Source organism: Flavobacterium sp. 2 (assembly GCF_049949195.1).
Classification (GTDB): Bacteria; Bacteroidota; Bacteroidia; order Flavobacteriales; family Flavobacteriaceae; genus Flavobacterium.
Map to the genome: position 1 here is coordinate 4,844,401 of NZ_CP188206.1, position 57,671 is coordinate 4,902,071.

54 protein-coding genes, 1 tRNA gene and 1 pseudogene (2 of these 56 only partly in view) are annotated in these 57,671 nt (G+C 35.8%); 41 read left to right on the forward strand and 15 right to left on the reverse strand.

The window, feature by feature from the left end:
• On the reverse strand, positions 1-410 hold the 5' end (the start) of the coding sequence (locus ACNFIH_RS21055) for a relaxase/mobilization nuclease domain-containing protein (protein ID WP_426484646.1). The gene continues 856 nt to the left of window position 1, outside the view; the window shows 410 of its 1,266 coding nt (coding positions 1-410); it begins with the start codon at positions 408-410; the stop codon falls past the left edge of the window.
• Positions 395-787: a plasmid mobilization protein gene (locus ACNFIH_RS21060; protein WP_426484647.1), complete on the reverse strand. Its 393-nt coding sequence runs from the start codon at positions 785-787 to the stop codon at positions 395-397. Before ACNFIH_RS21060 ends, ACNFIH_RS21055 begins: the two co-directional genes overlap by 16 nt.
• 291 nt (positions 788-1,078) lie before the next feature.
• Here ACNFIH_RS21060 and ACNFIH_RS21065 point away from each other — a divergent pair, with 291 nt between their 5' ends.
• The 3 genes from ACNFIH_RS21065 (at position 1,079) to ACNFIH_RS21075 (ending at position 3,452) form a co-directional block, all read left to right on the forward strand.
• On the forward strand, positions 1,079-1,360 hold the full coding sequence (locus tag ACNFIH_RS21065; protein WP_426484648.1) for a hypothetical protein: 282 nt from the start codon (positions 1,079-1,081) through the stop codon (positions 1,358-1,360).
• Between the two features lie 217 nt (positions 1,361-1,577).
• Positions 1,578-3,119 carry a MauE/DoxX family redox-associated membrane protein gene (locus ACNFIH_RS21070; protein WP_426484649.1) on the forward strand — a complete coding sequence of 514 codons (1,542 nt, stop codon included), beginning with the start codon at positions 1,578-1,580 and terminating at the stop codon, positions 3,117-3,119.
• 63 nt (positions 3,120-3,182) lie between these two features.
• Positions 3,183-3,452 carry a DUF6520 family protein gene (locus tag ACNFIH_RS21075; RefSeq protein WP_426484650.1) on the forward strand — a complete coding sequence of 90 codons (270 nt, stop codon included), beginning with the start codon at positions 3,183-3,185 and terminating at the stop codon, positions 3,450-3,452.
• A gap of 71 nt (positions 3,453-3,523) precedes the next feature.
• On the opposite strand, the gene ACNFIH_RS21080 is transcribed toward ACNFIH_RS21075, so the two are convergent.
• Genes ACNFIH_RS21080 through ACNFIH_RS21090 form a run of 3 tightly spaced genes read right to left on the reverse strand, consistent with a single transcriptional unit; the run spans position 3,524 to position 10,560 of the window.
• Positions 3,524-6,136, reverse strand: a complete 2,613-nt coding sequence (locus ACNFIH_RS21080) for a S9 family peptidase (protein ID WP_426484651.1) — start codon at positions 6,134-6,136, stop codon at positions 3,524-3,526.
• Positions 6,123-7,514, reverse strand: a complete 1,392-nt coding sequence (locus ACNFIH_RS21085; protein ID WP_426484652.1) for a RagB/SusD family nutrient uptake outer membrane protein — start codon at positions 7,512-7,514, stop codon at positions 6,123-6,125. Before ACNFIH_RS21085 ends, ACNFIH_RS21080 begins: the two co-directional genes overlap by 14 nt.
• A 16-nt stretch (positions 7,515-7,530) precedes the next feature.
• On the reverse strand, positions 7,531-10,560 hold the full coding sequence (locus ACNFIH_RS21090) for a SusC/RagA family TonB-linked outer membrane protein (RefSeq protein ID WP_426484653.1): 3,030 nt from the start codon (positions 10,558-10,560) through the stop codon (positions 7,531-7,533).
• A 499-nt stretch (positions 10,561-11,059) separates the two neighbouring features.
• Between ACNFIH_RS21090 and ACNFIH_RS21095 the strand changes: the two genes are divergently transcribed.
• Positions 11,060-11,443, forward strand: a complete 384-nt coding sequence (locus ACNFIH_RS21095) for a helix-turn-helix domain-containing protein (protein WP_426484654.1) — start codon at positions 11,060-11,062, stop codon at positions 11,441-11,443.
• 47 nt (positions 11,444-11,490) lie between these two features.
• On the opposite strand, the gene ACNFIH_RS21100 is transcribed toward ACNFIH_RS21095, so the two are convergent.
• Positions 11,491-11,667 (reverse strand): histone H1, encoded by a 177-nt coding sequence (locus ACNFIH_RS21100; RefSeq protein WP_426484655.1) that lies wholly within the window; start codon positions 11,665-11,667, stop codon positions 11,491-11,493.
• A gap of 71 nt (positions 11,668-11,738) precedes the next feature.
• Positions 11,739-13,436 carry a helix-turn-helix domain-containing protein gene (locus ACNFIH_RS21105; RefSeq protein ID WP_426484656.1) on the reverse strand — a complete coding sequence of 566 codons (1,698 nt, stop codon included), beginning with the start codon at positions 13,434-13,436 and terminating at the stop codon, positions 11,739-11,741.
• Positions 13,437-13,771: 335 nt separating this feature from the next.
• Here ACNFIH_RS21105 and ACNFIH_RS21110 point away from each other — a divergent pair, with 335 nt between their 5' ends.
• The 21 genes from ACNFIH_RS21110 (at position 13,772) to ACNFIH_RS21210 (ending at position 31,082) form a co-directional block, all read left to right on the forward strand.
• Positions 13,772-14,461: a hypothetical protein gene (locus tag ACNFIH_RS21110; protein ID WP_426484657.1), complete on the forward strand. Its 690-nt coding sequence runs from the start codon at positions 13,772-13,774 to the stop codon at positions 14,459-14,461.
• Positions 14,462-14,753: 292 nt separating this feature from the next.
• Positions 14,754-15,641, forward strand: coding sequence for a helix-turn-helix domain-containing protein (locus tag ACNFIH_RS21115; RefSeq protein ID WP_426484658.1), 888 nt, complete (start codon positions 14,754-14,756; stop codon positions 15,639-15,641).
• A 33-nt stretch (positions 15,642-15,674) separates the two neighbouring features.
• Positions 15,675-16,880, forward strand: a complete 1,206-nt coding sequence (locus ACNFIH_RS21120; RefSeq protein WP_426484659.1) for a hypothetical protein — start codon at positions 15,675-15,677, stop codon at positions 16,878-16,880.
• 16 nt (positions 16,881-16,896) lie between these two features.
• Positions 16,897-17,463 carry a hypothetical protein gene (locus ACNFIH_RS21125; RefSeq protein ID WP_426484660.1) on the forward strand — a complete coding sequence of 189 codons (567 nt, stop codon included), beginning with the start codon at positions 16,897-16,899 and terminating at the stop codon, positions 17,461-17,463.
• A 231-nt stretch (positions 17,464-17,694) separates the two neighbouring features.
• On the forward strand, positions 17,695-18,192 hold the full coding sequence (locus ACNFIH_RS21130) for a hypothetical protein (RefSeq protein ID WP_426484661.1): 498 nt from the start codon (positions 17,695-17,697) through the stop codon (positions 18,190-18,192).
• Between the two features lie 197 nt (positions 18,193-18,389).
• Positions 18,390-18,659, forward strand: a complete 270-nt coding sequence (locus ACNFIH_RS21135; RefSeq protein ID WP_426486739.1) for a DUF4134 domain-containing protein — start codon at positions 18,390-18,392, stop codon at positions 18,657-18,659.
• Positions 18,660-18,668: 9 nt separating this feature from the next.
• A complete protein-coding gene (locus tag ACNFIH_RS21140) occupies positions 18,669-18,977 on the forward strand; it encodes a DUF4133 domain-containing protein (protein WP_426484662.1) in 309 nt (102 codons plus the stop codon).
• A 34-nt stretch (positions 18,978-19,011) separates the two neighbouring features.
• Complete coding sequence (locus ACNFIH_RS21145) at positions 19,012-19,662, forward strand: DNA cytosine methyltransferase (RefSeq protein WP_426484663.1); 651 nt, start codon at positions 19,012-19,014, stop codon at positions 19,660-19,662.
• Positions 19,643-22,111, forward strand: a complete 2,469-nt coding sequence (locus ACNFIH_RS21150; protein ID WP_426484664.1) for a TraG family conjugative transposon ATPase — start codon at positions 19,643-19,645, stop codon at positions 22,109-22,111. The genes ACNFIH_RS21145 and ACNFIH_RS21150 overlap by 20 nt, the downstream gene beginning before the upstream one ends.
• 11 nt (positions 22,112-22,122) lie before the next feature.
• Entirely contained in the window at positions 22,123-22,812 is a 690-nt protein-coding gene (locus ACNFIH_RS21155) for a conjugal transfer protein TraI (protein ID WP_426484665.1), read from the forward strand.
• A gap of 12 nt (positions 22,813-22,824) precedes the next feature.
• Positions 22,825-23,445, forward strand: a complete 621-nt coding sequence (locus tag ACNFIH_RS21160; RefSeq protein WP_426484666.1) for a hypothetical protein — start codon at positions 22,825-22,827, stop codon at positions 23,443-23,445.
• An 11-nt stretch (positions 23,446-23,456) separates the two neighbouring features.
• Positions 23,457-24,092: a TerB family tellurite resistance protein gene (locus tag ACNFIH_RS21165; RefSeq protein WP_426484667.1), complete on the forward strand. Its 636-nt coding sequence runs from the start codon at positions 23,457-23,459 to the stop codon at positions 24,090-24,092.
• Positions 24,093-24,103: 11 nt separating this feature from the next.
• Entirely contained in the window at positions 24,104-25,303 is a 1,200-nt protein-coding gene (traJ, locus tag ACNFIH_RS21170) for a conjugative transposon protein TraJ (RefSeq protein WP_426484668.1), read from the forward strand.
• Between the two features lie 12 nt (positions 25,304-25,315).
• A complete protein-coding gene (gene traK / locus ACNFIH_RS21175; protein ID WP_426484669.1) occupies positions 25,316-25,939 on the forward strand; it encodes a conjugative transposon protein TraK in 624 nt (207 codons plus the stop codon).
• A gap of 230 nt (positions 25,940-26,169) precedes the next feature.
• The gene (locus ACNFIH_RS21180; protein ID WP_426484670.1) at positions 26,170-26,379 is read left to right on the forward strand and encodes a hypothetical protein; all 210 of its coding nucleotides are present in this window, start codon (positions 26,170-26,172) and stop codon (positions 26,377-26,379) included.
• Between the two features lie 11 nt (positions 26,380-26,390).
• Positions 26,391-27,680 carry a conjugative transposon protein TraM gene (gene traM, locus ACNFIH_RS21185; RefSeq protein ID WP_426484671.1) on the forward strand — a complete coding sequence of 430 codons (1,290 nt, stop codon included), beginning with the start codon at positions 26,391-26,393 and terminating at the stop codon, positions 27,678-27,680.
• Between the two features lie 16 nt (positions 27,681-27,696).
• Positions 27,697-28,527, forward strand: coding sequence for a conjugative transposon protein TraN (gene traN / locus ACNFIH_RS21190; protein WP_426484672.1), 831 nt, complete (start codon positions 27,697-27,699; stop codon positions 28,525-28,527).
• A gap of 27 nt (positions 28,528-28,554) precedes the next feature.
• Positions 28,555-29,355, forward strand: a complete 801-nt coding sequence (locus ACNFIH_RS21195; protein WP_426484673.1) for a hypothetical protein — start codon at positions 28,555-28,557, stop codon at positions 29,353-29,355.
• 26 nt (positions 29,356-29,381) lie between these two features.
• Positions 29,382-30,413 (forward strand): hypothetical protein, encoded by a 1,032-nt coding sequence (locus ACNFIH_RS21200; RefSeq protein ID WP_426484674.1) that lies wholly within the window; start codon positions 29,382-29,384, stop codon positions 30,411-30,413.
• A gap of 22 nt (positions 30,414-30,435) precedes the next feature.
• Entirely contained in the window at positions 30,436-30,720 is a 285-nt protein-coding gene (locus ACNFIH_RS21205; protein WP_426484675.1) for a hypothetical protein, read from the forward strand.
• Between the two features lie 86 nt (positions 30,721-30,806).
• Complete coding sequence (locus ACNFIH_RS21210) at positions 30,807-31,082, forward strand: DNA-binding protein (RefSeq protein WP_426484676.1); 276 nt, start codon at positions 30,807-30,809, stop codon at positions 31,080-31,082.
• 347 nt (positions 31,083-31,429) lie between these two features.
• Here the strand turns inward: ACNFIH_RS21210 and ACNFIH_RS21215 are convergent, their stop codons facing one another.
• The 6 genes and pseudogenes from ACNFIH_RS21215 to ACNFIH_RS21240 form a co-directional block, all read right to left on the reverse strand.
• Positions 31,430-32,737 (reverse strand): site-specific integrase, encoded by a 1,308-nt coding sequence (locus ACNFIH_RS21215; protein ID WP_426484677.1) that lies wholly within the window; start codon positions 32,735-32,737, stop codon positions 31,430-31,432.
• Positions 32,738-33,028: 291 nt separating this feature from the next.
• Positions 33,029-33,109 (reverse strand) — tRNA-Tyr (locus tag ACNFIH_RS21220).
• Positions 33,110-33,548: 439 nt separating this feature from the next.
• Positions 33,549-33,935, reverse strand: a pseudogene (locus ACNFIH_RS21225) (peroxiredoxin family protein); the annotation flags it as partial.
• A gap of 18 nt (positions 33,936-33,953) precedes the next feature.
• On the reverse strand, positions 33,954-34,715 hold the full coding sequence (locus ACNFIH_RS21230; protein ID WP_035650901.1) for a DUF4369 domain-containing protein: 762 nt from the start codon (positions 34,713-34,715) through the stop codon (positions 33,954-33,956).
• Positions 34,716-34,974: 259 nt separating this feature from the next.
• The gene (locus ACNFIH_RS21235) at positions 34,975-35,415 is read right to left on the reverse strand and encodes a KTSC domain-containing protein (protein WP_035650904.1); all 441 of its coding nucleotides are present in this window, start codon (positions 35,413-35,415) and stop codon (positions 34,975-34,977) included.
• A 256-nt stretch (positions 35,416-35,671) separates the two neighbouring features.
• Complete coding sequence (locus ACNFIH_RS21240) at positions 35,672-35,920, reverse strand: hypothetical protein (protein WP_426484678.1); 249 nt, start codon at positions 35,918-35,920, stop codon at positions 35,672-35,674.
• Between the two features lie 86 nt (positions 35,921-36,006).
• Here ACNFIH_RS21240 and ACNFIH_RS21245 point away from each other — a divergent pair, with 86 nt between their 5' ends.
• The 10 genes from ACNFIH_RS21245 (at position 36,007) to ACNFIH_RS21290 (ending at position 44,993) form a co-directional block, all read left to right on the forward strand.
• A complete protein-coding gene (locus ACNFIH_RS21245) occupies positions 36,007-36,549 on the forward strand; it encodes a hypothetical protein (RefSeq protein ID WP_035650907.1) in 543 nt (180 codons plus the stop codon).
• Positions 36,549-36,689, forward strand: coding sequence for a hypothetical protein (locus ACNFIH_RS21250; RefSeq protein ID WP_167498100.1), 141 nt, complete (start codon positions 36,549-36,551; stop codon positions 36,687-36,689). Before ACNFIH_RS21245 ends, ACNFIH_RS21250 begins: the two co-directional genes overlap by 1 nt.
• Before the next feature lie 81 nt (positions 36,690-36,770).
• On the forward strand, positions 36,771-37,007 hold the full coding sequence (locus ACNFIH_RS21255) for a hypothetical protein (RefSeq protein ID WP_426484679.1): 237 nt from the start codon (positions 36,771-36,773) through the stop codon (positions 37,005-37,007).
• Entirely contained in the window at positions 36,994-37,374 is a 381-nt protein-coding gene (locus ACNFIH_RS21260; RefSeq protein WP_426486740.1) for a YchJ family protein, read from the forward strand. The genes ACNFIH_RS21255 and ACNFIH_RS21260 overlap by 14 nt, the downstream gene beginning before the upstream one ends.
• Before the next feature lie 106 nt (positions 37,375-37,480).
• Complete coding sequence (locus ACNFIH_RS21265; protein ID WP_035650911.1) at positions 37,481-38,599, forward strand: vWA domain-containing protein; 1,119 nt, start codon at positions 37,481-37,483, stop codon at positions 38,597-38,599.
• A gap of 155 nt (positions 38,600-38,754) precedes the next feature.
• The gene (locus ACNFIH_RS21270) at positions 38,755-40,218 is read left to right on the forward strand and encodes an AAA family ATPase (protein WP_426484680.1); all 1,464 of its coding nucleotides are present in this window, start codon (positions 38,755-38,757) and stop codon (positions 40,216-40,218) included.
• A gap of 163 nt (positions 40,219-40,381) precedes the next feature.
• Entirely contained in the window at positions 40,382-40,975 is a 594-nt protein-coding gene (locus tag ACNFIH_RS21275) for a 2OG-Fe(II) oxygenase (protein WP_426484681.1), read from the forward strand.
• A gap of 62 nt (positions 40,976-41,037) precedes the next feature.
• Positions 41,038-41,892: an EamA family transporter gene (locus ACNFIH_RS21280; RefSeq protein ID WP_426484682.1), complete on the forward strand. Its 855-nt coding sequence runs from the start codon at positions 41,038-41,040 to the stop codon at positions 41,890-41,892.
• Between the two features lie 443 nt (positions 41,893-42,335).
• Positions 42,336-43,622, forward strand: coding sequence for a Glu/Leu/Phe/Val family dehydrogenase (locus ACNFIH_RS21285; protein WP_426484683.1), 1,287 nt, complete (start codon positions 42,336-42,338; stop codon positions 43,620-43,622).
• 147 nt (positions 43,623-43,769) lie between these two features.
• On the forward strand, positions 43,770-44,993 hold the full coding sequence (locus tag ACNFIH_RS21290; protein WP_426484684.1) for a sterol desaturase family protein: 1,224 nt from the start codon (positions 43,770-43,772) through the stop codon (positions 44,991-44,993).
• A gap of 184 nt (positions 44,994-45,177) precedes the next feature.
• Here ACNFIH_RS21290 and ACNFIH_RS21295 read toward each other — a convergent pair whose 3' ends face one another.
• Positions 45,178-46,776 (reverse strand): DUF6377 domain-containing protein, encoded by a 1,599-nt coding sequence (locus ACNFIH_RS21295; RefSeq protein ID WP_035650923.1) that lies wholly within the window; start codon positions 46,774-46,776, stop codon positions 45,178-45,180.
• Between the two features lie 484 nt (positions 46,777-47,260).
• On the opposite strand from ACNFIH_RS21295, the gene ACNFIH_RS21300 reads away from it, so the two are divergent.
• The 6 genes from ACNFIH_RS21300 to ACNFIH_RS21325 all read left to right on the forward strand — a co-directional run bounded on the left by ACNFIH_RS21300 (position 47,261) and on the right by ACNFIH_RS21325 (position 57,026).
• Positions 47,261-47,782, forward strand: a complete 522-nt coding sequence (locus tag ACNFIH_RS21300; RefSeq protein WP_035650926.1) for a DUF5004 domain-containing protein — start codon at positions 47,261-47,263, stop codon at positions 47,780-47,782.
• A gap of 8 nt (positions 47,783-47,790) precedes the next feature.
• Positions 47,791-48,873 carry a hypothetical protein gene (locus ACNFIH_RS21305; RefSeq protein ID WP_426484685.1) on the forward strand — a complete coding sequence of 361 codons (1,083 nt, stop codon included), beginning with the start codon at positions 47,791-47,793 and terminating at the stop codon, positions 48,871-48,873.
• Between the two features lie 119 nt (positions 48,874-48,992).
• A complete protein-coding gene (locus ACNFIH_RS21310) occupies positions 48,993-52,007 on the forward strand; it encodes a SusC/RagA family TonB-linked outer membrane protein (RefSeq protein ID WP_426484686.1) in 3,015 nt (1,004 codons plus the stop codon).
• Positions 52,008-52,032: 25 nt separating this feature from the next.
• Positions 52,033-53,535, forward strand: coding sequence for a RagB/SusD family nutrient uptake outer membrane protein (locus ACNFIH_RS21315; protein ID WP_426484687.1), 1,503 nt, complete (start codon positions 52,033-52,035; stop codon positions 53,533-53,535).
• Positions 53,536-53,734: 199 nt separating this feature from the next.
• A complete protein-coding gene (locus ACNFIH_RS21320) occupies positions 53,735-54,982 on the forward strand; it encodes a glycoside hydrolase family 71/99-like protein (protein ID WP_426484688.1) in 1,248 nt (415 codons plus the stop codon).
• A 25-nt stretch (positions 54,983-55,007) separates the two neighbouring features.
• Complete coding sequence (locus tag ACNFIH_RS21325; protein ID WP_426484689.1) at positions 55,008-57,026, forward strand: glycoside hydrolase family 97 protein; 2,019 nt, start codon at positions 55,008-55,010, stop codon at positions 57,024-57,026.
• A 288-nt stretch (positions 57,027-57,314) separates the two neighbouring features.
• Here the strand turns inward: ACNFIH_RS21325 and ACNFIH_RS21330 are convergent, their stop codons facing one another.
• A protein-coding gene (locus tag ACNFIH_RS21330) for a hypothetical protein (RefSeq protein WP_426484690.1) crosses the window boundary here: on the reverse strand, positions 57,315-57,671 show its 3' end. 555 nt of this gene lie beyond the right edge of the window; only the last 357 of its 912 coding nucleotides appear in the window; its start codon lies off the right edge, out of view — the gene reads right to left on this strand; it ends in the stop codon at positions 57,315-57,317.

The following is a 57,671-nucleotide window of genomic DNA, read 5'->3' on the forward strand; positions in this document are numbered from 1 at the left end:
TTCCTGCCTATATTCTGCATGTCAATTCTCTTTCCGTCGGACTTCACTTTTACAGAAACGATATGGATGTGCGGATGTCCTGCATCATGATGCTGATAGACCAGATAAGGCTGTGATGCAAAGCCAATTTTTGACATATAGGCATGCGCAATCTCCATAAGCTTTTCTTTCTGCATATTGTTTTCGGAGGAATCAAAATTGAGCGATATGTGCACGCTTCCCCGCTTTACATTTGCATTTAATTCGAGCGGTTTTAAAAGCAGTTTGAGTCTTGAATCTTTGTGCAGTTTAGAGGCTGCTGCAGGATAATTTCCGTCTCCAATAAGTTCTGCTTTTCCTGCTTTGATTTTATTCTCATTGTAATTGAAAATGCTTCTGACCGACGGGCCAGTGTTTATAACTGCAACCATTTTTCTGTAAGCTCTTGGATAGCCGTTCTAATATCTTCAATAGAATTGAACAACATTTTTTTGTCTGTTTCGAAACCCATAATCCACAATTTCAATTCAGAAATCTGCGATAGGGAGTGCAGTTTTTTTACAGCCTGATTAAAGTTGTTTCCGATGGGATTGAGCTCCGATCTCAGCCTTGTTAATTCAGATATCATCTCATCAAGAGACTGGTTTCTGTATTTTAAAACAACAGGCTTCCGCAGCAGATTTTTTCGGGCAAGATCACTCAGTTTTGGGCAGAGGGACTCCGCATAATATTTCTGAAGGACTTTATATTCTTGCTCATTTAGCCTGAGATGAAGCCATCTTGTTCTGTTTTTTATCTCGTCTTTCATCATTTTTCCTTTTCATTCGACATTACATATCTTCCAGTATTCACTGCCAGCGAGTTCCGAGCAGAGAGGCAGCAAGATATCGGTTGTGATACAACCGGACATCTTGCAGATTGCAGGAACGCGGCAATCTTTAAGAGTCTGAATAATAAACTCAGACTTCTTTCAAATACTCAGACGAATTTATGCAGGAAAATCCAATGCATCCCATCATAGGTAAATTTTGCTTATGATGCTTTAGTCAGTCATTGCTAACTTTATAATTTGATTTATTAATTTAAAAATGCTGAAATTATGAGTGCAAAGAATTATGCAGCCAAGGTGTTCGATACTGTATTGAGCATCCCTGGAATGAGTGAGCCGGTGAAGATTGATCTGAAAATTTCACGCAAAAATGTATTGCTGTTATGCCACTTTATCGACAGGGGAGTGTTGCTTGAAAAAGATGAAGGAAGTCTTATGGGTAGCATAGCAGAGGAGGAACTACTCGAACTGAAAAATGTTTCACAAGAATGTCTTCAGAAGGCTGGACTTGTGGAACTCAATCAAAAGCTTTTGACTTTTATAGGAGATTGAAATTCTTAAGTAAAGAGAAGCTTTAAAATTGAAAATGCTTTACGAATTTTTAATTTGTAAAGCATTTTTTATTGCATTCTATTCGAAAGTAAATTGGTATGGTTTTGATACTTTTTGGTTTGTTTTTGATGTTTTTTCTTTCAATTTACGGTTTTAATTTTGTGTATGCTTTTTAAGAATAGTTTTTAGCTTATAAAATAATTAATTATTCAATATTATGAACATTCGTCCTCATATAAGAAATCTTATTACTGAAATCATCTGTCTTCTATTTGTACTGTTATTCGTTTATGCAGCAACAAGTAAACTAATGGATTTTCAAAAGTTCAAAATTGAGTTGGGTCAATCTCCCCTTTTGAGTGCGTTTGCAGATTGGTTTGCTGTTCTTGTTCCCACAGTTGAATTTATTATATGTACGTTGTTAATTATACCAAAGTTTAGGATTATTGGGCTGATTTCTGCTTATGGATTAATGGTAATGTTTACGGCCTATATTTTTATAATTTTAAATTATACATCGTTTGTTCCCTGTTCCTGCGGAGGAGTTTTGGAAAAACTAGATTGGAAATCACACATGATTTTTAATCTGTTATTTGTTTTTCTAGGTTTTTTAGGAATTCTGTTTTACAATCGAAGTATTAAAACGAATAGTTCTTTAATGAAAAATAAAAGCTTGGTAGTCATTTTATCTACCGTTACAATAAGTGGTATTGGGATAGTATCGACATTGTTTATGCTTTCTGAAAATATTGTACATTATCATAATAGACTTATCAGACGCTTTCCCCAACACCCGATACTAAAGACAATTGATCTGGATCTTAAAATGAATTCCTATTATATTGCTGGACTAGACAATTCTCATATTTACTTAGGAAATTATTCAGCTCAACTATCAATGATGGTTTTGGATTCCAAGCTGGTACAGACCAAGGAAAAGATGATAGATATAGATCGAAAAGACATTCCTTTCAGAGGTGTAAAAATTTTGGTGCAGCCTCCATATTTTTTTGTAGTGGATGGAACAGTACCATGTATTTTCAGAGGCAAGGTGTACGATTGGAAAGCCAATATGATTCATCAAGGAGGAGAATACTTTGGAAATGCCCTAGCAATTGATTCTAGTAAAATAGCTGTTAGTACCACTAGTAAATTAAACGGTGATACAGTCTTGGGACTTATAGAAATAGGGGAAACGAACAAAACCATATTAAATCCTGACATACTGCAAAAACAGGTGGACGGAGTTTTTGATACTGACGGCCAGCTGGCATACAGTTCCCATATGAAAAATATCATTTATCTGTATACTTATCGCAATGAGTTTACACTGGTGAATACTGAATTAAAAATCAACTACAGAGGGAATACCCTTGATACTATTTCAAAGGCAAAATTACAAATTGCAAAGGATAAAAAACGCCATCAGAGAACTTTTTCAGCACCTCCATTGTATGTCAATAAAAGTAGTGCGGTTTACAATAATCTGCTGTTTGTAAATTCAGCCATCCCAGGAAAATATGAAGATGATCGGGCGTGGAAATCGGCCAGCATAATTGATATTTATGATCTTGAAAAAAGAAGTTATGTTTTAAGCTTTTATGTTTATAATATCAATGGAAAAAAAATGAAAAGTTTTGCGGTACAAAATGACAAATTGTATGTACTGCTGGGTGATTCTATTATCCAGTATCATTTGGACTCTCAAATCACTTCCAACTATAATAATTCAGCTACAAACAATCTATTGGCCAAATAGCAGGAAATTGATCGAAAACCTGTAAAATAGAGTAGATCATTAACCCTATTAATTACTATTATTATGAAAACAAATGTTTTTAAAATCGTTTTGCCAATGGCAGTGGTTGCACTGGGATTGGCTGGTGCTGCCAGCACAAATATGATGGCAAAAAATCAAGTGGCTTTTGCCGTTCAAGGCTACAGACAAGTCGCGACACCAGATAAATGCGCTATTGATCAGCAGTGTTCTAATAACGGAAATTACGATTGTCTGGCGAGTGATAATTCTACCCAATTATTTGAAAAAATAGGTAATAATTGTGACGTGCCGCTTAAGAGAAACACTCCTTAAGTAAATTATTTTAACTGATGCCGCCACCTAGATTTTAGGTGGCGGCATTTTATTTACAGTGACGGAAATTCTTATCGATCTGCATTCATCCAATCCTTACGGTCTCCATTTTTCAAATAATAGTCGAACCATTCCAAAATCCGGTTGGTCAGATCTTTCCGATTCTGCTTTTGATCTAACTGATGACCTTCGCCGGGATACACTAATAAGGTATGTTCTTTATTTAACCTTCGCAGAGCCAAATAAAATTCCATACTTTGAAAAGAATGAATGTGTCTGTCGTTTTCCCCTGTCCAACCCAGTAAAGGTGTTTTTACATTTTGTGCCAATAAAACAGGTGAGTTTTTCAGGTAACTTTCAGTATCTTCGTACAGTGATTTTCCAATCCGAAGCTGGTCTTTCTCAGCGCGGTAGAAATCGGGTCTTTTAGAAGTCCCGCTCACATACAAATAACAACTTACCAGATCAGTCCAGGCAGCACCAGAAACTGCGGCCGCAAAGCGATCTGTCTGGGTGATAATGAGATCGGTTTCATAACCTCCGAACGAATGTCCCATAAGCCCAACCTTGGCGGGATCAACCATGCCCATCGTCAGTACTTTATCAACAGCAGAAAGCACACTTTGGGTAACGGATTGAGCTAAATTTCCAAATTTATACTGAATATCTGGATACAGTATAAAATAGCCTTTCGTTGCGATATGATTAACGTTAAAACCATCAGGGGAGAATTCGGAAGGGTTTTCATAATCATTCAAATAGGCAAACTGTCGCTCGTAAATGTGCACTAGCAAAGGGTACTTCATCCCTGCCTTGTAATCGGCAGGATAAAATAAAATTCCTTTTGTTTTAACTCCATTAACGTCATATTCGATGGGCTGGTTTTTACTCCAATAAAAATGCTTCTGATGGACATTACTTTGTAGAATCTCCTTTTCTTTTCCGTCAAACAGCATTAGACGTGGTGGCGACTCAAAGTTCTGCTCTAAATACAGGTAAATATCTTTGTTTTGCGCTTTAATAAGTTGATTTATTTTTTTGTTTTTCCAGACAATCTGCGACAGTCCTGTTTTAGCATTCCATCTGAATAGTCCTGAATTTCCGGTGTCCTTATTTACTGCTTCTATTATAAAACCTTTTTCCAAATCCAGAAAACATTTTTTCGACTCTGTGTCACTGCCGTACATTGGATCGGAACTGAATTCCCTTAACCTGAATGTTACGTTCGTCTCTCTTTCCTTTGTGAGTCTTTTTGCAGTCTGCCCGTCCAACGGCATCAGCCACAGATCAAATCTGTCGTATAGAATAACGCTTCCATTTTTAGTCCAGCCGCCAATGCCGTAGGGCTGCTTTTCGTCAGGTATATTATTGTCTTCCCTAAAAAAAGATTCGGAAATCTGATGCGTAAGATTAGTATGGGATTCTTTCTTAATATCGTAAACCCACCAGTGCCCATCCTTCACGTAACACAAGTATTTCCCATCGGGCGATCCTGCGGGCTTTTTTTCGGAGCTATATTCTTTTACAATACATTTTTTTACCCCTGATTCAAGATCAAGTATGTATAAATCATAAGGACCAAAAAGATTATTTTGGGGCTCATAAGCTGTTCGATCATAAATAAATGCATGGCGGTAATCGGAACTTAAAAAACCTTGTGTCAGTTCTTTGTCCTGAATGGGCAGAACTACGTTTTGTTCAACCGACCAGCTTGCCATTTTATCATAATATCGGATGTCTCCATAAGATTTCTTGTAATCAAATAAAACCCTGTCATTTGCATTCCAAATTTGCACGGCATTGGGATCAATTTGGGTTTTATCACCGCCTTTATTTTTTAGCCAGAAAATCAGGCGCGTACCATCTTTGGAAAGTATCGGACTGTTTGCCTGATTATCAGAAATAGTCATATCCAACGGAAAGCCTTTAGCGGTCGTAGGATCTAAAGCGTAAAGTTTTTTTAGTTTTATGTCGTAAGTATAAAGTAACATGTGTTCAGCCTCATTTTTAATGAAAGCCACATGATTTTCTTTCCATGCCAGACTTATAAAAGGCGATTTACTTGCCTGTAAGATTGTTTTTTTTACAATTTTTCCTTTTAATTGAAATACCCCAATACTACAGTTATCTGCGGATTTAGTACTGTATAAAATACCGTTTCCGGCAGGATCAAAATGCCAGTTTGTTACTTCCATTATACTATCTTTTAAGTTGCCGGAATCATCAATAATTTCAAGATTGTATTTGCCATCGGAACGCTTTAAAATAAGCACTGTGAATCGGTGGTCAGCTGAAAATCCCAATGCTTGACCATGAGGAATTTTTCTCAGCACGCCTGAGCGCAGGTTTTGCAGTATTAATGTATCACCGGTAATACAGCCAAATTCAAGCTCGGCATTGAATCTACCATCCCTTCCCAGCGGAAAAGCATATCTTTTGCCTGTAGTATTGTGCTGTACAAACAACGTGTCTTTCCTAGAAGGATATTGTAATAGATATTCACTCCAATTGCCATACTCTGACAAGTTTCGAGGTATCAGATTACTCCACAACTTATAATCTTCAGTAGTTAACAGTCGCTTTTGGTTAGCCTGTCCCAATGAAGAAGGACAGGTTACTAACCAAAACATGAAACAGGTAACCCTGATAAAAAAATTTTTATTTGACAATCTAATATCCTTCATTTTGGGGAGAGAGATTTGGGTTTAATAGTAGCTCTGATTCGGGTAATGGCAGGAATTGATTGCTGCTTTTCCATTGCAGTTTCTGCGGAGTTAAGGTGTTATCCAGTAATCCTGCTCTTTTAAGATCGAAAAATCGATGGCCGAATTCTGTAAAAAATTCAAGTTGTCTCTCCTTAAGTACTGCATCAATAATCTGATGGGCAGTAATGGCGGTCGTATTCTGAAGTCCTGCCAAATTACGTGTTTTGTTTAGGTCTTCCTTAGCGCCGATAAGGTCTCCGGCCTGCGCACGCGCCTCAGCCCTAATAAGATATTGTTCAGCCATTCTCAGTACTATGGAGTATTCCATTGAAGTGCTGGTATTGGTGGCAAGTTTGTATTTGTAGGCATGATACCAAATGTTTGTTCCATCAGTTATACTCTTAATCCAATGTGTTTTACGCAGATCATCACTGCTAAAATTGCTGTATAATTTAGTGCTGATCGCCATTACTGGAGGAGGACCTTGTGAAAAATTGAAAACATTCCCCTCGTAGGTATTAGTTCCATCGGTAGCAGGCATTAATTGCCAAATGGTGGAGAGACTTTCTTTTTCAAATAAAGAATCGATCGAAGATGGCCATAGGTACAGATCGGTCTGGTTCAATACAGCAGAAGCGGCGTTGGAAGCCTCTTGCCACTGTCTGAGATATAAGCAAACTCTTGCTAGAAGAGCTTGTGCTGCTCCTTTGTTTGGTCTTATCCTGTTACTTCCGTTATAGGCTGGTGGCAAAAAATCAATCGCTTTTTGTAAATCATTTTTAAGATTTTCATAAACCTGCGTTTCTGGCATTCTTTTCACAGAACCATTAGCCCTGTAGTCAGTTGTACTAATATATGGAATTGGACCAAAAGTATTGACCAGATAAAAATGTATTAGGGCACGTACAAAAAGCGCTTCACCAGTCAGCTGCTGTTTATCAATTGCCTCTAGAGTTTTGGATAAAGCGACACCTTCCAAAACAGCGTTGGCGGCATAAATCTGGCTATAGCTGCTGTTCCACCACTCCGAAATTTCCGAATCTGACGCCAGAATTGAATTATTGTAAAAATTTGCCTGTCCGGTTCCTGATTGACCATAATAGGTTAGCTCATCAGTATACAAACCAAACTGGCTTCCAGTGCCAGTGCTTTTGCCTGTAAGAAGACCGTTTTCCCTGATTTTGGAATAAATATCGATCATGGCTGCATTGGCGGTCTCTTTAGTTTCAAATACAGCTCTGGCGGTAAGCTGTGAAGACGGCAGTTCTACTTCAGTAAAATTGTCACAGGCATATACCAGTTCCAAAAAAATAACGAACAGTAGAAATATGTTTATTTTATATTGAGATATTTTCATGATAAGAGGATTAAGATTAGAAAATAAACTGTATGCTAGTACTGTAGATTCGCAGCGGTGGCAAATAGCCTGGCGTAATAAGTTCTGGATCAACTCCCTTATATTTGGTAAAGATTAACACATTCTGTCCCTGCAAACTGATTTTACAATTAAATTTTTTTGTCCAGTTTAGGGGTAGATCGTAGGAGAGGGAAATGTTTTTCAATCGAATAAAGGAAGCGTCGCTAATAGCAGCATCACTCTGGGAAAGTCGTGCATTGGAAGCCCTAAGAATCGGACTATTGGTACTGTAATATTGATATGGTCCCATATCACCTGATTGTTGCCAGTGATTGGTTACAGCATTTGCCTGATTGAACATGGTACCTGGCATTGATGCTCCAAAATTTTCATTGAAATTTTCTTTTTTTACAAACTGAAATAAGAAATCCAATGTAACATTTTTGTATTTAAATTGGTTTTGAAGCCCGCCATAGTATTTTGAGTTCAGGTTTTTAATGGTTGTTTTATCATCCGCTGGTGACAATATCCCATCGCCGTTCACGTCTTCAAACGTGTAGGCTCCTGAAACTTGGTCAAGTCCCTTATAACGATATACTTTAATGATATTGGTTGGTTCACCGATGACATATTGGTTTTTATAAGTTGAGGACTCTAGTCCGGGAAAAGACAGCAGTTTATTTTTCGCAATGCTTATATTAAAGCTGGTGCTCCATGTAAAATCGTTTTGTTTTATGTTCAGGGCTCGAATGGTAAATTCCAAACCGCTGTTTTGTACTTCTGCATCCAGATTCGCTTGGAGGGTGCTAAACCCTGTCGTTCCTGCTAATGGAACCCCAACAAGCTGATTGGATGATCGATTACGATACCATGCCAAAGTGGTGAAAATGCAATCGTTTAGAAATCCGGTTTCTAATGCTACTTCTAATTTTCGATTGGTTTCCCAGCCAAAATCAGCATTGTAAAGCCTAGTTGGTTCCATACCCGAGATTCCCGCGTAGTTTTGACTTGAAGTACTGTAAGTGTCTAGATACTGATAATCACCAATTTGATCGTTTCCGCTGGTTCCGTAACTGGTGCGCAGCTTTCCATAGCTTAAAAAAGGCAGATTTTGTTTTATGAGACTTTCATCGCTAAAAACCCATGCAGCCCCAATTGCCCCAAAGTTGGCAAATCGTTTGTCGGAGCCAAAACGGCTTGAACCATCGCGTCTGCCAGTGAAATTAAAGAGATATTTACCAAGAACATTGAAATTAACGCGGGCAAAAAAGGCATTGTATCGATATAGATTTTCATCAGATTTTAAAACAAGATAGGTTGATGCTGAGGCAGGATTTTCCATCAAGCTGTTACTGGCAAACCCTCCTGCATAGCTATTAAACTGATTTCTTTTTTGCTGTTGAAAAGTAGTTCCTGCGAGTGCTTCTAATTTTACCTTTCCCATGTTTTTGTCCCATACTAACTGAGGTTCAACGATCCAAGAACTGCGCACAAGATCATTGGAGTAAACACTTGAGTATTCGCTTCCAGCGCCATAGGAAGGATTGTAAATAGTGGATGGAGAAAGTGTCAGCTGTTTCTGGTTCAGGTTTGTATACCCAAAGCTGCTTTTAACGGTAAAGCCTGTGCCCAAATCATACGAAAGTAGTGCATTGGCAAGCAGGTCATTTGTGTCCCCTTGAATTTTCCCCTCTAGTCTGGCTAAAGGATTCTCAAAAGTATTGTTCTCCCAGTTTAAATTTCCGTTTTCATCGTATAATGATGGCGCATTGGGAGCCATGGTTAGGGCGTTTCTGGTAATGTCAAGCGAAGGCAGGCTACTGGATTGCAGGGTGTACGATGCGGAGATGTTGATACGGAACTTTTTATTTGCTGATTCATGGCTGACATTTAAATGTCCACCACCTTTGATGTAATCAAAATTCCCTGGGAAGACGGTAGTTTCTTTGCTGTAATTCCCACTCAGCAAAAATTGTGTCTGCTCTGAACCGCCAGTTAGTGCGCATTGAATATTTGTATACGAAGCGGCATCTCCTATAAGTTCTTTTTGCCAGTTCGTGTTACGGTTTTGGTCCCATGTTCCGTTGACATCATATGCCGATGAAGGATAATTGACTATACCATCGTTCGCGAAAGCTTCACGACGCATGGCAAGATAGGTAGGAGTTTGCATAACATCTAGAAAACGGGTGACATGACCAATACCTCCGGCGTAGGTAGTTGTGAAGCGGGTTTTACCTATTTTGCCTTTTTTAGTGGTAATCAAGACTACACCATTTGCACCGCGTGAGCCATAAATGGCGGTTGCATCAGCATCTTTTAACACTTCGATATTAGCAATGTCAGCTGGATTTATGCTGTTTAATGGGCTATTTTGTACAGGCATATTTCCTGATGTATACCTGCTTCCGATGGTCTGTGAAGAATAAGGAACTCCGTCAATAATATACAAAGGTTCATTTCCCTCTGCTCTGAGACTGTTTTGTCCGCGAACCTCTATGGTAAAACCACCTCCAGGCATTCCGGTATTCTGAATTACATTCACACCTGCCATCCTTCCCTGCATGGTTGCCATAACATTAGTGACAGGCTGTGTTTCAATATCTTTGGAGGTAATCCGGGCAATACTCCCCGTACGGTCGCGTTCCTTTACGGAATAATAACCAGCATTTACCCGGACCTCCTGTAGCGTAGTGGTATCATATTCCAGCTTAATGTCAATTTTAGTGCTGTTGTTTACTGCAATAAATTTAGTTTTGAATCCTATAAAAGAGACAATCAGTGTATCCTTAGCTAAGGCATTTATTGTGTACTGTCCATTAAAGTCGCTAATGGATGAATTATTAGTTTTACCTTTTATCGAAATTGTTACGCCAGTCAGAGGATTTGAGCCATCAGTTATAGTTCCGTGTACCTGATTTTCCTGAAAAAATGCATTATGCCGATCTATATTACGGCCAAATGATGATGAAAAAGAAAAAAGAGTGCCCATAAAAATTAGGCAATAAAGTCCTTTCCCATCCTTGAAGAATGAAAAATAATTCATAATATTGGTTTTGGTTAGTTAAATTGATTTTGATTAACTTCGGTCCTCTACGCTAGTTTGGTCGCTGCCGTTGAGGGCCATTTTTTATGCTTTATAGTAAAAGCAGACTTAATTTTTTAGTTCACAGGCATTATTATTTCGTTATTAGACATTATTAATGCGATGGGAAAAATAGAGAAGGATTTGCGATGAATTCGAAAGAAGAGTTAAATAAAAAAAAGGCGTAGAACTCAGCTTAAACGATTCAGAGGTACTGGTATACCTTACGCACGAATAAGTGAGCCCACGCCTATGACGTGAGCATCTTACTTATCATCTCGTGCGTTAAAAATTACCAGTTTTCTGAAACGAGATTCAAAGCGAATGCTTCAAATATTTTAATTGAAGAGTCGCAAAATTACATTTTTGTAATGTATTATTTGTGACAAATATAACAAAATAATTTATTCAATACAAATTTGTATCGAATAAATTAATCTTTTTTCTCAATTTTTACTAAATGGAAACAACAAGTGAAATAGAGTTAAATTTAATTAATCTGCAGATTGGCTGTATGCTTCGATTGGCTAGATTAAAACAAAATTTTTCTCAACATACACTTGGACTCAAAATAGACTATAGTTCAACTATGATAGGTAGAGTTGAACGCGCTGAAAGTATTAGTGGATGGGATAAGATTTATACGATAAGCCGTTATTTACGAATAGACTTTAAATCTTTATTTATCTTAAAAAGTTTAGAAACATTGATATTAATTGTTGAAGAATCGTTTAACTTAGAGGTTAAATTGACTCAGGATAAAATTGATTACTACAATATTCTAAAAAAGACTTTAAGGATTCAATTCGATTTGCTTGAAAAAGAACGTCTGACTAATAAATAAACAAAAGCCTTTCAGAAATGAAAGGCTTTTTAATTGAATTTTAGTAATTACTTTTTAGATTCTTCAATAGAAACTTTTCTAAACTCTTTTAGAAGTTTTTCTATTTCCAAAGAAGATTTACGAGCTCTTGCTCCAGCAGCTTTAACTCCTTTTTCCGAAAGAGATTCAGATTCAGTTTTGAATGTTTCAATCTCTGCATTAATTTTTGTGATTAGATCTTTCATATTGTCATGTTTTTTTTAATTACGGCAGCAAATTTAATTGTTTCGTATTATAAGCAATTAGATAAAAAGATTTATTTACTTATTTGTTCAATAAAGAAATTAACAGGCATTTGAGTTTTTTGTTTGAATGCTAGAGCAAATTGCTGCGTACTGCTGAAGCCAGCCTCTTCAGCTAAAGCCGAATTACTATATTTTCTGGACATTTTGTCTTCGTTAAGTAAATTTATGATATAATTTATCTTTAAATCATTAATGTATTCAACAAACCGTTTCCTTTTATAATGAGAAATTACTTTATAGAGATATTTTGAGTTGGTATGTAGCATGGAAGCAACCACATTGAGGCGAAGATCTTTTTTAAGAAACTTTTTGGAATCTTCAAAATTCTGTAATGCATTTAGAATTGAGGCAATTGTCTCCAAAGGAATATCAATTGTTAATGCTTTATCTTTCGCCGATTCTTTTATATCTTGAGGTTTTGTGTTTAATGCAAGCATTAGTTCATCAAATTTCTTTTTATAAAACTTTTTATTCTTTTGATGCCTGTAGTTAAGGTAAAAAGATGCAGTAAAAAGCACCAATATAATAGTGCCAAAAATTAGATCGTAATGTTTTTCTTTTGCTAGTTCTTTATGAATCTGTTTATTTTCAGTTTGAATTTTTTCTTTCTCAATAAGCAGTTCTTTCGTATCATAGTTCTTATGTATTTTGGTAACCAAATATTTATAGGTGTTATTTAGTACTGTATCAGCACGAAGCAGCTGGTCGATGTAGTATAATTGCTTATCAAGATTTTTTTTGTTTTTGTAATAAGTGATTAGAAGCTCGTATGCTTCGCGAAGATCAGGTCTTATATAATTTTTCTCTTGAAAAGCAGAGTCAACTTTTAGTAGATAGGTAAGTGCCCGATCTTTATTTTTCACTGCCCAAAAGCTTTTTCCAATATAAAAGTATCCTACTGTTGCATTAGCAAAATCTCTATTGTCTTCTATTTTTCTAATAACAGCTTCTAATTTAAACACAGCTAAATGATAGTTCTTTTTAAAATATTCATTAATTCCATCAGAATGAATAAAATAGATCTCCATGTCAGGAATTTCCATTGATCTGCCTTCTGTAATGCCTTTTTTATTAATATCAGTACATAGTCCGTAATTTCCAATTCTATTGTAGCATACTCCAATTGAGTGAAGTGTATTTAAGTAAGCTGTGGTATTTTCGTTTTTAAAGAAGTGTAGACAATCACTAAACAAAGAAATAGCTTCGTCATAAAATCCAAGATAGTATTTGATTTGAGCCATATGATATTTAACCTTATTGATAAGGTATTTATCTTTTGACATGGAAATATAACTATTTGCCTTAATGTAATTTTGAAAAGCATTCTCATAGTCTTTACGACCATAGTAAACAATTCCTTTTGAAAGAAAGGATGAACCAATCAACGTTTTGTCATCTGACCTTTTAGCGGTGTAAATCATGCTGTCTGCATAAATTAAACGCAAATTATCAGGCGATTGATGAAGAATGTTCTGATATGCATAAATTGTCTGTTTCCAGTTTTTCTCTCTTTTGGCTTTACGCAAATAACTGAAGAGGTAAACGGATGCTTTCGAACTGTCTTTTCGATACTTGTACAGTTGATCGTCTAGGTAAGTGTAACTCTTATTTTTTAATGAATCAGTTGATTTTAATTCTCTTTTCTGTGCAAAACCGAAATCACAAGAAAAAGCGCAAAACAGCATTACAAATAATAAATTTTGTCTCATAGGGGCGATATTTTTAAGAGGTATTTCTTTGTGATACAATGAATCCTGAAAAAAAGTTGCCGCTACAGGATTATTTTGCTAAAGCCAATCGTAAAAATAAACTAAATAATTGAATGTTAAGGAATTGTTGTGTTAAAATGAAGTATGGATTTCCATGAAATCCATACCACAATTTCATGGAAATCCACACATAATGGTTTGTGGAAAGGTTTTTAACGAAATAGCTTTGTTTCGAATTCAAAGGCAAAATGTTCAGCAGGGTGCTGGATTAAAGTTCTGCCAATCCGGATGAAATGGACTGGGAAAATTCCCGCTCACCATCAAACTATTAAGAAATGAAAAGTTTTTTATTAATGACTATGACCACTTTTTTGGTACTATCATGTTCAGATGACCAAGATTATAATTCTGAAATTGTGAACAAAACCGTTCCACAGACAAATGAAAAAGCAATGAATGCTTTCAATGAGTTTAATCCTTTTGAACAGACAGGGATTAATTTTTTCAATGACCTGAATTTTTATATTTCTAGCAATGGATATCCAAGTTCTAATGAACAGTTAATTGATCAAACATTCTTTTTGCTTGCTAAAAGAGGAGATAGCAAAATATCAGGCAAAAGTATAATTACTGTTACACCGGAACTGATACTTTTAATTTTAGCAGATCCCGAAGGAAAACTAGTTGAAATTATAGATGACTCTGATTTGAGTATTGCAGTTAAAACTAATTTAAATGCATTTGTTGCAGATCTTATTAGCAGACAGCAAGATGAGTATGATGAGGTCTACGAACATATTGTATCCTATGAAGCAGCAGTTGTAGTTGATTCAATTTTGGAAGAAGATGAAAAAGATACAATTCTAAAAGTTTCTTCTATTTCAAGATACTCCTTATATGCAGAGGCTAGACAGCGTGATCCTGATTGGCAGACTTCTGTAACAAACAGACCACCAGCTTCTTTCTTGAAAAAGAGCCAGATGACTTTTGTTAATCTCGCAGCTCTTTTAAACGCAATCAAATAAAATATCTAAGATTTTTAAAATCCTATAAAATGAAACTGCGAAGCATTTTATTTACACTTTTGATTTTAATAAATCTGACTGGTCTCTATTTCATCATAGGTCTTTTTACCTATGATGGGATGGAAGCCGAAAATCAAAGTGCGCTAAGTATAAGAAGCAACCTTAGAATCTCTGCATATGCGCTTTACATAATTACTCTCTCCAATCTTTATTTCTTTTTTTTTCTAATAATTCGAAGAAAATTTAAAGATTGAATACTAGCGGGCATCTTAAAAACGATAAGATTAAAATAATGATAAAGAATTTAATCAATACAAAACTGGAAAACCGTCCTATTGACGGATTCGATATTCATCTTATTAAGAAGTATGAAGATATCTCTAGTGAAGAAGACGAATTTAGGTCTGAAAATTTAGCAATATTGCTAATTAGATCAGGTAGCTTTAAATTAAAACTTGAAGAAGTTATTCAAGATTTGTCTGCAAGAGATTTAATTATAATTCCTAAAGACTCTGATTGTAATATTCTTGAAATTCACGAGAAATTGCAACTTTACCTAGTAACATTCTCTTCAGAATTTGCAGTTAAAAACTGCCTTAAGAAAGAGCTCATTGATTCTTTTTATTTTTTTATCAGAAAAGAAACTATGAAAGCCTCTCTGGATGAAAACGAATACTCAGTTTTATCTCTTATTTATAGGCTTGTATATTATGTAAATCGGGGTGCTTATCGTGAAGGTTGGGAAAGTGAACTTCACCGTATAAGTTTACATTTATTCCTGTATGAGCTTAAGCTAATTTATACGAAGTATTTTGGGAATTCAATGATTAACTTTACTAGAAAGGAAAATATTGTTATGGAGTTTTTGACAATATTGTCAATTCACTATAAAAAACAGCACCATGTTCAATTTTATGCAGGGGCACTTTTTATCCATCCAATTTATCTAAACAGAGTGGTTAAAGAAATAACTGGTAAAAGCGTCAAACTTTTAATAATAGAGGCACTAATAAGCGAAGCCAAGATTCTTCTGGAGGATGTTCAGATCAGTTTGCTAGAGGTAGCAGAAGAAATGGGATTCGAAAATCTGTCTGTTTTTAGAATATTTTTTAAAAAGTATACTTCATTATCGCCTTCTGAATATCGATCAAATTCTTTTGAGAAATTCAAAGGTCGTTAGTGTTTGATGCAATTATAGAAAAAAAACTATGCTATGATGAATAATAATGTATATCCATTAGAATGGTTTGATTCTTTGATACTGCAGACTTTTGATCCATTGAGCACTAATATTGATAGTTTGACTGATAATGATATAGCAGCTATTACAGAAAATATTTCCAAAGAATCTATCAAAATACAGGTACATCTAAAAAATGAAGTTTTTTCATTAAAAAAGAAAAGACATATCCGCGTCACAGTCAGGCAATATCATTCTACACTAATTTTTCTGCTGGACAGCATTATTGAGAATAGGACGGCAAAGGTTCTTCAATATGAAAAAATAAGACAGCTTGCCGATCTTCTCATTTCAAGTTTAGATTATCTAATTTCTTTCATCGAAGACAGATTTTCATATTATCTCAGTCTAGACGAGAGGGTTCCAATAACCTATCTTATGGTTTGCAGAAAAGAACTTGCATTAAAACTGCAAAGAATCAACAAGAGAAATATAAGTGCTGAGACTGATAAGCTCACGATCAAGAGAGTCGTGAAACTGGTGCAGAATTCAATTGAAGCTGACAACGGCAAAAAGCTTACTTATCGGTGGATTCTCTATTTTAGAGAACTTTTAAAACTCCTTGAGGATTATAATGACGATTTAGAAACCCCTTCCATTTTCACTCCGCTTGATGAACTTCTAATTGACCATAATTTTAATTCGGTGCAATATATCTCGATTCTTACAGAGAGAATGACTGAACAGATTTACAGCATTGAAAAACAGTCTGCCAAATTGAACCTCCTCTTACTTTATTACAAAGATTTCAAACAGCTCCATTCAAACGTGAAAATTACTTTTGATGCCAGCCATCAGAACATTAAAGATGTTTTGGAGAACTGGTTTGCATCAGAAATTAGTTTTCTGCAGAATAGAGATGAAATGGAAGAACTAGGCAATGTTCTTTACAAAAGAAATATAAATCCGCTACAGCCTATACTTGAAAATAAAATCCAATGCACGCTTTCATCTGATCAGATGGGACTTATTTTAAGGGCTACTGATGAAACCAGAATATTGAAAGCGAAATCTATGAGCCAGGTTTTTAAAACCATTGTACCTTACCTCTCAACTCCATTCAAAAGAAATTTATCATATCAATCCGTAAGGAGCAAGTCATACAATCCTGAAGAAAAAGATAAAGAATTTGTAATTAAGACGTTGGAGAAAATTATCAAACATATAAAAGAGTATTAATTTAATTTACGAGATTATGAAATCAATATTAAGAATACTGCCTTTGTTCAGCATTTTGCTGATCTGCTGTCAGAACAATGAATTGGATGCGAAAAAGGCTGAAAGTTTAATTGTAAAAAAATATAAATATCCCGCAGAAATTGATTTTGAAGTTTTTTGTAATGATCCCATGCTTGCAGAAAGAATGCTGGAAACGGGATTAGAAGAGATGGGGCTTGTAAAGATTATGAAAATTAGAGATTTTAAATATCGTGATAAACCTTTAATAGAATTTACGGCCCTATCAAAACCTTTTCTCTCCGAAACAACATCAGAGGAAAGGGAATATAAAATCCAGAAAGTCAAAATCGGAGCAAGAAAGTTTGACAGAATCATTAAAGTAACCGCAGAAACAAACGACAAAAGAATAGCTGTTGTCGAATACAATATTAGGTATGACATGAATGAATTTTGGGTTTTATGGTCTAATCTACCTGCCGAAAAGAAAGAAAAAGCATATTTCATATTCTCGGATAACGGCTGGGAGATTATTGAGAAGAAAGATGCCGAACTTATGATGCTTCAGAAAATTATGGAAAGATAGATTTATAAAACAGTAAAAAAACAGCCTCCTTTTAAGGAGGTTTTTTTATGGATTAAAAATTAATGTCCTTCCCTTAACTCTTGATTTCATTGGAAGGTACAGAGGTACAGATGGGGTACAGAAAAAGTTGTACTTGTAGAAGTTTTATTTCCGAAGTTACTTTGGAATGTAAAATAAATCATAATTGTTTTTGCTGGTTTATTCATAGTGCGAGACGATGTTGAATGATAAATGAAAAATACTATGTTAAATTCTATTTCATGGAACAGTTACCTAGTGGCTGTTGTTACTCTATTACTTTTATGGTATCTGTATACCGGATTCCGCTATTATTCTTCTGAGATAAAGCAGATTCTCTCTGGCAGAAAGAAAATCGGCTTTCCAACTTTAGGAAAAAAAACAAGAAATGATTCATTCCATTCTTCTGATCATGAAAATGTTAATCCTGCAAATCTCAATGAAGCATTTGAAGAATCTTTTGCCACCCTTGATGAGGTTAAAGAACTGTCAGCACGTATAACGGAGGCCGTTTCAGAAAGTGCTGAAATAAAACGTTCAAAGCAGGAATTCAAAAATTATATCAGATTAATATTCTCTGATTATCCTTATGTAAAGATTTCCTCTTTACGCACCAATGTAAATAATCTGCTTGTTTACCAGTCCAAAAAGCACCCGGAACTTCTTCTAACTTCTCAAGAGGCAGATGAACTTTGGGAAGGAAATAATTAAATAACAGCAGAGGAATTTTCCCCGTCCGCTCTAGTGCGGTATGGTAAAATGTGACAAGGAGAATAGATGATGTGACGGCGCTGTTTCTCTGCTTTTTGAATTAGTATTAATCTTTAAAATGATGTGTGATGGTCAGTGATGGAATAAAGTTAAAGCGTTTTTTTAAAAGCAGCAAGCATTTAATATGCACAATTCTTATGATTGTAATTATCCGTGTAAATGGATATGCCCAAGACGGCGTTGCGGGAATAAATGAAGCCAACCAAAAGGTGAGAAGCTATTTTGATGCCGGTACGGAACTTATGTACGCCGTGGGAGCGATACTTGGGCTCATAGGAGCGGTGAAAGTATATCAGAAGTGGAATGCAGGGGATCCTGATACAGGTAAAGTTGCAGCCGCTTGGTTTGGAAGCTGCGTGTTTCTGGTCGTTGTAGCTACGGTGATCAAATCTTTCTTTGGAGTCTAAAATCTGAAAATGAGCAGTGTTTATCAGATTAACAAAGGAATCAATCAGTCAATTGAATTTAAGGGGCTTAAAGCCCAGTACATATGGTATCTGGGAGGAAGTGTTGTAGGACTGATGATTGCTTTTGCAGTGCTCTTCATACTAGGCATTCCATCATTGGTGTGTGTGGCTTTGATAGGTACAGCAGGAACAGTAATGGTGCTGAAGATTTATAAAATGAGCAGACTGTATGGCGAGCACGGTATGATGAAAGCTTTGGCATCAAGACAGGTTCCTAAAAGTGTAAAGGTTCGCAGCAGGGCCGTTTTTATTAAGTGATAGTCATAGGACGTTATAAAAATATAGATGGGTTATGAAAGTCTTAAACTTATACGCTGGGATTGGAGGAAACCGTAAAAATTGGAAAAATGTTTCAGTTACTGCGGTTGAGCTCGACCCAGTATTGGCCGAAGCTTACGCACAGAAGTTTCCACAGGATGTAATAGTAGTCAGTGATGCGCACCAGTATCTTTTAGATCATTATAAGGAATTTGACTTTATCTGGTCATCACCGCCATGCCAGTCACATTCTTCTTTCAGACAGAATATCTGCGTTAGATTTCGCGGCACTCCCGCGGTATTTCCCGACATGAGGCTGTATCAGGAAATTCTATTTCTGCAGCACAATGCGAAATGCTTATGGGCTGTAGAAAATGTTAAGCCTTATTACACTCCTCTAATCCAGCCTGATGCTGCTTTGCAGCGTCATCTTTTCTGGTCCAATTTTGAGATTCCAGAATCTGATGTACAGGCAGTCATTAAAATACGTCATGCGCAGATTCCTGAACTTGAAGAGTCCTTGGGGTTCTGCTTAAAGGGATCTAATATTCAAAACAAAAGGCAGGTGCTTCGCAATTGTGTGGATCCGCAGCTTGGTCTTCATATTCTTAATACAGCCAAAAGTATTTGGCAGGAAAAATTGAAAACTAGTAAAACCAGAAAAAATGGAAAAGGAGTTAGATGATGTTTTACCTATTATGGATGTGCAGCACGACTGCATTCTATCAAAGCAGGGAGATATAACTGTGGTATTTAAGGCGGATCTGCCGGAAATTTTCACACTGTCGGATCAGGAATACGAAGCGTTTCACCAGTCATGGATTAAGGCTGTAAAAATACTGCCAAAGTTCACAGTTTTTCACAAACAGGACTGGTTTCTAGAGAAAAGTTATAAAGCGGATTTTGAAAATGATGACAGCAGTTTTTTGACCAGAAGCAGTGAAAGATTTTTCAATGAAAGGCCATTTCTGGATCATTCCTGTTATATAATGATTACCAAGAAACCGGCAGGGCGGAAAAATTCCAGTTCGTTATTTTCCAATCTTATAAGAAATAACCTTGTACCAGACGAAACACTAAAAATGCAGTTTCTTCAGGATTTCATTGACAGCACCGGCCAGTTCCAAAGGATTATGGAAGACAGCGGATTCATAAGACTGACAAGACTCCGAAATGATGAACTGAAAAGCCAGAGCAGAAAGACAGGGTTTATAGAAAAGTACTGCTTTTTATCTGAAAATGAAAATTCGTATGTCTATAATGATCTCAAGTTTTCAGATGGTATGCAGATAGGGGATAAGCACAGCCAGCTTTTTACGCTTGGCGATGCCGCCGATCTCCCAGCGCTCTGCGGGTCGAGGATCAATTTTGACAGGTATTCAACAGATAGGACGAAGTTTAGCGTAGGTTTTGCTTCAACGTTAGGCCAGCTGCTTTCCTGCAATCATATATACAACCAGTATATTTTTATTGAAGATGCGCAAAAGACAATCCAGAAGCTGGAGAGCAAAAGATTAAGGCTGCAGTCATTGTCTGCCTACAGCAGAGAGAATATGATTGCAAGAGATGCAACTAACGATTTTTTAAACGAAGCTATCGCGCAGCAGAGACTGCCTGTCAGAGCGCATTTCAATGTGCTTGCCTGGACATCTGAAAAAGAAGAACTCAAAGACATAAAAAACAAAGTGTCATCCGCTCTGGCTCAGATGGATGCGGCAGCCAAGCAGGAAACAGTGGGAGCGCCTCAGATCTATTGGGCAGGTATTCCCGGCAATGCGGCTGACTTTCCAATGAATGATGCTTTTGACACATTTACCGAGCAGGCAGTCTGTTTTCTGAATATGGAGACGGGCTACAGCTCTTCCTTAAGTCCATGCGGGATCCGTCTGGGAGACCGCCTGACCGGAAAACCTGTTCATGTGGATATCAGCGATGAGCCTGTGAAGATGGGAATCTGCACCAACAGAAACAAGTTTATCCTTGGCCCTTCGGGAAGCGGTAAATCCTTCTTTACAAATCACATGGTCAGAAGTTATTACGAGCAGGGGACGCATATAGTCCTGGTTGATGTCGGGCACAGCTATAAGGGCTTATGTGATATGGTAAACGGCTATTATTTTACGTATGATGAGAAGAACCCAATCCGTCTTAATCCTTTTTACATTGGGGATGGAGACAGTCTGGACACGGAGAAAAAAGAAAGCATCAAAACCCTTCTTCTCGCATTGTGGAAGAAAGACGATGAAACCTTCAACAGAAGCGAGTATGTGGCTCTTTCCAATGCATTGCAGCTGTACTATGAAAACCTTGAAAAAAATAAATCTATTTTTCCGTGTTTCAACACTTTCTATGAGTTCTTAAAAGAAGAGTTTGTCGCAATTCTTCAAGGTGACAAGGTAAAAGAGAAGGATTTTGATGTTAATAATTTTCTGTATGTTCTTCGCCCGTATTACAGCGGGGGAGAATTTGATTATCTGCTGAATGCTACTGAAAATCTCAATCTGTTGAAAGAACGTTTTATAGTTTTTGAACTTGACAACATAAAAGACCATCCGATACTATTTCCGGTTGTGACTATCATCATCATGGAGGTATTTATCAGCAAGATGAGAAAGCTGAAAGGCATCCGGAAAATGATCCTCATTGAGGAAGCCTGGAAAGCTATTGCAAGGGAAGGGATGGCGGAGTACCTGAAGTACTTATTCAAGACTGTTCGTAAGTTCTTTGGCGAGGCTATAGTAGTGACGCAGGAAGTTGAAGACATTATCTCTTCACCTGTTGTGAAGCAGGCTATCATTAATAACAGCGACTGCAAGATTCTTCTGGACCAGAGCAAGTACCAGAATAAATTTGACCAGATTCAGGAGCTGCTTGGACTGACTGATAAGGAGAAGGCCTTGGTGCTTTCGGTGAACAAAGCCAATGATCCTTCCAAGAAATACAAAGAGGTTTTTATATCTCTTGGAGGGATGCTTTCAAAGGTATACAGAACCGAAGTGTCACTGGAGGAATATCTCGCTTATACTACAGAGGAAAGCGAGAAAGTAAAAATGAATGCCTATGCTGCAAAGTTTGGCGGGGACATTAAAAAAGGAATTGCCGCTATGGCTCAGGAATTAAGAAACGGAACTTAAATTATTGAGAAATGAATACGAAAATTAAAGCTGCCGCATTTTTAATGTGCTTCTTTTTAATCAGCATGCCTGCAAAACCTGCAGAAAAGACAGCGGCTCTGCCGATATTGGAGATTGTAAAAGCGGTTACAAAGAAAGTGATAAAGGCCATTGACCTTGGGATCCAAAGGCTTCAGAACAAAACTATCTGGCTGCAGAATGCCCAGAAGCAGATTGAAAATACGCTTTCAAAACTGAAACTCAATGAGATTTCTGATTGGACAAAAAAACAGCGCGATCTCTACAAGGATTATTATGAAGAGCTGCAGAAAGTAAAATCTATTATAACCTATTATCAGAGGATAAAAGAGATTTCGGCAAAACAGACCCGCCTGATTGATGAATATGAAAAAGCGTGGAATCTCTTTAAAAGAGACGGACATTTCAAGGTTTCAGAACTGGAATATATGGAGAAAGTGTATGACGGCATCCTTGGAGAAAGCATGAAGAATATCGACCAGATATTTTTGATCATAGAGTCTTTTACCACGCAGATGAGCGATCTAAAAAGGCTCGAAATTATAAATGCGGCGGCAGATCAGATAGATTCAAACTATAATGACCTGAGGCTTTTCAACCAGCAGAATGTATTGCTCAGCCTTCAGAGAGCAAAAACGGATACTGATGTAAATAAGGTGAAACAATTTTACGGAATACCGTAATCAACTCTAAAAATGATGAAAAAGAAAATAATGATTCTTATGGCAGTGTGTTTATCTGTATGCCAGCTTCAGGCCCAGCAGGCAAAGCAGAAAAGAATGTTGCTGCTTCAGATAGCAGCCCTGCGTACCTATGTGGATTATGCAGCAAAAGGCTATAAGGCAGTTAAAAACGGACTTAATTTCATATCCGATGCAAAGAAAGGGGAACTGAGCCTGCACAGCGACTATTTCACATCGCTGGCATCAGTCAATCCAAAAGTAAAAAACTACGGCAGGGTTGCCGAAATAATCAATCTTCAGATTAAAATTGCCAGGAGTTATAAAAGAACAATGGGAACTCTCCATCAAGATGCTCTGTTTCACGGAAGCGAACTTGATTATATCGAAAGAACCTTCAAAAGGCTATTAGATAGCTGTGGCGACAGCCTTGACGTACTGCTTTTAATTACGGCTAGCACTTCACTTGAGATGAAAGATGATCAGCGTATAAAGCGCATTGATAAACTGTATGAAACTGCGCAGGAAGATTATGCTTTCTGTGAGAAATTCAGCGGTGAACTTAAAATGATGGCATTATCAAAAGCAAAAGAAAAAAATGAGGTCAAACAGGCAGGCGCTCTGTTTGGTTTATAAACTAACCTATTATGAAAAAGATATTAATATTTTTTACAGCAGTACTTCTTTTCTGCATGCCTTTTCCAGTAAAAGCGCAGTCAGCTGAAATTCAGCAGCTCATTCTGAATATCGAAAAACTATCGCAGTTTAAAAAGATACTAAGCGACATGAAGAAAGGATACGATATTCTCAGCGGTGGTTACAAGGCCGTTAAAGATATGTCGGAGGGGAATTTTTCACTGCACAAAACTTTTCTGGATGCCTTGATGCAGGTGAGTCCCGTAGTTAAGAATTACAAAAGAGTGGGGGATATTATTGATTATCAGTTTACGCTTATGAAGGAAAGCAGAAAAGGGATAGACATTATTATTAAAAATGAAAGGTTCAGCACGCAGGAAATCCAGTATTTTGAAAAAGTCTATTCAAATTTGAGCAGAGAAAGTCTGCGCAATATTGACGAACTGACTTCAATTGTGACAGCGGACAAGCTCAGAATGAGTGATGACGAAAGATTGGAAGCAATAGATAAAATATATGAAGATATGCAGCAGAAGGTGCTGTTTCTTCGAGACTTTAACGGTTCAGCTACTGTGCTTGCCCTGCAGCGGTTTAAGGATTCCAATGATGTGGCTGTAGTTAGGAATAGTTATCAGTTTAAGAATTAACCCCAATCGTTATGACAAATATATTTAAATCTGTGTTGCTGACTTATTTATTTATTCTTCCTGTGCAAGTTTCTGCGCAGGGACTTGGGGATGATATCGGCAGTCTGCACAGTGTTCTGGAACAGCTTTATGACGAGATGATGCCGCTCTGCAGTAATCTGATTGGAGTCGGGCAGGGGCTGGCGGGTTTTGCCGCAGTATTCTATATTGCTTCAAGGGTGTGGCGGCATATTGCCAATGCGGAACCGATTGATTTTTATCCGCTCTTCAGACCCTTTGTGATCGGTTTCTGCATAATGATTTTTCCGTCAGTTCTGGCTCTTATAAACGGAGTTATGAAACCAACCGTTACTGCTACTGCTTCAATGGTCGCTGGATCAAACAAAGCAATCGAAGTGTTGCTCAGAGAAAAAGAAAAAGCAGTAAAAGAAAGTGCGCCGTGGAAAATGTATGTCGGAGTGTTGGGCACAGGTGACCGTGATCGGTGGTATAAATATACCCATGGCGATGCAGATCCTTCTGATGAAGGACTTATGGAAGGCATTGGAAATGATGTGAAATTTGCAATGGAGAAAGCTTCGTACAGTTTCAGGAATTCCGTAAAGGAATGGGTGAGCGAAATTCTGCGAATTCTCTTCGAAGCCTCTTCATTGTGCATTGATACGCTCAGGACGTTCCAGCTGGTGGTGCTGTCCATTTTAGGACCTTTGGTATTTGGTATTGCGGTCTTTGACGGATTCCAGCATACTCTAACGATCTGGCTTGCCAGGTATATAAACATTTATCTCTGGCTGCCGGTTGCCAATATTTTCGGAAGCATTATTGGGAAGATTCAGGAACAGATGCTCAAACTCGATATCTCTCAGATCAATACTTCAGGCGACACTTTTTTCAGCAGGACCGATATCGGATACTTGATTTTCATGATTATTGGAATTGTCGGGTATTTTACCGTCCCTTCCGTCGCCAACTATATCGTGCATGCATCTGGTGGAAGTGCACTCGGGCAGAAAGTGACAAGCCTGTTTGGAGGATCTACTTCTTCTGTGATAGGAGGTGCTGCCACAGGAACGGGAATGGTAATGGATTCGATGGGCAATGCAGCCGGCAGAATGAGCCAGAGCATGAGTTCCTCAGCAGCTGCGTCACCTTATTTTGAAGAGAAAGGGAATTATATGAGCGATAAGCTCAAAGGAAATTCTAAAACTTAAAAGCACTTAATCATGTTTACAAAGATGAAAAATATAGATACTGCTTTTCGCCACGTAAGGGGATTTACCATATTTGTTATTCTAGGCTGTACAGCCATAACCTGTTATGCTCTGTATAAAAGTTTCACTTCTGTGGCATTGATGCAGGATAAGGTATATATCCTCGCCAATGGAAAAGCGCTTGAAGCATACGCTTCTGACCGCAAGGACAATGTGCCCGTCGAAGCGCGGGATCATATAAAGACATTTCATCAGTTTTTCTTCAGCTTGGACCCGGACGATAAAGTAATCAAGGCTAACGTAACGAAGGCACTTTATCTGGCAGACAATTCTGTTAAGCGTATTTATGATGACTTGAGAGAAAACGGTTATTACTCCGGCATTATATCAGGAAATATCAGCCAGACTGTTGCCATAGACAGCATCCGAATTGATATTAATGAATATCCCTATCGCTTCAAGTGTTTTGCCCGGCAGAATATAATAAGGACAACAAGCATACTGAACAGGAATCTCATTACAGAAGGAACGTTGCGAAATGTTTCAAGGAGCGATAATAATCCGCATGGATTTTTAATTGAGCGCTTCAATACGCTGGAGAATAAAGATCTTGGAACAGTTAAAAGAAAGCCATGAGAGGTTTGTTTCAAAAACAAAAACGGAATTCCGAGCCGTCAAGGTTGTATCTGATTATCAGATTCTGGTGCGTAACAAAAATGAATAGGCTTACAAGAGGCCTTTCAAAATCACAGCTTCGGGTTTCTTTGGTCATTTTTACGACACTGGGAACAGTAATATGCAGTTATACAGCATTGAGAGGTTTCCTATCAGTCAGCAGGGAATCAATTCATATTGATGCACTAAAAATGCTTAAGTCTCCTTATAATGAAAGTATAGAAATGAAATTTCTAGAAGTGCCAGTTAAGAAATATGCCAAACAATCCAATCTCAGCATGTACATCGACAGTGTTATAAAATCTATGGAGGTAATCGATTTGCCTGGAAATTATGATTTCACTGGCCGAGACATTAAAAATAGTCCAAAAACTATAGACACTAAATCAACGAACTATTAAAAAATACAATTATGGAAAATAAAACACTTTCAGCAAAAGAGCAAAAGAACCGCAGAATGATGCTTGTTCTTCCGCTGCTTGTCCTTCCGTTTATAACCATGCTGTTCTGGGTGCTCGGAGGTGGAAAAGGAACAGAAAATCAAATTTCAGCCAATGAAAAAACAGGATTTAATATGCTGCTTCCAAACCCAAAACTAAAGGAAGACTCCAGTTTGGATAAAATGAGCTATTATGATCAGGCAGCAGTTGATTCGATAAAACTGCAGGAACTGAAAAAGAAAGATCCTAATTACTCACTTTCTTCACAGCATGAAGATAGTCTTGAAACACAGCAGTTTTTTGATACTGAAACGTCTTCATGGAATGGAAAAAGACACAGACTGAACACGGTCTCTTTACAACCGGAAAATGAGAAGAAGATGTATCAGAAACTTGAAGCGCTTCAGAAAGCAATTGGAGAGCCTTCAAAACAAAATGAATATGTACAAGATATGAGGGAATTTCAGTACCAGAAACCTCCTTATGGAGAATCGGCCGAAATGAAAAATCTTGAAGAGCTCATGGCAGCAATGAGCGCACCGTCTGAGCCCGATCCTGAACTAGCGCAGCTTGGCGGCATGCTTGAAAATATTCTGGATATCCAGCACCCTGAGCGTGTTCAGGAAAAACTGCGCCTGAACTCCAAGGTTCAAAAAGGAAAAGTTTTTTCAGTGAGTAGAAAAGCTGATGAGGAAAACCAAAGCTTTCTGGAAAACAGCACAAAAATAAAGGAAGAGACGGTGGTAAATTCATTTTATTCGTTTAAAAGTGAAATTGCGCAGGAAGAAGTTCAGAATGCAGTTGAAGCAGCGGTTCATGAAACGCAGACCATTGTCAACGGTTCCATTGTAAAAATCAGGCTGATAAACGATGTTTTTATTAATGGTGTATTGATTCCACGAAATAGTTTCGTTTTTGGGTCGGCCTCACTTAAAGGAGAAAGGCTGGAAATAAAGATTAGCACCATAAGACACCAAAATTCTATTTTTCCGGTTGAACTCTCGGTCTTCGATATTGACGGAATAAAAGGCATTTATATCCCTGGAACAATTAATAGGGATGTTGCTAAGGCTTCCGCAGACAGGTCTATGCAGAGCATAGGACTTGCAGGAGTTAGTGATTCATGGGGAGCTCAGGCGGCAGGAATGGGCGTGGAAGCAGCCAAGTCGCTTTTAAGCAGGAAAGTTAAGATGATAAAAGTTTCAGTGAAGGCAGGCTATAAAGTGCTGCTGTACGATGAAAAGGAAAAGAATGAAAAATAACTTTAAAATAGATGAAATGAAAAAGTTAAAAATATTAATTGCTGTATTTGTTTTTCTGACTGGATTTTTAGTATCAGCGCAGTATGATGCTAAAGCCGAATTCAATAACATACAGCTGAGCTATTCAAAAACCACAAGTGTCTTATTTCCTTATGCTATAAAAAGTCTGGATACAGGAAGCCGTGATGTACTGGTGCAGAAAGCTAAGGGAGTAGAAAATATACTGCTGCTTAAAGCTGGAAAGCAGAATTTTGCGCAGACTAACCTGACTGTCGTAACATCGGACGGTAAGCTTTACAGTTTCATTATAAATTTTGATGATCTGTGTCCGACCTTAAATGTAGATGCCGGATTACGAATTAGTGAGAATAAATCACTCCTGTTTTCCTTTGAGAACGAAAACCAGAAAGAAATAAAAGAATATGCGCTGCTTGCATTATCTAAGAAGAATAAAAGTAGCGGGCTGGATGTAAAGAGGGCAGAAATCGAGTTTAAGGTTGACGGCATTTTTATTCATCAGGACGTGATGTATTTCAGAGTGTTTTTAGGAAACGATTCCAGAATCAATTACGATGTTGACCAGCTTCGTTTTTTTATCCGTGACCAGAAAAAATCCAAAAGAACTGCATCGCAGGAAATAGAAATGACCCCGCTTTTGTGCACCGGGGACTTTAGCAGAATTTCGGACAAATCTGAAACTACGGTAGTTTTCGCCTTATCTAAATTTACGATACCGGATAAAAAGAAATTCACAATACAGGTTTTTGAGAAAAATGGAGGCAGGCATCTGGAACTAAACATAAAAAACAGGCGTCTGGTTAATCTTGAAATTCTGGGTAACCTGTAGTCAATACTAATTTTAAATTTGAATATCATGAACGAGAAAAATGTGCAGTATCTGAAAGACCAGTTAAAATATACCGGCTTCGGAGAAACTTTTGATGCTGAATTGAGAGAGAATATTCTAAAAGGCGATAAGGATTTTAAAATAGTTCATACCGGCATTATGAATAATGGTGTGCCTAACAAAGATACCGTTGCCGTTGAGCTGAATTTTAAAAAGTCCGACCAGAGCGAAATGTATTTTTTTAACTCCTATCAGGTTAATCTCCAGAAAGAAGAAAATAAGCAGGGACTAGAGCAGACGTTTTATATTAACAATGACAGTACCAGCATAACGCTTAAAGAGGCGTATAATTTGATGGAAGGCAGATCTATTAATAAGGATTTGAAAAATAAGGAAGGCGAGACCTATAATTGCTGGATTTCTATGAGTTTCAAGGAAAGTGATGACCGCGGGAACTTCAAATTGCAGCATTACCATCAGAACTATGGCTATGATTTGGAAGCCGCATTGGAAAAGCATTCAATCAAAGAACTGCTGACACCTCAGTACAAGGAAGACCTGATGAATTCGCTTAAGAAAGGCAATCTGCAGTCTGTAACTTTTGTTGTCGGCGGAGAGGAGAAAAAACAATTCGTTGAAGCCAATCCCCAGTTTAAAACCATTAAGGTTTACGATTCCTCTTTACAGCGAATAAATGACCGAGAAAGCAAGACGGAGAAACAATCCGAGGCGAAAGAAAAGAGTCATGAACAGAGTAATGATGATGAAAATTCTCAGAAAGAAAAAAAAAGTAATTCCCATTCAAAAAAAGCGGGTAGATCAATTTAAATTTCAATATTAATTAGAGAGCAGCTATGTCTTCTGAAAACAATAGAGTAGAAAACGAGATCAAAGTTTGGATGTCCAAAGAAGAAAAGTTAAAATTTCTTTTTCAGAACAGCCCGAAGGTTGAACGCTCTTTTGGAATAGAAAAACTAAAGTTTTTTAAGATGCTGCTTTTTAAATATAAAAAGACTAAAGCCGTAGACGAAAAAATAACTTTAAGATTTCTTAGGCATGAATATAATAATTTGAGACGTCAGGTCTATCCAAATATTATTAACCGCCTTTTTAATGAGGCTCTTAGTGCTGTTGTTTTTCAAAGGATAGAAAAACGGGATTACCTTAGAGATCTTGAATTAAACAAAAAGGATTTAGAAGAAAAGCTTTTAAAAAGTGGTTTTCATGAGGTTTATGGTAAAGTTTTGGAGAATATGCAGGAACAGCAGCTAAATTTTACTGTTCCTGTTTCTTATCACATCTCAGAAAACGAAAGACTGGAACATTCACTTCAATTTATAAAAGATGCACAGGGAGCATACCAGTTTGATGGATTCAGGTCAATACTTCATAATGATTCTTCGCCATCAAGCCGAAGTACGCACTATTTCAAGAATGAAAAAACTGAAAGTTTTAATGCTGCAGAGGCATATGAAATGCTGGCAGGAAGAGCAGTGCTTAAAAGCGGAACTTGGAAACAGTTTAACTTCTTTGATCGGGATCTTTCTGATAATTATCGGATGCATGAATTTCCAGAGGCTTATGGCTACAATGTCAGCAATGCTTTAAGAGCTGTTCCTCTTAAAAGTGATGACTATGAGACATTCGAATCCCTGGCTGATTCTTTGAAAAAGGGCAGAAGGGAAGAAGCAGTACTGCTTTTTGAGGGAAGGGAAATGAAGGTTTTTTTGGAAGCAAATCCGCGCTTTAAGACCTTGACTTTCTACAATGACAGGATGCAGAAGCTTAGTTTTACGGAAATTAAAAACGGCTGTAAAATAAGCCCTGTGGAAAAAACGCAGCAGAATATTGAGACTCAAAACGCAAAAAGACAGCTTCATATGTGATGTTTACTAATCTTGTATAATTATGGAAAATCTTAAACTTTTATCAGGATTTTTTCAGGCAATTGAAAATGACTTTAGGGTCGGTACAACCCATATAGCAATTTTTGCAGCACTGCTTCAGTTTCGTGCAAGTAGAGATTTTGTAAATCCTATTCAGGCTTACAGCATAGAAATCCAAAGTATTGCGAAGGTCATGTCTCATAAAACATATCAAAAATGTATGCGTGAATTGGATGATTACGGTTATCTGATTTATGTGCCTACAAAGAATAAGAACAGAAGGAGCAGTATTTATTTTCACTTGTAATAAGTGGTGCTGTAAAACTTGAAATTGGACAGAGTTTAGCTTAAAAGCAGATGATCAAATATTATATTGCATTAAACCAGTATTATATGGAAGAGTTTATAACTAAAGATGATTTAAGACAGTTCGGGCTTTTGATGGCCGATACGGTACGCAGTGCTGTTGCTGAAGCATTGGAGCCAAAAAAAAGTCAGAAGGAACCTGAGTGGCTTAAGAGCAAGGCTGTTAGAAGGCTGCTTGATATTTCTGCGGGTTCAGTCCAGAATCTTAGAATGTCACAAAAAGTACGTTTTAAAAAGGTGCTTGGATCTTATTATTATAACAGAGAAGATATTCAAAAACTTTTTAGTGATGACAAAGATTAATAGGTTAAAAGAAAGCCATATAATGAGTTTTTTATCGATGTATATTGATGACCCCAAACTAAATGTCTGGCATCTGTCAATTTTGACAGCTATACTGGGGTTAGGATACAGGCAGGGGCAGAGGAGTAGGATAAAGGTCAGCCGCAGCAAAATTATGAAGATGTCGCACGTAAATACACTGCCAACTTATCATAAGTATTTTAAACAGCTTCAAGACTTAGGATACATTAAGTACACTCCATCATATCATCCCGGCTGTAAAAGCGAAGTAAAACTATGCAAAAAGAGGCTATCTCAACAATTTTGAGATAGCCTCTTTGATTTTAACTAATATGTGAAATTAAATATCACGAAGTTATATTGTATTTCTTCTTTATTGCCTGAATTTCTTTTTCAAGTCTTCCGAGAACCGCTAAATCGGGTTTTGAAATCTTTGAAGCGGTCTTATTCAATTTTTTATTCAAAATGGACATTTCGCGGCCAATTGTTGCCTGCTCTGTTATAGCGTAAGCTTCAGTCTGTTTTACTGATGCATGACCAAGCAGTTCTTTAACTACGTTTATAGGAACATTGTTATTGAGTGTTACTGTGCTTCCGAAAGTCCGGCGGGCCATATGCGTGTTGAGCGTAAAAGGAAACCCACACAATACAGCAATTTCTTTCAGGTACTCATTCATTTTCTGATTGGATGAAACAGGAAGCACGGTTCCGCGCTGCGTACACAGCGGGTGGTCTTTATATTTTTCAACTATCTTCAGTGCTTGGGGAAGAAGAGGGACATTAAATGATGAGTTGGTTTTCTGCCTTTCGGACATAATCCATAAATTGCCGTCAATGCCCTTTTTTATATCAGTTTTTTTTAATTGATAAGCGTCAATGTATGCCAGTCCGGTGTAGCATTGGAAGACGAACACATCCCTTACGACATTAAGCCTGTCAGTTGTGAAATAATGGCTTTCCAGTTCGTGCAATTCCTGAACTGTAAGAGGTTTTTTTACCAGTTTTGTTTTTCGTCCTTTAAAGTTCTTAAATGGATCCTTTGTGATCAATTCCTTATCAATTGCGCGTATTACAATCTTTTTGAAATTTGCAATGTATTTAAGGGTGGTGTTGTTGCTGCAGTCGCGAACTGTTCTGAGGTAGAACTCAAAGTCTTTTACAAACTCAAGATTCAAATCCGCAAATTCAAGATCATCTTTTTTAAGCTTGAATCTGATAAATGCTGTCAAGTGGTTTTTAGTGATTGTAAACCGGTCAAGTGTGCCTTTTGCATAGCCTTTTCCAAGAAGCGCCTGCATTTCATCATTATGCTTTTGAAATTCTTCAAGCACCTTAATCTTAGGTGCTGTCCTTCCCAGAACTTCGTCCATAATTTTCTCAGCGGTTATGAGTTTGCCGCTGTACATCATTTCGGTTTTGATTTCATTGATTTTTAAAGTCAGCGAATCCAAAAAGAAGTTTATCGACTTTGCATCTTCCTTTGAGCCTACAGCTCTTTCAAACCTTTGGTCCCATCGTGTGTAATCCCATTTTCTTTTTGTTGAGCTTTCCTTGCGGATGCCGTCAACAGTTATTCTGAAATATACAATCCATTCTTTACTTTCTATTTTGGGTCTTTTTAAAAAGAATCCCAAACCAAAACTGCTTTCCAACATAATCCTACTTTTTAAATTAATAAATGTAGAATAATATTACTGCCAAATCAAGTCGTTAACCTCGTTAACCCCTGTAATATAAGGGATTTTTGCTGTTTCTGGTGCACTTTTCTGCGCGCCTGAAAGTGCACCGATTCTGCACCTTTAATTTTGTGAGCTTTTATAAATATTGAAAACAGGCCTAAAACGAAAAAGACCCGCAAATCGTTGAATTTGCAGGTCTTCAGACATTTTTTGCGGCTTTTTAAAAAGATTGAAAACTTTAGGTTTTCCGCCTTTTCGGCCTTTCCGTGGGGAGAGCAGGATTCGAACCTGCGAAGTTCACACAGCAGATTTACAGTCTGCCCTCGTTGGCCGCTTGAGTATCTCCCCGATCTCAGCTTGTTGTGCTTTGTTGTTCTAAGCGGTGGCAAAGATAGGAACTCTTTCTACATTTCCAAACAAAAAAATGACTTAATTTTAAGTTATTTTAAAGTTGTTTTTTAATTCGTTGGAATTGAAATAAATAAAAAAGGAATCTTATTGAATATTTTTTTATTTATTTTTAAAAGTAAGATTATTCTTCGTGTTGTTTTGTGATTTATATAGTTGATTCAGGATATGCAAAAGTTGTCAGCTATTATTCTTATTGGTAATTTTAAATAAAAATGTAGAAAATAGTATCCAATTTAGGATCGTTTAACAATCGGTTTATCATAAAAATTTTAAGCCATCTTTAAAATAATCTCTTGACTTCATATTTTTTTTCTAAAAACTATTAGATAAAAAAAAATCTCCACTAGGGAGATTTTTTTATTCTGGATATTTGATATTATTTAGCTAAAAGCTCTATAATTTTCGCTTTCAATTCTGGACCTCTTAAATCCTGAGCTACCACTTTTCCTGATGCATCAAGAATAAAAGTTGCTGGAATTGATTCAACATGATATTGTGCAGCAATTGGTTCATCCCAAAATTTTAGGTTCGAAACATGTGTCCAAGTTAAACCATCTTTTGCGATAGCTTCAGTCCACTTGCTTTTTTCTTTATCTAAAGAAACGCCAATAATGTTTAATCCTTTTGAATGTAGCTCTTTATAAATAGCAACTACGTTCGGGTTTTCTTTTCGGCAAGGACCGCACCATGATGCCCAGAAATCTACAATAGTTACTTTACCTAAACTTTCTTTAAGCGAAACCATTTTTCCTTCCGGATTTGGTGCAGAAAAATCTGCTCTTCATTTAGCGCTGCCTACAGGAGGAGCTGATGCACCAACTGATGGCAATTTTGCTTGACCGATTTTTGTTTTAGCTTCTTTAGCAGGAGTTGTGTTTTTAACTTCCTCATCTAAAGAATTGTAAATGCTTTCTACTTTTTTAGCATCAGCAGTTGGATCCTCAGACATTCCTTTTACGATTAAAGCAGAAATGAAAGATTTTGGGTGAGATTCAGCATAAGTAACATACTTCTTTTTAGTATCATTCTGAACTTCTGTTTGGATTTCCATGTATTGTTTCATCAAACCGTTGATAGTTGCTGTATCTTGAGCTTGTTGAGCTTGTTGCATTTTAGCAGTATTGTTTTTTTGAAAATCTACTAATTTCTTAGAAGTTTTGTTAAGCTCGTCTTGGAATTTTACAAACTCTTCGTTGTTGTAAGTTCCAGTAATTTTAGATTTGTGGATGCTGTCTTTGTCAATAGCGATTGCGATTTCTCCAGTTTCTAAGATAAATGGAATTGGTGCATTTGCATCTTGAAGAATTAAAGTATGAAAAGCTGGTTCAGTTACTTTTCCTTTTATTTCGAATTTTCCGTTTTCAACTTTTACAGTATCAAGGGCAACTGTCATGTGCGTTACTGGATCTTGACCTTGAAGGATGATAGTTTTTCCGTTTGCAATTCCTGTTGCAGTTCCTGTAATTAGATACTCTCCGTCTTTAACTTTGCTGCATGAAATAATTGCTACAGAAGCTGTAAGTAAAAAAAATATTTTTTTCATTATAAATATTAATTAGTTAATTGATTTGTGCAACAAAAGTATTTAAAAATATAGAACATCAAGAATTTTGTAACCTAAAATTTTGTTATAGTTTTTTATGCTGTAAAGTCCCTAAAATCAAGCGATTTGCTTGTTTTATATGTTTTGAAACTATTAATTGTGTATTTATTTTGAATGAAAATAAACAATTTAGCATTTTTAAGGCATAAAAAAAGCACTCTGTAATGAGAGTGCTTCTAGGTATATTTTTGATCAAAAACTATTCTTGATTTGTTTTCTTTCTCCAAGTAAAAGAGTTCAGGATATGTCTTTTTGCAAATCTTCCTGGTGAATCAGCATTTACCATTTTCACGTAAGTTGCTTTAGGAACACTGATGTATTCGTAAACACTTCCGTTAGAGAAATCAATAATCAAACGACCTTCTACAAATTTGTAATCTGTAATAGTACAAGTTGAAATTGTCTCAGTATATTCAGGTAAATTAAGTTTAATAGTATCAGGGTGAATACTTACTAAAAAGTGGTAAGCTTCGATGATCGTTTTACTTTTTTCTTCTGCTTCTTTTAAACCAGCTTCATTTCCAACAAATTTATCAGGATGAGATTCTTTCATCGCATTACGATAGATTGTTTTTAAATCTTTTAACTCTGCAGTTTTCTCTACGTTTAGTAACTTACGGTATTCAACTATTTTTTTCATAAATAAAAGGTAACTACTTGTCTATTAGTTTGAAATCGATATTAATTAGTTCAAATCGACAAATTTTTTGCAAAGGTACACTTTTTTTTAACTTTTTAGTTTTCATCCAAAAAATATTCTTTTTGAATTATGAATTATGAATTATGAATTATGAATTATGAATTATGAATTATGAATTATGAATTATCTTGTTACACACAAAGAAAAAACTCATAACTCATAACTCATAATTCATAACTTATAACTTATAACTTTTTTAGTTTTCCGGCTTATGATTAGCCTTATCAAAGTTTCTGGATTTCTTTGGATATTTATCATAGCTCATATCGCTTGGGTTTTCAATAACCGATTTTATTGTAATCCAATCACCTTCTTTAAATTTTGCCTGAACCATTTTATAGTCTAAAAGATAAGCGCCGCAGAAATAATTATTGTTTTCATCTTTTTCGATAATACCGGTAAAAACTCCCTTTTGCGGCATTTTTTGTTCTAAATCTTTAGACATCTTTTTTTTATTTAAAATTGAAGATGCAAAGTTAATCAATTTAGGTTTGTTTTAGGGAGTTCGTGACAATCTCAGTATATTTGCATATGCAGAAAAATTTTAAGCCTCATCCAAATTCATTTAAAAATACTTTTTGTGCTTTTCATGAAGTGCTTCCAGATCGAATTGAAGGTTTGAAAAAACAATTTGAAAGCAAAGCCGGAAGTACTTATTATTATACTGAAGAAGGAATGTACCGCGTTTCTAACCATTGGGGAAGATTGGCAAACAGCAAATGGCGTTTGATCGCGCGTGAACCGGAAACCGAATCAAAAACGAAAATTGGTTTTGCCAAATGGAACGAATTTTATCCCGATAATGCTGAAGATAAACTATATTATATAGAAGCCGATTTCGATAAAAACCTTGCCAATTATCAGCATAAAAATAATCCGGAATATGACGGAAAAGCCATTTTGAGAACGAGTTTTGAAACCACAAAAAGATTAAAACAAGTCCGAAATTTACAACAGCTGACTTCTTGGGCAAAATATTTTGATTACGACGATATTGATGATTTAAGAAAACAGATTATCAATGAACTGATTTTTACAGAAAAAAGTTTAGAAGAAATTAAAAGAGAAATATAATGGGACGCAATAACGAAAGGAATATCAAAAAGCACAATGACAAATTGCACAAAGCCCAGGCAAAAGCAAAACAAGCTGAAATTTCACGTAAAGAAAAGCTGAAAGAAATTGTGAAAAAATTCAACGAAAATAAAGAGTAATAAATATTGTTTCAAGTTTCAGGTTGCACGTTTCAAGTTGTTGGAACGAAAACCTGAAACTTGAAACCTGAAACAAAACATATGAATAGTAAATTTGAAACATTAAAAGCAGACGTTCAAGAAATTATTGATTTGATAGCTGCAAAAAACGAGAGAGAAGCAAATAATAAATTGCTTGAAGTAAGCGAAACATTAGACGAAATGATTGATTTTGCTGAAGAAGATGAGGAAGTAAGGGAAATTAGTCGTTACCAGGTTTTGCTGAATCAGCTTCATGTAAAAATTAACGGTGAAGAAGAAGTTGATGGCGACGCATAAATGTTATTGCGATACAGGATTATTGTTTGAAGATTGCTGTGGATTGTATCTTCAACAAAATCAAAAAGCACCAACCGCTTTGGCGTTAATGCGTTCAAGATATTCCGCATACGCAACACACAACGCCGATTATCTTTTAGAAACCACTTATACTTCTGAAAGAAAATATTATTCAAAAGCTGAAATTCTGAAATGGGCAACAGCGAACAAATGGCAAAAATTAGAAATTCTGAGTTTTACTGAAAATACCGTAGAATTCAAGGCTTATTTTTTAGATGCCAATCAAAAACCGCAAGTTCATTATGAATTCTCGACTTTTAAATTCGAAAATAATGCATGGTATTATGTTGATGGAAAGTTTGAATAATTAATATATCTAACACTGTTAGTCCTTAATTTTGGTTAGATATTTTAACTAAAAATTAATAAACGTTTCGTTTTTCATAATTCTAAAAAGATGTAATTTTAAAATTATGAAAAACGAATTTAAAAAAGGTTTTTATTTTAAGTCGTACGAAGCCCCATTTCAGTCTCCGTTTGAGAAACTTTTTGGCATTTTCAAAGAGCTGATCACCCATACTTCGGGGGATTTTGATGAAGCAATCAACTGGCTTCGGGAGCTAGACAAGGAATATAAACTGACCGACGAGAACTACACAATCGATGATTTTATCGAAGATTTAAAAAAGAAAGGTTACATAAAAGACGAGGTCAAACAAGACGGTTCAAATGGTTTTGGAATAACAGCCAAAACAGAAAGAGCAATTCGTCAGCAAGCTTTAGATCAAATTTTCGGGAATTTGAAACGTTCTGGAAATGGAAATCATAAAACAAAACATGCCGGAAACGGAGATGAACATACGGGAGAATTCCGTGAATTTAATTTTGGCGATGGTTTAGAGCGAATTTCATTGACCGAAAGTCTTCGAAATGCTCAAATCAACAACGGCGTAGAAAGTTTCATGCTGACAGAAAATGATTTGGTTGTTGAGGAAACGCAGTATAAAGCACAAATGAGCACGGTTTTAATGATAGACATTAGCCACAGTATGATTTTATACGGCGAAGACCGAATCACTCCGGCCAAAAAAGTAGCGATGGCTTTAGCTGAATTAATCACAACACGTTATCCAAAAGACACACTTGATATTTTGGTTTTTGGAAATGATGCCTGGACAATTCCAATTAAAGATTTGCCGTATTTGCAAGTTGGACCGTATCATACTAATACGGTTGCCGGACTTCAATTAGCAATGGATATTTTACGTAGAAAACGAAATACCAACAAACAGATTTTCATGATTACGGATGGAAAGCCAAGCTGTGTTCGTGAGCGCGATGGTTCTTATTATATGAACAGCAACGGTCTCGACGAATATATTGTTGATAAATGCTACACACAAGCACAGCAAGCCAGAAAATTACACATTCCGATTACGACTTTCATGATTGCAAACGATCCTTATTTGCAGCGATTTGTGAATCATTTCACTGAAGCAAATCAGGGAAAAGCATTTTACACTGGGATAAAAGGTCTTGGTGAAATGATTTTTGAAGATTATGAAACGAATAGGAAAAAGAGAATTAAATAAAGGTTCTAAGTTGCTAAGATTCTAAGAGGCTAAGATTTCTTTTGGCACGTGCCAAATGTAGAGATGCACAGTAGTGCATCTACGTAAAAACGGTGAGACACATATTTGTTCATCAAAATCATAAACAAAAACAATTCAATATACATTTCAATAAAATGGAAATAAACAATATAAAGACATTAGGCCAATTAAAAGCCTCTGGATATAAAAGTACAAGCATTAAGGATGAATTACGAAATAATCTTCGTGAAAAAATAAAATCAGGAAAGCCTGTTTTTGAAGGCGTTCACGGTTTTGAAAACACAGTAATTCCCGAATTAGAGCGTGCCATTCTTTCTCGTCATAATATCAACTTACTAGGACTTCGCGGACAGGCAAAAACACGTTTGGCACGCAAAATGGTAGAATTATTAGATGAATATATTCCGTTTGTGGCTGGTTCAGAAATTAATGATGATCCGTTAAATCCGATTTCGCGTTTTGCAAAAGATTTAATTGAAGAAAAAGGAGATGAAACTCCAATTTCGTGGTTGCATAGAAATGAGCGTTTCTTCGAAAAACTAGCAACACCTGATGTAACTGTTGCCGATTTGATTGGAGATGTTGACCCAATAAAAGCAGCGAATTTAAAGTTATCTTATGCGGATGATCGCGTGATTCATTTCGGAATGATTCCGAGAGCCAATCGCAGTATTTTTGTTATTAACGAATTGCCCGATTTGCAAGCCAGAATTCAAGTAGCATTGTTTAATATTCTTCAAGAAGGTGATATTCAAATTCGCGGATTCAAATTAAGAATGCCTCTTGATATGCAGTTTGTATTTACTGCAAATCCAGAAGATTATACCAACAGAGGAAGTATTGTAACGCCTTTGAAAGATAGAATTGGTTCACAAATTTTGACACATTATCCTGAAACCGTTAAGATTGCCAGAACCATTACGGAACAAGAAGCTAAATTAGATGAAAGTCAAAGTGAAGTGGTTTATGTGCCAGGTTTGGCAAAAGATATTTTAGAACAAATTAGTTTTGAAGCGCGCGAAAGCGAATACATCGATAACAAAAGCGGTGTAAGTGCCCGAATGAGCATTACAGCTTTTGAAAATTTAATTAGTACAGCAGAACGCCGTGCATTGAAATCAGGAGCAGATAAAACGGTTTTACGCTTGTCTGATTTTATGGGAATTATTCCCGCCATTACTGGAAAAGTTGAATTGGTTTACGAAGGAGAGCAGGAGGGAGCGGCTGTTGTCGCGCAGTATTTAATTGGTTCCGCTATCCGAACTTTATTTCCTGAATATTTCCCTAAAATTGAAAAACTAGAAAAACCCGGCGAAAAAACACCTTATTCTGATTTAATAGAATGGTTTTTTGCAGAAAGTGGTTTTGAATTATTAGACGACGCTTCAGATGCAGAATATAAAGCAATTTTAGACGAAGTGACACCGTTAGATATTCTGCTTAAAAAATATCAGCCTGAACTGGACAAAAAAGACCAATACTTTGTCAAAGAGTTTGTTTTATGGGCATTGGTAGAATATAAAAAATTGAGCAAAGACCGTTTTGCAACTGGACATCAGTTTAAAGATATGTACGGAAGTTATATTAGTAAATTGTAAATTATCAATTATAAATTATAAATTATTAATTGATAATTGTAATCCTTAAACCCGACAGGTTTTTAAAATCTGTCGGGTTTATTATTTTTAAAAACAGGATTACCAATTTTAATTAGTCTACCTTGCCATGTTGGCTGTATTTGCAGTTTTTCCCAAAAAAGAAATGGATGATAGTTTCGAAGACTTAATAGCAAGTTATATAGAGAATAAAATTGGAATATCAGAACGTTTTATGAGTGATGCTTTAGCAGATAATCTCAAACAAAATTTAATCAATTTAAATAATGAAAGTCTGCTATTGACAGCGGGAATAGGGAATTCTGAGAAGTTTGCTCTAGATGGAGCCATTAGAAAAGATGTAATTTACTGGCTTGATAAAAAGCATAATAATGTTTTCGAAAATGAGTTTTTTGACATAATTGATGCTTTCGTACTCTATTTAAACGAAAGTTGTTTTGCAGGAATTACGGGTTACGAGTTCCATTATTCTTTATACGAAAAAGGCGATTTTTATTTAAAACATCTCGATCAATTCAAAAATAATTCGAGTCGTAAATATTCAATGATCAGCTATCTGAATAGTAATTGGAAAGAAAGTGATGGCGGAGAATTAATGGTTCACCAAAACAAAAGTCAGCAGAAAATTTCGCCAGTTCAGGGCAAAACGGTTTTCTTTAAAAGTAATGAATTGGTTCATGAAGTGTTAGTTACTCAAAATACCCGAATGAGCATTACAGGCTGGCTAAAAAGCGATTAATATGTTTTTTTTTTGAAAGTATAAAACAGATAAACACTATTTTTGTTTCAAAAATTAATTCTATGTTATTTCTTATTTTAAGCATTTTATGCAGTGTAACAGTTGGTATTATCTTCAAAATCACCCGTAAATACAATGCAAATGCAATTCAAATCATTACTTTCAATTATGTGATGGCATTAACACTTTGCTATTTTACTTTTAATCCAAATATTACTGAAGTTCATACAGATGCACCTTGGAACATTTATATTGCAGTTGGTGTTTTGCTTCCAATAGTTTTTCTGTTTTTGTTTTCCTCTATAAAACATATGGGAATCGTAAAAACAGATGCTGCACAACGATTATCACTTTTTATTCCAATAATTGCAGCTTGGCTTATCTTTAAAGAAGAATTTAATTCCTATAAAGTAATAGGATTGATAATTGGGTTTGTGGCGCTTTTATTCATCTTAAAAAAGCAATCTGGAAACAACGAAAATAAGTGGATTTATCCAGCTGTAGTGTTTCTGGGTTTTGGAATAATCGATATCCTTTTTAAACAAATAGCACTTTACACGGCTTTGCCATATACAACGTCATTATTTATGGTTTTTGATATTGCATTGGCAGTATCCTTATTGATTGTGATATATGATGTGGTGCTGAAAAAGGAAAAACTTCAATCAAAAAATATTCTTTTTGGAGCTTTGGTCGGGATGTTTAATTTCGGGAATATATTATTTTATTTAAAAGCGCATAAAGCTTTCGCAGAAAATCCATCAACAGTTTTTGCAGGAATGAATATGGGCGTGATTGTTCTGGGAAGTCTTGTCGGCTTGCTTTTTTTCAAAGAAAAATTATCCAAAATAAACTTCATTGGAATCTTTTTAGCCTTAATAGCCATAATTTTTATTGTTTTTTCGCAAATAAGCTGATTTTTTTTAAGGTTGTAAAGCCTTAGTTTACAGTTGATTTTGAATTTATTTTAAAAGTTTTTAAAATTAACTCTACTAATTCGATAGAATTTATAAAATATATTTATAAATTTGTCTCAACAATGAAAAACTATAGTCTAAATATCATCCCGGTTATGTGCAGCTTGACGATGTGCTGCATGTCAAACGATGCGATGAAATGGCGTTAATAGAGAAAGTACTTGTTAGTTATTTTTTTTTTTTAGCCTTTCATGCACCAATGAAAGGCTTTTTTTAGAACTATTAATAACCATATATATGAGATCAAATAGAAATACAAATAGTATGATGCATTGCTGCTTGATGAAAATTCCATGTTGCACTTGCAGTTACTGCCGATTTTATTTCATGAGTTTATAATATGATGCCCCAAATCAATAACTAAAATTTTAAAACTTAAAAAGATGAGTTCAGAAATTATAAAACAGAATCCGTTTCAATCGATGATTGATCGTTTTAATATAGCAGCCGATATTCTTAATCTGGAAGAATCAATAAGGCTGAAACTGCAACGTCCTGAAAAACAAATTGTAGTGAATTTTTCTATTACTCTAGACAATGGAAAACAGCAAAATTTTGAAGGATATCGCGTCATTCACAATACGGCATTAGGTCCTTCAAAAGGAGGAATTCGATATGATACCGCCGTAAATCTTGACGAAGTGAAAGCCTTAGCGGCATGGATGACTTGGAAATCGGCCGTGACGGGAATTCCTTTTGGAGGAGCAAAAGGCGGTATTATTTGTGATCCAAGAACACTTTCTAAAACCGAATTAGAGAGAATTACAAGAGCTTATACAAAAGCCTTAGCGGATATTTTTGGCCCTGAAAAAGATGTTCCGGCGCCGGATATGGGAACAGGACCAGACGAAATGGGCTGGTTGATGGATGAATTTTCAATAGTACACGGCAAAACAATTCATGCTGTGGTTACGGGAAAACATTTGCATTCGGGCGGTTCTTTAGGAAGAGTAGAAGCAACAGGAAGAGGCGTTAGCATTATAACTTTATTGGCGCTTCAAAAATTAAAATTAAGACCGGCAAGATCAACAGTTGCAATTCAGGGTTTTGGAAATGTTGGACTGCATTCGGCTTTATTTTTATTCGAAAAAGGATTAAAAATAGTTGCGGTGAGTGATGTTTCAGAAGCATTTTATAATCCTGACGGAATCAATATTCCGGAATTGATTTTGTATTATAATCTAAATAACAAAAGCATAAAAGGATATCCAAATTCGGTTGCAATTAAACACGAAGAATTATTGCTTTTAGATGTTGATGTTTTGATTCCGGCAGCAAAAGAAGATGTAATTACGCAGAAAAATGCGGCAGCTATTCGTGCCAAAATTATTGTGGAAGGCGCAAACGGACCCGTTTCATCTGATGCTGATAAAATTTTGCATGAAAACAACGTTTTGGTTGTTCCAGATATTTTGGCAAATGCTGGAGGCGTTACGGTTTCTTATTTTGAATGGCTTCAGAATTCGCTTTTAGAATCCTGGAGAATTCACCAAATCAATACACGCCTTGAAGATATTTTAGAAAAAGGTTTTGAAACGGTTTTCAGAACGGCATTAAAGTATAATGTTACACCAAGAATTGCGGCTTACATTCTTGCTTTGCAAAAAGTTGCTGATACGCAATCTGTTAAAGAAGTAGCTTTGGAAGCTCCAAAATTCAAACAAAATTAGAAATTGGTTCTAAAAGATAAAGATCATTTTTGATAGTTGATATCATTTTGAAAAGTAAAAAATGAGATGACTTTTGAAGAGATCTTTATCTTTAGTTTTATAACGAATTGTATTTTAGTTTTATAAGAATAAAAAGAAATTAAAAAAATGGAACACATTAATTTTCTTGCTTTCGCAATGCCTGCTTTTTTTCTGTTTTTGTTTTTAGAATATAAGCTGGCACAACACAAAAAAAGGCCCGAAATTTTTAACTACGAAAGTTCAGTTTCAAATATTAGTATTGGTATTGCAGAGCGTTTAATTAATTTATTTATTGCAGCTAGTTTTTATCAGCTGTATTATTTTATTTATAATAATTACAGACTTTTTGATATTCCGAGCAATGTATTTGTTTGGTTTGCACTTATTCTCGCGACTGATTTTGTTTGGTATTGGTACCATCGATTGGGACACGAAGTCAACTTTTTCTGGGCCGCGCATATTGTTCATCATCACAGTGAAGAATTTAATTTTACGGCTGCAGCCAGAATCACTACTTTTCAGGCTATAGTGAGAACTGGTTTTTGGTGTGTACTTCCTTTTATAGGTTTTCACCCGGCAATGGTAATTACTATGCTGATTGTTCACGGAGCCTATTCATTTTTTACGCATACGCAGGTAATTGGCAGAATAAAATGGCTGGAGTATGTTTTTGTAACACCTTCTGTTCATGGCGTTCATCACGCTTCAGACGAAAAATATCTGGATAAAAATTACGGCGATATGTTTACCTTTTGGGATCGTCTTTTTGGAACTTTTCAGGAAGAAGAAGAAAAACCAAAATACGGTTTGACACATCCATTAAAAAGCTATAGTTTTCTGTGGCAACATTTTCATTATTATTTTGAAATTTATGAATTATGGAAACGCTCAAGTGGATTTAAAGCAAGATGGAAAGCTGTTTTTGGAAGTCCCGCACATATGGATCAGGACATTCGCCCGATATTAGAAAAGCGTTTTCTGCAGGATAAAAGCAATCCGCATCAGCGTTTGAGATTTCGAAATTACCTTTATATTCAACTCGGAATCTGTACTTTAATTTTAACTGCTTTTACTTATTATTTTGATTTACTAACTACGCTCGATAAAGTTTTTGTTTTGTCGGTTATCATCATCACCTTAATTAATTGTGGTGCGTTGTTGGAACAGCGAAAATGGATTTATTATCTGGAATACGCCCGAATTTTCATGATTACAACTTTCTTTTTGTATGAAGAGAATTTGACAGTATTCTTCTTTATTCCGCTTGCGATAATGATTTTTGCAGAGCAATTGTTTTCGCTCAGCAGATATTATCAAAATATGATTTTGCAGTTAGAAACTGTGGAATAGAAAACTATTTATTTAGATTTAGTTTGTCATTCCGAGGAACGAGGAATCTCCGCAAGTAACTCCGCAACGAGAGTCCAATCTTTGTAGAGCTTCTCGCGGAGATTCCTCGTTCCTCGGAATGACAAGATTGCGGATAAAAAAAACTTAGTACCTCAGAACCTTAGCATCTTAGAACCTTAACTACTTAAATCGTCTTAATCGCCATAATTTTCTCTTCAAAAGTATCTTTAAAGTCAGATTTACTTTTAATTCTGGTTTTGTACGTATAAATGGTAGCTACAGAAAGTTCCAGGAATTCTGCCATTTGATTGCTGTCCTGAATTCCTAATCGGTATAAAGCAAAAATCCTCAATTCAGTATTTAAAAGTTCACCTTTTTTGACAATGCATTTGTGGTCATTTGGAAATAAATGATTAAAATCAGTCACAAAAGTCGGAAACAGTTTAAGGAAGATTTCATCGAATTGATGAAACAGATTTTCGCGTTCTTCTTTGACATTATAGCGTTTTAAACTCGCAATAACTTCATCGGTTTTTTTGGTAATGATTTTATGAAGCGTACTTTTTTGAATGTGATCAATCTTATTAATGAAAGCCGAAGTTGCTTTGATAAAATACGTAATATATTCTTCTTTAATAGCATTTGCCTCGCTTAAACTAATGTTCATTTCCTGAAGCTGCGCATAAGACGAAGCCATTATTTTTCGGGCTTTATTTCTTTCTTTTAATTGTTTGAAGATAATAATCGAAAACAAAACAATAATAAAAGTCAATATCGTCAGTAGAATAATGATTCGTTCCAGTTTGTCATTTTTCTCTTTTACATTATTCAATTGCGCTTTTTCGATAATTGGTAAAATCGATGAAATTTCAATTTTGCGATGTCTGGCATTGTAGAAAGTTGCATCGTCCATTGCAATATTGATGTATTCATTGGCTTTGTCCAAATAACCCATTTTAAAAAGTTCATTGGCAAGATTTCGGAGCGCAACTGTTTCTTTTGTAGCATTTTTGACATCGGCGATTGCAGCAAGCGCCAGATATTGAATCGCTTTTTTAGTATAACCTCTTTCGGAATAAATATAACCAAGACTTGAAGTCGCAATGCCATAATAATCTGGTGGAAGGTTATAATTGTTGATCCAATAACTGAAAGCAAATTCGGCACCGCGCCAATCTTGTTGTTTTAGTCTTTTTAAGCTTTCGGCGGCCCAATATTCGTTGGTATTAGTTCCAATTAATTCCAAAGCTTTTTTCAGGAAATGATTTCCTTGCTGGACATAATGAATATTAAAACGCTGATCTTTATTGTAATCGGCTAAATCGTAATATGCACGGGCTTTAATATTGTAGTATTCGAATTTGTTTCTTGAATCGAGTTTTTGGTCGTCAACGACATTCAAAGTATCAATTGCTTCTTTGAATAATCCGGATGAAAGAAGTACAAAACCCTCCTTAATTCGGCTTTTGGCCAAAAATTTAGGGTCTTTTAAAACAATCGCTTTGATTTTTGCTTCTTCTAAATAATAATAAGCCGAATCATATTTAAACGATTTATATTCATCAAACAATGACATATAAGTATTGTAAAGCTGTTCATTGTTCTGACTTACTGTAAATTTTGATACATTTCTTTTTAAAGCTTCAATTTTTCGATATTTCTGTTTTAAGTAAACATCTTTTTTAAGAAGCACTTTATCTAATTCTTCTAAAACAGGATTTGTCTCTTTCGCAGTTAGAGAAAAACCTGCAATAAAAAAACATAGAATGAAAATTCTCTGCATGGTTTTGTGTTGGTTTAGGGTAAAAAAATCTTTTTTTGGTTTGTTCGAGTTAATTCGTTTTTTAATTCGGGATAAGCTTGAGCGGGCTTATTAAACAACTTTCAGTTTTTTAAAACTTCTTTGTGACAGAGCTTTAAAATGTGGTTAAGCATTCAAAAATAAGACATTAATGTTAAAAGTAGTCTAATTATTTGCAATTATACAATAAAAACCAATTATATATATGCATAGTGAAAAAAATATCGCTTTTAATTTTCATATTGTCATATTTACCATTAAAAAGGAGCTTATTTTCATCTAAACACCATCTTGATTTTTTGAAATATAAAAATAATGTAAAATATTGATTGTTAGATATTTATGTTTAAAAATCTTTCGATTATATCTTGATTTTTCTCAGACATTTTTTTTTAGATTTATTTAACATCTAGTTTCGTTCTGTCTTTTATAAGGCAGAAAAACTAACAAACAAACCACAAAATTTATGAGATGTAAAAGTATTTATTGGTTAGCTGTTGTTATGGGTTTAATGGCCACTGGCTGTGATAACACCGACGATGGAAGCTCAGTTGATCCGATTACCCTTTACGAGAAAGTACAAGGCAATTGGGGATTGACAAATTTGAAAATGGTTGACGAAGTTGCGAAAGCAAACAAAGTCGAACCAAACGAAGAAAACTTGAGTACGTACTTTAATTACGAAGATTTTAAAATTAAATTCAACGTAGATGAAAAGAACCAGCCAACAAGTTATGAAGTAACAGGAAATGTTCCTCCATTATTCGCTCCAAAAGGCTACTGGGCATTAAGTTCAGACTTCCAGCCAACTAATTTGGGTGTAACAAAAATCTATTTGTACAGTGATGCTCAGAAAACGCTAAAAACAGATGAGCTTAAATTATCATCAGTTCCGGGAAGCAATGAAGAAATGGAATTCCAATTAATTCATTCTTCTGGAGGTTCTCCGTTTGTGTCTTATGTGTTTAAATTAAATGCTATTAATTAAAAAGTAATATGAAAAAATTTATATATACAATTTTACTTGCCCTTTTGATGGCTCCTAATTTTACGCAGGCACAAGATGCCGCTGGAGCTGTAGGCAGTATGTCATCATTTCCTGTAGTTTACAAGTATGATGAAAAAGTGATTTGGTACTTTGATCTTTCAGGAACCACTTTTGCAGAGACTGAAGATGTTTATATTTGGATTTGGTCGCCATCAGAACCAGATGCCGGACATTGGGAAAACTCTTCAGATTTTGCTAAGCTAAAATATGAAGGAAATAAAATTTGGAGTTTTACTTTGACTCCAACGCTTTATTTCTCTAAAACGCCTGATGAAATTGCAGCAAGCGCCGGATTTTGGTTTCGTTTGAAAAACAAAAACGGATCAAAACAAAGTGATGTAGCCAATATGCCTTATACTGATTTTTCTTCTTTCTATACGGCAAATGAATTGATCAGATCGTATCCAACAAAACCTTTGATTGATAAACCAGTGAGTATTTTATTCAATTCGAATTTAAAAGATGGTTTTGCAGGTGTTCCTAGTGTACATTTTCACTCTGGATTAAACAATTGGGCTGTTTTGCAAGAATACCAAGCGTGGATTCCAGAAGTATCTGAAAAGACAAAATTGAAAGATTTAGGAAATGGTTTTTACAGAATGGATTTGATTCCGCAGCAATATTACAATCCGCCAGCAGGTTTTGTTATGGAGAATATTACTTTCCTAATGGTAGCAAAAGACTGGACGACTAATTCTGGCGACCAAATTATTTATGCAGGAGAATTTATTCCGCCACCGCCGCCAAGTTTCAGTTTTTTCCCATCGGTTATCAGTCAAAAAGATTTTCTTGGAATGTCAAGAAAAAATAATGAAGTGGGTGTAAACAAACTTATTTACACCATCACGGCAGGAAGCAAAACAATATCTGGTGAGTTTACAGGAGGTACAGCTGAAATAAAAGGATTTGTCAATTTAGTTTCAGAATTAAATGGTGTTCAGGGTTTAAGTGAGATTCATGTTTTGGTAAAAGACAACAAAGACAAAACAATCTCAGATACTTCGATACCTCTTAAAACTTTAGACAAATAATTCACTATCAAATTAAAACATCAATTCTAATGAAATGAGCATAATCCCAAATTAGTCATTAAACCAATAATGGCTATGCGAATTACATATGACTGATAAAAAACAATAAATAACGACATATGAATAGTAAAAATAAAAAAATAGTCCTGCATCAAATGTGGACTACTAAAACTGCAGTATTCATGATTTTCATGCTTTTTCTTTCGGCAGGAATGTTTGCTCAGGAAAAAAAGCAGGTATCAGGAACTGTGTATGACAATACAGGAACTGTATTGCCAGGCGCTTCGGTAATTGAAGTGGGAACAAAAAATGCAACCACAACAGATTTTGACGGAAAATTTACTTTGACGGTAGCCGTAGGAGGTTCGATTGAAGTTTCATTTATTGGATCAACAAATCAGAAAATCCAAATCACTTCGGCAACTAAAAATCTTGATGTGCGTTTGCAAAATGACGGTTATCAATTAGCTGAAGTTCAGGTTGTAGCTGTTGGTTACGGAACTCAAAAGAAATCTGATTTAACTGGAGCAATTTCAACTGTAAAAGCAGATGATTTAGTAAAAGGAACAATCTCTTCTACAGAACAAGTTTTACAAGGAAAAGTAGCAGGTTTAAATGTTATTCGTCCTTCAGGTGATCCTGCTGCAGGTTCAACTTTACGTTTACGTGGAGGAACTTCTTTGACAGCGAGCAACAATCCTTTAATTGTAGTTGATGGAATTGCAGGTGTTGATATCAACATAGTTCAGCCTTCAGATATTAAAACAGTTGACGTTTTGAAAGATGCTTCAGCAACTGCGATTTACGGTTCAAGAGGAGCAAACGGAGTTATCATTATTACTACAAAATCAGGAACAAAAGGCGTTTCTGTTACGTATAGCGGATTATCAAGTATTGGTTATGTAACTGATAATTTAGATTTATTATCAGCAAATCAATGGAGAAATTATGTTCGTAATACAGGAAATAAAGATGCAGTTGATTATGGTGCAAATACAAACTGGCAAAAAGCAATCGAGCAGACAGCTATTTCACAATCACACACTTTAACTATTAATTCGGGTAAAGCTGATAGCGGTTTCAGAACTTCTCTTTCATACTTAAATAATGAAGGAGTTATTAAGAATTCTGGTTTAGAAAGATTGAGTGGAAATATTAGCGCTTATCAATATCTTGGAGATAATAAAGATGTAAAATTTGACACGGGATTATTTGCCAACATCGATAAATGGCACCCAATTGATTACAGAATTTTTGAATATGCTTATAACCTGAATCCAACAATTCCGGTTTATACACCAACAGGAGAATTTTCATCTGTAGCAGGAAATCAGTATTATAATCCGGTTGAGCTTTTGACAAACAGAACAGTTGACAATGAAAGACACAGACTTTTAGGTTATTTTAAAACTGAAGTTAAATTTTTGAATGATTTCCTGGCTGTTGCTAATATTTCTTTGGAACATAATGCAGTTAAAGGAGGTACTTATAAACCAAGTTATGCCGTTTTAGAAGGAGCTACAGAAGGTGGTTACGCTCAAAGAACATACGCTGAATATACAAATGCACAAGGCGAACTTTATGTGAATTATAATAAAGTAATCGACAAACATACTATCAGCGCACTTGCAGGATATTCATATTTAGAAAATATCTACCAAGGTTTTGGAGCACAAAGAAGCGGTTTTGTAACGGATGCTTTTAGCTATAATAATTTAGGTGCAGGTTACAAATATCGTTTAGGTGATGTGTATTCGTATAAAGGAAAATCAAATTTGGTTTCATTTTATGCTCGTGCCAATTATTCTTATGACGGAAAATATTTGCTGACTGCAACAGTAAGAAGAGACGGTTCAAGCCGTTTTGGAGAAAACAACAAATGGGGAACTTTTCCATCAGCTTCTGTGGCTTGGAAAATTTCAAATGAAGGATTTATGGATTCTACAAAAGGCTGGCTTGATAATTTGAAATTGAGAGTTGGTTATGGAGTAACAGGTAATCAAGACGGAATTGGAGAGTACAAATCGCTTTCTATTTTAGGAGTTGGAAACGACAGTTATTATGATCCAGTTACGGGAACTTGGAGTTTGGCTTATTCGCCACAGCAAAATCCAAATCCTGATTTGAAATGGGAGTCAACTGAGCAGTTAAACATTGGTTTTGATTTTACGCTTTTCAATAGAATTACAGGTTCATTTGAGTGGTATTCTAAACAAACAAAAGATTTATTATACACTTACGAAGTGCCTCAGCCACCTTATTTAGTTGGAACAATGTTGGCAAACGTTGGTGAAATGTCAAACAAAGGAGTTGAGCTTACTTTGAATGCTGATATTATAAAAGGACAAAAATTCAATTGGAATGCTAATTTGACACTTGGACATAACGTTCAAAAAATCGAAAAACTTTCGAATCCAACCTATAAAACAGATGTAATTTACAGCGGTTCTTTACACGGTTTAGCAGGTATGTCTGGACAATATTCTCAAATTATTGCTGAAGGTTATCCTGTTGGAACTTTCTGGGGATTCAGAAATGCTGGGCTTGATTCAGCTGGTAAAATTCAGTACTATAACAAAGCAGGAGATATCGTTGCAGAAAGCGCTTTAGTAGATGATGATAAAACAGATTTAGGAAATATTCAGCCAGATTTGACATTAGGAATCGGAATGAACTTTACTTACGGAAATTTTGATCTTGGAATCAGCGGTTACGGAATGTTTGGGCAAAAAGCATTAAACGCAACAAACATGATGCTTAATGATCCAACAAGATTGCCAGCTTACAATGTTCCAGATGATTTCTTAGGAAGCGGAATTACATCAGCTCCTAAATATTCTGACTACTGGATTGAGGATGCTTCTTTCTTTAGACTTCAAACACTTTCTTTTGGTTATACAATGCCTCTTGGTTTGCAAAAAAAATCAAAACTTAGATTTTATTTAATGGGTGAAAATCTTTTTGTAATTACAGGTTACAAAGGTGTTGATCCAGAAATTGGCTTAAATGCGCAAAACGGCGTAAACGGTGTTATTGATCAAACAGGTTTAGCATCTCCAGGTATCGACAGATATAACAATTATCCTAGACCAACAACAATTTCTGTTGGATTAAATTTCTCGTTAAATAACTAAGCGAATTAACTCAAAAATAGAACAAATGAAAATCAAAATAACAGCAGCAATATTAATGAGCATGCTTTTTACGATATCATGTACAGATTTAAGTGAAGACTTATATGATAAAGTAGAGGATGGAAATTTTGGAAACACTTCCAAAGAAGTTGATGCATTAGTTGGAGGGGCTTATTCTTCTCTAAGAGGATTCGCTGACGGAATATCAAACAATTACCCAACTTGTGAATATGTATTCTTTTTAACTGAAACCGTTTCTGATGAAGCAACAATTCCTACCAGAGGAACAAACTGGTACGATGGAGGACAATATCAGGATGCACAGAAACATACTTGGAAAGCGGATAACCGAATGATTCTTTCGGCTTGGCGTTACAATTATACCGGAATTGCAAAGATCAACTCCATCATTTATCAAATCGATAAATCGTCTTTGACTGATACTGCAAAAGCGCCAATTTATGCTGAATTAAAAGCTTTAAGAGCATACTATTATTACAATCTTTTAGATTTATTTGGAAATGTGCCAATTGTAACCAATTTTGAAGACACATCACTTCCATCAAATTCTACAAGAAAACAAGTATATGATTTTGTTGAAAAAGAATTGACAGATGCTCTTCCGCATTTAAATTCAAATGTGGTCTATTCTAAAATGACTAAAAATGTAGCGTATTCTTTATTGGCAAGATTATATCTAAATTCTGAAGCTTTTATTGGAACAGCGCGTTGGCAGGATTGTTTGAACATGTGTCAAAAGATTTCGGGTTATTCATTAACACCAGATTTCTTTGCCAATTTCGCTACAGAAAATCAAAAATCAACTGAAATTATTTTTGCAATTCCTTACGATTCAAAAGCAGGAACTCTTGGAAATTACATGAATTCAATGTCGTGCCACTACTTGCATAAATTGACTGTTTCTGCAACTGGCGATTATCCTTGGAGCGCAAACGGAATGTGTGCACAGCCTGGTGTATTTTCTGCTTTCGCCGATACAGACAAAAGAAAAAAATGTATGGTTGCCGGAGATCAGATTAATAAAGCGACAGGACAAGTTATCGTTATGGATAACGGTGAAAAGTTGACTTATACTGAAGAAGTTACAAGTGTTGCTGACGCTAAAGAAAATCAAGGAGTACGTTTAGGAAAATATGAAATGAAAGAAGGCGAAACTTGGGAACGTGATCACGATTTAGTGGTGATTCGTTATGCTGAAATTTTAATGATGCAAGCGGAATGTTACGTTCGTTTAGGATCTCCTGATTTGGCAAAACCATTCTTGCAGCAAGTAACAGCACGTGCGGGTGAAGAAATGCCAGCAACAATTGATCTTCATTTTATTGATCAGGAATTACTTAAGGAATTTACGTTTGAAGGAAGAAGAAGAACAGATAACATTCGTTTTGGAACATTCTTCTTGCCATGGTGGGAAAAAGGAACTACTGAAAAATACAGAGCGATTTTCCCAATTCCAAGTACCGTTTTAACAACAAATAAAAACCTAAAACAGAATCCTGGGTATTAGGTTATTGAATGTCAGTCTTCCATGTTGGTTAGTCGTGGAAGGCTGACATATTTTTAAGTCAGTTGGCTTCTATAAAAAATATTTTAGCCACAGATTAAATGATTTTCACAGATTATTATACGATAAGAAATCCTTTTTAATCGTTTATCCCGATAGCTATCGGGAATGGCAAAAAATATAAAAAACAAATTACATCAATATGAAAAGATATATCACCTTATTGTTTTTTGGAGTCGTGAATATTTTAATCGCCGCCGGATGTAGCAGCAGTGATGACAAAGGTCCAGATAAACCAACTGAGCCCGAAACACTTGCACCAGTAGCGATTGAAAAAACAAACAGTACCAAAATTTACGTTCATTATATGCCTTGGTTTGAAACCAATGAAAGCAGTGCCGATAAAAAATGGGGATATCACTGGACAATGGCAAACAAAAATCCCAATACTATTGGAGCAAACAACCGCAGGGAAATAGCATCATACTATTATCCACTGATTGGGCCTTATCATTCGGGCGACAAAAATGTGATTGAAAATCATTTATTATTGATGAAATATTCAGGAATCGATGGTGTTTTGATCGATTGGTACGGCACTTATGACGTAAACGATTACCGAATGGTAAAAGAAAACACAGAGCAATTAATCGCGATGCTAAGTAAAGTCGGACTTGAATATGCAATTGTTTACGAAGACAGAGTAACAACAAATGTTGTAAATGCAGGAAAAGCAATTTCGGTAACGAGCGCTGCAAAAACCGATTTAGCTTATATGCAGACGAATTACTTTTCTAACGCCAACTATATCAAAATAAACGGAAAACCTTTATTGTTGAATTTCGGGCCGATTGTATTGCAAACACCAGCCGAATGGACAAACGTTTTTAGCACATTATCTGCAAAACCAATTTTCCTGACGCTTTGGGATCAATCTGTTGAAGCGGGAGATAATGCTTCTGGAGAATATTCATGGGTTTATAAAAACAGCACTTATTTAACGAATTGGTACACTAATACAAAGCCAAAACTTTCAGTTGCAATGGGAAGTGCTTATCCTGGTTTTAAAGATTTTTATGCCGAAGGTGGAGGCGGAGCAGCAATTGGCTGGACAATCGAGCACAATAATGGAGCAACGCTTGACGAAACACTTAATCTGGCAAAAAATGCAAACTTGAGCTACTTGCAATTGATTACATGGAATGACTTTGGCGAAGGTACAATGTTTGAACCAACAGTTGAATTTGGTTACAATTATATCGAAAAAGTAAAAACTTTTGCCGGAGTAAAAAACACCGAATCCTATTTTGCAGATATCAGCAAACTATATAACCTAAGAGTTGAAAAGAAAAGCAGTGCCGATGCTCAGAAAAAATTAGATCAGGCTTTTAATTATTTTGTTTCGATGCAACCTGCAAAAGCAAAACAAGTAATAAGCGAAATAAAATAAGAGCTGTAATTAATACAATTAAATAATGAAAAACATAAGATATAGATACTGCCTGATCGCATTAGCCTCAATGCTGATTTGCGCCTGCGGTACTAAAAAAACGACATATAAAATCAGCTCTCCTGGAAAAAACACCGAATTAGTTTTTGAATTGACTGCTTCTGGACAACCTCAATATAGTTTTACATCTGGCGGAAAATCGGTTATTGAGCCTTCTTTGTTGGGTTTTGAGTTTCAGGGAATTCAAAAAATGACAGATGGTTTTGAAGTAGTTTCTACCGAAGAAAAAACTTCTGATGAAACTTGGGAACAACCTTGGGGGGAATTCAAAAAAGTAAGAGATCATCACAATGAATTGATTGTTCATTTAAAAGAAGCAAAAGGTGAGGAACGCTTAGTTGATATTATTTTCAGAGTTTTTGATGATGGTTTAGGATTTCGTTATTCTTTTCCCAAACAACCTAATTTAGGCAAAGTGAAGATTTCGAATGAAGTTACGCAGTTTACTTTTAAATCAAATAATGATGTTTGGTGGATACCGGTGCACCGAGAAAACAGCTATTATGAAAGTGAATATCGCAAAACACCAATTAGCAAAACCGATACCATTAATACTCCGGCTACTTTCGAAACAAAAGAGAAATTATATGTAGCGATTCACGAAGCAAATTTGACTGATTTTGCTTCAATGACACTTTTAAAAACAAGTGACAAACAATACAAAAGTGATTTAGTGCCTTGGGCTGATGGTGTAAAAGTCTATGCTGAAGCTCCTTTTGTAACGCCTTGGAGAACTATTGTTGTCGGAAAAACACCTGGTGATGTGGCGACTTCGACTATTATGCTGAATTTAAATGAGCCTTCAAAAATTGAAGATCTTTCCTGGATTACGCCATCAAAATACATTGGAATTTGGTGGGGAATGCATTTAGAAAAATTCACTTGGGGACAAGGTCCAAAACACGGTGCTACAACAAAAAACACCAAAGAATATATTGATTTTGCTGCGAAAAACAATTTTGACGGAGTTCTGGTGGAAGGCTGGAACGAGGGCTGGGACGGCGACTGGACTGCCGACGGATCTGCATTTAGTTTTGTAAAAGCCTATCCCGATTTTAATTTGGAAGAAATTACAAAATATGCGGCCATTAAAAATGTCCGTTTAATTGGTCACCATGAAACTGCCGGCGCTTCTAAACATTATGAAAGTCAGCTTGAAGATGCTTTTAAACTGTATCAAAAAATGGGAGTAAACTCGGTTAAAACGGGTTATGTAAACAAATACTTGGATAAAAAAGAATGGCACGACAGTCAGTATGGAGCGCGTCATTACAGAAAAGTAATCGAAACGGCTGCTAAATATCATATCATGATTGATAATCACGAGCCAATGAAAGGAACGGGAATTCAGCGTACATATCCAAATTTTATGTCGCAAGAAGGCGGAAGAGGGCAGGAATACAATGCATGGTCAGTTGATGGCGGAAATACTCCACAACATTTAACAACTTTGCCATTTACAAGAATGCTTTCAGGGCCGTTTGATTATACTCCGGGGAATTTCAATTTTGATTACAAAACACCTTCCGGAGCACGAGTTCAAACCACTTTGGCAAATCAATTGGCTTTGTATGTGATTATTTTCAGTCCGTTGCAAATGGCTTCAGATTTACCTGAGAATTATGTTGGAAAACCTGAATTTCAATTCATAAAAGATGTTCCGTGTACTTGGTCTTTCACAAAAGTCTTGGATTCTAAAATTGGAGAATATACTACAATTGTCCGAAAAGATTGGGACGAGAAAAACTGGTATTTAGGTTCAATTACAAACAAAGATGCCAGAGATTTAAAAGTGGAATTATCATTTTTAGATACCGGAAAAGAATATGAAGCAACAATTTATGCTGATGGAGAAGGAGCAAATTATAAAACAAATCCGTATCCGGTTACGATTTCAAAACAAAAAGTAAATAATAAAAGCGTAATAAATATCAAATTGGCAGCTGGTGGAGGAACAGCTATAAAATTCACTCCGTTAAATTAATTGAATTAGTTTTCGTTTTATTTTAGTTAAGTTTAAGTTTGAGCAAATGAGCCCGATTTCTTTTTAAAGATTTCGGGCTTGTTTATTTTTGTTTCAAGTTTCAGGTTTTAAGTTTAACCGCAAAGGACGCTAAGATTTTATACTTAGTTGGGTTTTACATAAACGCAAAGTTCGCAAAGCTTTGTGTAAAAAAACTTTGCGAACTTTGCGTAATCCTTAGCTCCCGATAGCTATCGGGATTGCGGTTAAAAAAACTTAGAGCCTTAGAATCTTAGAACCTTAGCAACTTTATTTATGAAGTTTAACATGGCTTCCAAAAGTATAAACAGCAGCTATAGTTGGTCCATTATAACCCCATTTAAAGAAACCATTAAGTCTTTCTTTTTCAGCGTCAATTCTAATGTTTAAGCCTGTAAATCCTGCTGTTAAACTAAAATTTTTATAAACGTTGTATAATACAGAAAGGTTGTAGCTCAAAATACGACCATCGATATCATTTACTTTTAAAGCGAAGTAATTGAAATTAGCATAAAGCCCCACTTTTTTGCCTAATACAAATTCTCCCCAAATACCAATGTCTGGTAATGGCGCAGTCACACCAAAATCATCACTAAAAGAAACTTGCTGTGTTTGCCCTTCCAAACT

What these genes read in the sequence shown, in the direction of transcription:
- ACNFIH_RS21285 (WP_426484683.1), top strand. Translation starts at nt 42,336, where the DNA reads ATGAGTTCAGAAATTATAAAACAGAATCCGTTTCAATCGATGATTGAT.
- ACNFIH_RS21115 (WP_426484658.1), top strand. Translation starts at nt 14,754, where the DNA reads ATGATAAAGAATTTAATCAATACAAAACTGGAAAACCGTCCTATTGAC.
- ACNFIH_RS21145 (WP_426484663.1), top strand. Translation starts at nt 19,012, where the DNA reads ATGAAAGTCTTAAACTTATACGCTGGGATTGGAGGAAACCGTAAAAAT.
- ACNFIH_RS21120 (WP_426484659.1), top strand. Translation starts at nt 15,675, where the DNA reads ATGATGAATAATAATGTATATCCATTAGAATGGTTTGATTCTTTGATA.
- traK (WP_426484669.1), top strand. Translation starts at nt 25,316, where the DNA reads ATGTTTACAAAGATGAAAAATATAGATACTGCTTTTCGCCACGTAAGG.
- ACNFIH_RS21155 (WP_426484665.1), top strand. Translation starts at nt 22,123, where the DNA reads ATGAATACGAAAATTAAAGCTGCCGCATTTTTAATGTGCTTCTTTTTA.
- ACNFIH_RS21110 (WP_426484657.1), top strand. Translation starts at nt 13,772, where the DNA reads ATGAAAAGTTTTTTATTAATGACTATGACCACTTTTTTGGTACTATCA.
- ACNFIH_RS21135 (WP_426486739.1), top strand. Translation starts at nt 18,390, where the DNA reads ATGATTGTAATTATCCGTGTAAATGGATATGCCCAAGACGGCGTTGCG.
- ACNFIH_RS21085 (WP_426484652.1), bottom strand. Translation starts at nt 7,514, where the DNA reads ATGAAAATATCTCAATATAAAATAAACATATTTCTACTGTTCGTTATT.
- ACNFIH_RS21125 (WP_426484660.1), top strand. Translation starts at nt 16,897, where the DNA reads ATGAAATCAATATTAAGAATACTGCCTTTGTTCAGCATTTTGCTGATC.
- ACNFIH_RS21075 (WP_426484650.1), top strand. Translation starts at nt 3,183, where the DNA reads ATGAAAACAAATGTTTTTAAAATCGTTTTGCCAATGGCAGTGGTTGCA.
- ACNFIH_RS21295 (WP_035650923.1), bottom strand. Translation starts at nt 46,776, where the DNA reads ATGCAGAGAATTTTCATTCTATGTTTTTTTATTGCAGGTTTTTCTCTA.
- ACNFIH_RS21105 (WP_426484656.1), bottom strand. Translation starts at nt 13,436, where the DNA reads ATGAGACAAAATTTATTATTTGTAATGCTGTTTTGCGCTTTTTCTTGT.
- ACNFIH_RS21245 (WP_035650907.1), top strand. Translation starts at nt 36,007, where the DNA reads ATGCAGAAAAATTTTAAGCCTCATCCAAATTCATTTAAAAATACTTTT.
- ACNFIH_RS21215 (WP_426484677.1), bottom strand. Translation starts at nt 32,737, where the DNA reads ATGTTGGAAAGCAGTTTTGGTTTGGGATTCTTTTTAAAAAGACCCAAA.
- ACNFIH_RS21255 (WP_426484679.1), top strand. Translation starts at nt 36,771, where the DNA reads ATGAATAGTAAATTTGAAACATTAAAAGCAGACGTTCAAGAAATTATT.
- ACNFIH_RS21280 (WP_426484682.1), top strand. Translation starts at nt 41,038, where the DNA reads ATGTTATTTCTTATTTTAAGCATTTTATGCAGTGTAACAGTTGGTATT.
- ACNFIH_RS21310 (WP_426484686.1), top strand. Translation starts at nt 48,993, where the DNA reads ATGAATAGTAAAAATAAAAAAATAGTCCTGCATCAAATGTGGACTACT.
- ACNFIH_RS21130 (WP_426484661.1), top strand. Translation starts at nt 17,695, where the DNA reads ATGAAAAATACTATGTTAAATTCTATTTCATGGAACAGTTACCTAGTG.
- ACNFIH_RS21180 (WP_426484670.1), top strand. Translation starts at nt 26,170, where the DNA reads ATGCTTAAGTCTCCTTATAATGAAAGTATAGAAATGAAATTTCTAGAA.
- ACNFIH_RS21090 (WP_426484653.1), bottom strand. Translation starts at nt 10,560, where the DNA reads ATGAATTATTTTTCATTCTTCAAGGATGGGAAAGGACTTTATTGCCTA.
- ACNFIH_RS21275 (WP_426484681.1), top strand. Translation starts at nt 40,382, where the DNA reads ATGGATGATAGTTTCGAAGACTTAATAGCAAGTTATATAGAGAATAAA.
- traJ (WP_426484668.1), top strand. Translation starts at nt 24,104, where the DNA reads ATGACAAATATATTTAAATCTGTGTTGCTGACTTATTTATTTATTCTT.
- ACNFIH_RS21195 (WP_426484673.1), top strand. Translation starts at nt 28,555, where the DNA reads ATGAACGAGAAAAATGTGCAGTATCTGAAAGACCAGTTAAAATATACC.
- ACNFIH_RS21160 (WP_426484666.1), top strand. Translation starts at nt 22,825, where the DNA reads ATGATGAAAAAGAAAATAATGATTCTTATGGCAGTGTGTTTATCTGTA.
- ACNFIH_RS21290 (WP_426484684.1), top strand. Translation starts at nt 43,770, where the DNA reads ATGGAACACATTAATTTTCTTGCTTTCGCAATGCCTGCTTTTTTTCTG.
- ACNFIH_RS21265 (WP_035650911.1), top strand. Translation starts at nt 37,481, where the DNA reads ATGAAAAACGAATTTAAAAAAGGTTTTTATTTTAAGTCGTACGAAGCC.
- ACNFIH_RS21200 (WP_426484674.1), top strand. Translation starts at nt 29,382, where the DNA reads ATGTCTTCTGAAAACAATAGAGTAGAAAACGAGATCAAAGTTTGGATG.
- ACNFIH_RS21080 (WP_426484651.1), bottom strand. Translation starts at nt 6,136, where the DNA reads ATGAAGGATATTAGATTGTCAAATAAAAATTTTTTTATCAGGGTTACC.
- ACNFIH_RS21305 (WP_426484685.1), top strand. Translation starts at nt 47,791, where the DNA reads ATGAAAAAATTTATATATACAATTTTACTTGCCCTTTTGATGGCTCCT.
- ACNFIH_RS21140 (WP_426484662.1), top strand. Translation starts at nt 18,669, where the DNA reads ATGAGCAGTGTTTATCAGATTAACAAAGGAATCAATCAGTCAATTGAA.
- traM (WP_426484671.1), top strand. Translation starts at nt 26,391, where the DNA reads ATGGAAAATAAAACACTTTCAGCAAAAGAGCAAAAGAACCGCAGAATG.
- ACNFIH_RS21320 (WP_426484688.1), top strand. Translation starts at nt 53,735, where the DNA reads ATGAAAAGATATATCACCTTATTGTTTTTTGGAGTCGTGAATATTTTA.
- ACNFIH_RS21300 (WP_035650926.1), top strand. Translation starts at nt 47,261, where the DNA reads ATGAGATGTAAAAGTATTTATTGGTTAGCTGTTGTTATGGGTTTAATG.
- ACNFIH_RS21150 (WP_426484664.1), top strand. Translation starts at nt 19,643, where the DNA reads ATGGAAAAGGAGTTAGATGATGTTTTACCTATTATGGATGTGCAGCAC.
- ACNFIH_RS21210 (WP_426484676.1), top strand. Translation starts at nt 30,807, where the DNA reads ATGGAAGAGTTTATAACTAAAGATGATTTAAGACAGTTCGGGCTTTTG.
- ACNFIH_RS21070 (WP_426484649.1), top strand. Translation starts at nt 1,578, where the DNA reads ATGAACATTCGTCCTCATATAAGAAATCTTATTACTGAAATCATCTGT.
- ACNFIH_RS21230 (WP_035650901.1), bottom strand. Translation starts at nt 34,715, where the DNA reads ATGAAAAAAATATTTTTTTTACTTACAGCTTCTGTAGCAATTATTTCA.
- ACNFIH_RS21165 (WP_426484667.1), top strand. Translation starts at nt 23,457, where the DNA reads ATGAAAAAGATATTAATATTTTTTACAGCAGTACTTCTTTTCTGCATG.
- ACNFIH_RS21235 (WP_035650904.1), bottom strand. Translation starts at nt 35,415, where the DNA reads ATGAAAAAAATAGTTGAATACCGTAAGTTACTAAACGTAGAGAAAACT.
- ACNFIH_RS21250 (WP_167498100.1), top strand. Translation starts at nt 36,549, where the DNA reads ATGGGACGCAATAACGAAAGGAATATCAAAAAGCACAATGACAAATTG.
- ACNFIH_RS21240 (WP_426484678.1), bottom strand. Translation starts at nt 35,920, where the DNA reads ATGTCTAAAGATTTAGAACAAAAAATGCCGCAAAAGGGAGTTTTTACC.
- ACNFIH_RS21260 (WP_426486740.1), top strand. Translation starts at nt 36,994, where the DNA reads ATGGCGACGCATAAATGTTATTGCGATACAGGATTATTGTTTGAAGAT.
- ACNFIH_RS21100 (WP_426484655.1), bottom strand. Translation starts at nt 11,667, where the DNA reads ATGAAAGATCTAATCACAAAAATTAATGCAGAGATTGAAACATTCAAA.
- ACNFIH_RS21060 (WP_426484647.1), bottom strand. Translation starts at nt 787, where the DNA reads ATGAAAGACGAGATAAAAAACAGAACAAGATGGCTTCATCTCAGGCTA.
- ACNFIH_RS21315 (WP_426484687.1), top strand. Translation starts at nt 52,033, where the DNA reads ATGAAAATCAAAATAACAGCAGCAATATTAATGAGCATGCTTTTTACG.
- ACNFIH_RS21270 (WP_426484680.1), top strand. Translation starts at nt 38,755, where the DNA reads ATGGAAATAAACAATATAAAGACATTAGGCCAATTAAAAGCCTCTGGA.
- ACNFIH_RS21065 (WP_426484648.1), top strand. Translation starts at nt 1,079, where the DNA reads ATGAGTGCAAAGAATTATGCAGCCAAGGTGTTCGATACTGTATTGAGC.
- ACNFIH_RS21325 (WP_426484689.1), top strand. Translation starts at nt 55,008, where the DNA reads ATGAAAAACATAAGATATAGATACTGCCTGATCGCATTAGCCTCAATG.
- ACNFIH_RS21205 (WP_426484675.1), top strand. Translation starts at nt 30,436, where the DNA reads ATGGAAAATCTTAAACTTTTATCAGGATTTTTTCAGGCAATTGAAAAT.
- traN (WP_426484672.1), top strand. Translation starts at nt 27,697, where the DNA reads ATGAAAAAGTTAAAAATATTAATTGCTGTATTTGTTTTTCTGACTGGA.
- ACNFIH_RS21095 (WP_426484654.1), top strand. Translation starts at nt 11,060, where the DNA reads ATGGAAACAACAAGTGAAATAGAGTTAAATTTAATTAATCTGCAGATT.